The 55,190-nt window shown below is 71.9% G+C and carries 53 protein-coding genes (2 of these 53 running past the window's edge); 31 read left to right on the forward strand and 22 right to left on the reverse strand.

The features are described from left to right. A protein-coding gene (locus ACE101_RS15080) for an ankyrin repeat domain-containing protein (protein WP_379138698.1) crosses the window boundary here: on the reverse strand, positions 1-96 show its start. It extends 435 nt beyond the left edge of the window; the window shows 96 of its 531 coding nt (coding positions 1-96); its start codon is at positions 94-96; its stop codon lies off the left edge, out of view. Between the two features lie 174 nt (positions 97-270). On the opposite strand from ACE101_RS15080, the gene ACE101_RS15085 reads away from it, so the two are divergent. The 7 genes from ACE101_RS15085 to pcaDC all read left to right on the forward strand — a co-directional run bounded on the left by ACE101_RS15085 (position 271) and on the right by pcaDC (position 8,092). Then, the gene (locus ACE101_RS15085; protein ID WP_379130834.1) at positions 271-1,902 is read left to right on the forward strand and encodes an alpha-D-glucose phosphate-specific phosphoglucomutase; all 1,632 of its coding nucleotides are present in this window, start codon (positions 271-273) and stop codon (positions 1,900-1,902) included. A gap of 112 nt (positions 1,903-2,014) precedes the next feature. Then, the gene (locus tag ACE101_RS15090) at positions 2,015-2,836 is read left to right on the forward strand and encodes an IclR family transcriptional regulator (protein ID WP_379130836.1); all 822 of its coding nucleotides are present in this window, start codon (positions 2,015-2,017) and stop codon (positions 2,834-2,836) included. A gap of 94 nt (positions 2,837-2,930) precedes the next feature. Continuing rightward, positions 2,931-3,659 (forward strand): protocatechuate 3,4-dioxygenase subunit beta, encoded by a 729-nt coding sequence (pcaH, locus tag ACE101_RS15095; protein ID WP_379130838.1) that lies wholly within the window; start codon positions 2,931-2,933, stop codon positions 3,657-3,659. A 17-nt stretch (positions 3,660-3,676) separates the two neighbouring features. Continuing rightward, positions 3,677-4,312 carry a protocatechuate 3,4-dioxygenase subunit alpha gene (gene pcaG / locus ACE101_RS15100; protein ID WP_379130840.1) on the forward strand — a complete coding sequence of 212 codons (636 nt, stop codon included), beginning with the start codon at positions 3,677-3,679 and terminating at the stop codon, positions 4,310-4,312. A 57-nt stretch (positions 4,313-4,369) separates the two neighbouring features. Beyond that, the gene (locus tag ACE101_RS15105; RefSeq protein ID WP_379130842.1) at positions 4,370-5,215 is read left to right on the forward strand and encodes a 3-oxoadipate:acetyl-CoA acetyltransferase; all 846 of its coding nucleotides are present in this window, start codon (positions 4,370-4,372) and stop codon (positions 5,213-5,215) included. 327 nt (positions 5,216-5,542) lie between these two features. Further along, entirely contained in the window at positions 5,543-6,898 is a 1,356-nt protein-coding gene (locus ACE101_RS15110) for a lyase family protein (RefSeq protein ID WP_379130844.1), read from the forward strand. A gap of 12 nt (positions 6,899-6,910) precedes the next feature. Beyond that, positions 6,911-8,092 (forward strand): bifunctional 3-oxoadipate enol-lactonase/4-carboxymuconolactone decarboxylase PcaDC, encoded by a 1,182-nt coding sequence (gene pcaDC / locus ACE101_RS15115; protein WP_379130846.1) that lies wholly within the window; start codon positions 6,911-6,913, stop codon positions 8,090-8,092. Between the two features lie 42 nt (positions 8,093-8,134). Here the strand turns inward: pcaDC and ACE101_RS15120 are convergent, their stop codons facing one another. Further along, entirely contained in the window at positions 8,135-9,256 is a 1,122-nt protein-coding gene (locus ACE101_RS15120) for an NADH:flavin oxidoreductase/NADH oxidase (RefSeq protein ID WP_379130849.1), read from the reverse strand. A 110-nt stretch (positions 9,257-9,366) separates the two neighbouring features. Next, complete coding sequence (locus tag ACE101_RS15125; RefSeq protein ID WP_379130851.1) at positions 9,367-11,289, reverse strand: propionyl-CoA synthetase; 1,923 nt, start codon at positions 11,287-11,289, stop codon at positions 9,367-9,369. A gap of 338 nt (positions 11,290-11,627) precedes the next feature. On the opposite strand from ACE101_RS15125, the gene ACE101_RS15130 reads away from it, so the two are divergent. After that, positions 11,628-13,259 (forward strand): acyl-CoA synthetase, encoded by a 1,632-nt coding sequence (locus ACE101_RS15130; RefSeq protein ID WP_379130854.1) that lies wholly within the window; start codon positions 11,628-11,630, stop codon positions 13,257-13,259. Positions 13,260-13,764: 505 nt separating this feature from the next. Here ACE101_RS15130 and ACE101_RS15135 read toward each other — a convergent pair. After that, positions 13,765-13,950, reverse strand: coding sequence for a YdcH family protein (locus ACE101_RS15135; RefSeq protein WP_379130856.1), 186 nt, complete (start codon positions 13,948-13,950; stop codon positions 13,765-13,767). Between the two features lie 370 nt (positions 13,951-14,320). On the opposite strand from ACE101_RS15135, the gene ACE101_RS15140 reads away from it, so the two are divergent. From ACE101_RS15140 to ACE101_RS15155, 4 genes are all read left to right on the forward strand, one after another. After that, a complete protein-coding gene (locus ACE101_RS15140) occupies positions 14,321-14,539 on the forward strand; it encodes a YdcH family protein (RefSeq protein ID WP_379130859.1) in 219 nt (72 codons plus the stop codon). A 180-nt stretch (positions 14,540-14,719) separates the two neighbouring features. Beyond that, the gene (gene purE, locus ACE101_RS15145) at positions 14,720-15,217 is read left to right on the forward strand and encodes a 5-(carboxyamino)imidazole ribonucleotide mutase (RefSeq protein ID WP_379130862.1); all 498 of its coding nucleotides are present in this window, start codon (positions 14,720-14,722) and stop codon (positions 15,215-15,217) included. Next, on the forward strand, positions 15,214-16,320 hold the full coding sequence (locus ACE101_RS15150; protein ID WP_379130865.1) for a 5-(carboxyamino)imidazole ribonucleotide synthase: 1,107 nt from the start codon (positions 15,214-15,216) through the stop codon (positions 16,318-16,320). Before purE ends, ACE101_RS15150 begins: the two co-directional genes overlap by 4 nt. Before the next feature lie 232 nt (positions 16,321-16,552). Further along, positions 16,553-17,431, forward strand: a complete 879-nt coding sequence (locus tag ACE101_RS15155) for a tetratricopeptide repeat protein (protein WP_379130867.1) — start codon at positions 16,553-16,555, stop codon at positions 17,429-17,431. Positions 17,432-17,679: 248 nt separating this feature from the next. On the opposite strand, the gene ACE101_RS15160 is transcribed toward ACE101_RS15155, so the two are convergent. The 4 genes from ACE101_RS15160 to ACE101_RS15175 all read right to left on the reverse strand — a co-directional run bounded on the left by ACE101_RS15160 (position 17,680) and on the right by ACE101_RS15175 (position 21,382). Next, complete coding sequence (locus ACE101_RS15160) at positions 17,680-18,129, reverse strand: GNAT family N-acetyltransferase (RefSeq protein ID WP_379130869.1); 450 nt, start codon at positions 18,127-18,129, stop codon at positions 17,680-17,682. A 7-nt stretch (positions 18,130-18,136) separates the two neighbouring features. Next, a complete protein-coding gene (gene glpX, locus ACE101_RS15165; protein WP_379130872.1) occupies positions 18,137-19,135 on the reverse strand; it encodes a class II fructose-bisphosphatase in 999 nt (332 codons plus the stop codon). Between the two features lie 136 nt (positions 19,136-19,271). Continuing rightward, complete coding sequence (locus tag ACE101_RS15170; RefSeq protein ID WP_379130875.1) at positions 19,272-20,594, reverse strand: homoserine dehydrogenase; 1,323 nt, start codon at positions 20,592-20,594, stop codon at positions 19,272-19,274. Positions 20,595-20,647: 53 nt separating this feature from the next. Beyond that, positions 20,648-21,382: a ceramidase domain-containing protein gene (locus ACE101_RS15175; protein ID WP_379130878.1), complete on the reverse strand. Its 735-nt coding sequence runs from the start codon at positions 21,380-21,382 to the stop codon at positions 20,648-20,650. 95 nt (positions 21,383-21,477) lie between these two features. Between ACE101_RS15175 and xth the strand changes: the two genes are divergently transcribed. From xth to ACE101_RS15215, 8 genes are all read left to right on the forward strand, one after another. Continuing rightward, a complete protein-coding gene (gene xth, locus ACE101_RS15180) occupies positions 21,478-22,269 on the forward strand; it encodes an exodeoxyribonuclease III (protein WP_379130880.1) in 792 nt (263 codons plus the stop codon). 289 nt (positions 22,270-22,558) lie between these two features. Further along, positions 22,559-24,109: an ABC transporter substrate-binding protein gene (locus tag ACE101_RS15185; protein WP_379138701.1), complete on the forward strand. Its 1,551-nt coding sequence runs from the start codon at positions 22,559-22,561 to the stop codon at positions 24,107-24,109. 101 nt (positions 24,110-24,210) lie between these two features. Further along, positions 24,211-25,164: an ABC transporter permease gene (locus ACE101_RS15190; protein ID WP_379130882.1), complete on the forward strand. Its 954-nt coding sequence runs from the start codon at positions 24,211-24,213 to the stop codon at positions 25,162-25,164. Between the two features lie 4 nt (positions 25,165-25,168). Continuing rightward, complete coding sequence (locus ACE101_RS15195) at positions 25,169-26,083, forward strand: ABC transporter permease (protein WP_379130885.1); 915 nt, start codon at positions 25,169-25,171, stop codon at positions 26,081-26,083. Continuing rightward, positions 26,080-27,123: an ABC transporter ATP-binding protein gene (locus ACE101_RS15200; protein WP_379130887.1), complete on the forward strand. Its 1,044-nt coding sequence runs from the start codon at positions 26,080-26,082 to the stop codon at positions 27,121-27,123. The genes ACE101_RS15195 and ACE101_RS15200 overlap by 4 nt, the downstream gene beginning before the upstream one ends. Positions 27,124-27,126: 3 nt before the next feature. Next, entirely contained in the window at positions 27,127-28,134 is a 1,008-nt protein-coding gene (locus ACE101_RS15205; RefSeq protein ID WP_379130889.1) for an ABC transporter ATP-binding protein, read from the forward strand. A 329-nt stretch (positions 28,135-28,463) separates the two neighbouring features. Then, the gene (locus ACE101_RS15210) at positions 28,464-28,790 is read left to right on the forward strand and encodes a (2Fe-2S) ferredoxin domain-containing protein (protein ID WP_379130891.1); all 327 of its coding nucleotides are present in this window, start codon (positions 28,464-28,466) and stop codon (positions 28,788-28,790) included. Continuing rightward, positions 28,790-29,857 (forward strand): lysylphosphatidylglycerol synthase domain-containing protein, encoded by a 1,068-nt coding sequence (locus tag ACE101_RS15215; RefSeq protein ID WP_379138703.1) that lies wholly within the window; start codon positions 28,790-28,792, stop codon positions 29,855-29,857. Before ACE101_RS15210 ends, ACE101_RS15215 begins: the two co-directional genes overlap by 1 nt. On the opposite strand, the gene ACE101_RS15220 is transcribed toward ACE101_RS15215, so the two are convergent. The 10 genes from ACE101_RS15220 to ACE101_RS15265 all read right to left on the reverse strand — a co-directional run bounded on the left by ACE101_RS15220 (position 29,858) and on the right by ACE101_RS15265 (position 42,063). Next, a complete protein-coding gene (locus ACE101_RS15220; protein WP_379130893.1) occupies positions 29,858-32,455 on the reverse strand; it encodes a histidine kinase dimerization/phosphoacceptor domain -containing protein in 2,598 nt (865 codons plus the stop codon). Positions 32,456-32,519: 64 nt separating this feature from the next. Beyond that, entirely contained in the window at positions 32,520-33,896 is a 1,377-nt protein-coding gene (locus ACE101_RS15225; protein ID WP_379130896.1) for a dihydrolipoyl dehydrogenase, read from the reverse strand. 115 nt (positions 33,897-34,011) lie between these two features. Next, positions 34,012-34,671: a guanylate kinase gene (gmk, locus tag ACE101_RS15230; RefSeq protein ID WP_379130898.1), complete on the reverse strand. Its 660-nt coding sequence runs from the start codon at positions 34,669-34,671 to the stop codon at positions 34,012-34,014. Positions 34,672-34,747: 76 nt separating this feature from the next. Next, positions 34,748-35,623, reverse strand: coding sequence for a YicC/YloC family endoribonuclease (locus ACE101_RS15235; RefSeq protein WP_379130901.1), 876 nt, complete (start codon positions 35,621-35,623; stop codon positions 34,748-34,750). A 10-nt stretch (positions 35,624-35,633) separates the two neighbouring features. After that, on the reverse strand, positions 35,634-36,998 hold the full coding sequence (mltG, locus tag ACE101_RS15240; protein WP_379130904.1) for an endolytic transglycosylase MltG: 1,365 nt from the start codon (positions 36,996-36,998) through the stop codon (positions 35,634-35,636). A gap of 560 nt (positions 36,999-37,558) precedes the next feature. Further along, positions 37,559-38,818 (reverse strand): beta-ketoacyl-ACP synthase II, encoded by a 1,260-nt coding sequence (fabF, locus tag ACE101_RS15245; protein WP_379130907.1) that lies wholly within the window; start codon positions 38,816-38,818, stop codon positions 37,559-37,561. Between the two features lie 77 nt (positions 38,819-38,895). Next, on the reverse strand, positions 38,896-39,132 hold the full coding sequence (locus ACE101_RS15250; protein ID WP_012333004.1) for an acyl carrier protein: 237 nt from the start codon (positions 39,130-39,132) through the stop codon (positions 38,896-38,898). 232 nt (positions 39,133-39,364) lie between these two features. After that, the gene (gene fabG / locus ACE101_RS15255; protein ID WP_379130909.1) at positions 39,365-40,105 is read right to left on the reverse strand and encodes a 3-oxoacyl-[acyl-carrier-protein] reductase; all 741 of its coding nucleotides are present in this window, start codon (positions 40,103-40,105) and stop codon (positions 39,365-39,367) included. A gap of 15 nt (positions 40,106-40,120) precedes the next feature. Beyond that, complete coding sequence (gene fabD / locus ACE101_RS15260) at positions 40,121-41,056, reverse strand: ACP S-malonyltransferase (protein WP_379130911.1); 936 nt, start codon at positions 41,054-41,056, stop codon at positions 40,121-40,123. 119 nt (positions 41,057-41,175) lie between these two features. Next, entirely contained in the window at positions 41,176-42,063 is an 888-nt protein-coding gene (locus ACE101_RS15265) for an undecaprenyl-diphosphate phosphatase (protein ID WP_379130913.1), read from the reverse strand. Between the two features lie 209 nt (positions 42,064-42,272). On the opposite strand from ACE101_RS15265, the gene ACE101_RS15270 reads away from it, so the two are divergent. Then, the gene (locus tag ACE101_RS15270; protein WP_379130915.1) at positions 42,273-42,977 is read left to right on the forward strand and encodes a hypothetical protein; all 705 of its coding nucleotides are present in this window, start codon (positions 42,273-42,275) and stop codon (positions 42,975-42,977) included. Between the two features lie 460 nt (positions 42,978-43,437). On the opposite strand, the gene ACE101_RS15275 is transcribed toward ACE101_RS15270, so the two are convergent. From ACE101_RS15275 to ACE101_RS15285, 3 genes are all read right to left on the reverse strand, one after another. Next, positions 43,438-43,695 carry a hypothetical protein gene (locus ACE101_RS15275; protein ID WP_379130916.1) on the reverse strand — a complete coding sequence of 86 codons (258 nt, stop codon included), beginning with the start codon at positions 43,693-43,695 and terminating at the stop codon, positions 43,438-43,440. 315 nt (positions 43,696-44,010) lie between these two features. After that, positions 44,011-44,361 carry a hydroxyisourate hydrolase gene (locus ACE101_RS15280; protein ID WP_379130917.1) on the reverse strand — a complete coding sequence of 117 codons (351 nt, stop codon included), beginning with the start codon at positions 44,359-44,361 and terminating at the stop codon, positions 44,011-44,013. Continuing rightward, positions 44,358-45,767, reverse strand: a complete 1,410-nt coding sequence (locus ACE101_RS15285; RefSeq protein WP_379130919.1) for an amidase — start codon at positions 45,765-45,767, stop codon at positions 44,358-44,360. Before ACE101_RS15285 ends, ACE101_RS15280 begins: the two co-directional genes overlap by 4 nt. Before the next feature lie 146 nt (positions 45,768-45,913). On the opposite strand from ACE101_RS15285, the gene ACE101_RS15290 reads away from it, so the two are divergent. The 7 genes from ACE101_RS15290 (at position 45,914) to ACE101_RS15320 (ending at position 51,971) form a co-directional block, all read left to right on the forward strand. Then, entirely contained in the window at positions 45,914-46,990 is a 1,077-nt protein-coding gene (locus ACE101_RS15290; protein WP_379130922.1) for an ABC transporter ATP-binding protein, read from the forward strand. 22 nt (positions 46,991-47,012) lie between these two features. Next, positions 47,013-48,059 carry an ABC transporter substrate-binding protein gene (locus ACE101_RS15295; protein WP_379130924.1) on the forward strand — a complete coding sequence of 349 codons (1,047 nt, stop codon included), beginning with the start codon at positions 47,013-47,015 and terminating at the stop codon, positions 48,057-48,059. A 217-nt stretch (positions 48,060-48,276) separates the two neighbouring features. Continuing rightward, entirely contained in the window at positions 48,277-49,128 is an 852-nt protein-coding gene (locus tag ACE101_RS15300) for an ABC transporter permease (protein WP_379130927.1), read from the forward strand. Positions 49,129-49,142: 14 nt separating this feature from the next. After that, positions 49,143-49,967, forward strand: coding sequence for an ABC transporter permease (locus ACE101_RS15305; protein ID WP_379130929.1), 825 nt, complete (start codon positions 49,143-49,145; stop codon positions 49,965-49,967). Further along, the gene (locus tag ACE101_RS15310) at positions 49,967-50,650 is read left to right on the forward strand and encodes a GntR family transcriptional regulator (protein ID WP_379130931.1); all 684 of its coding nucleotides are present in this window, start codon (positions 49,967-49,969) and stop codon (positions 50,648-50,650) included. The genes ACE101_RS15305 and ACE101_RS15310 overlap by 1 nt, the downstream gene beginning before the upstream one ends. After that, positions 50,647-51,360 carry an aspartate racemase/maleate isomerase family protein gene (locus tag ACE101_RS15315; RefSeq protein WP_379130934.1) on the forward strand — a complete coding sequence of 238 codons (714 nt, stop codon included), beginning with the start codon at positions 50,647-50,649 and terminating at the stop codon, positions 51,358-51,360. The genes ACE101_RS15310 and ACE101_RS15315 overlap by 4 nt, the downstream gene beginning before the upstream one ends. Positions 51,361-51,419: 59 nt before the next feature. Further along, positions 51,420-51,971 carry a cytochrome b gene (locus tag ACE101_RS15320; protein ID WP_379130937.1) on the forward strand — a complete coding sequence of 184 codons (552 nt, stop codon included), beginning with the start codon at positions 51,420-51,422 and terminating at the stop codon, positions 51,969-51,971. 12 nt (positions 51,972-51,983) lie between these two features. Here ACE101_RS15320 and ACE101_RS15325 read toward each other — a convergent pair whose 3' ends face one another. After that, positions 51,984-53,006, reverse strand: a complete 1,023-nt coding sequence (locus ACE101_RS15325; RefSeq protein ID WP_379130940.1) for an NAD-dependent epimerase/dehydratase family protein — start codon at positions 53,004-53,006, stop codon at positions 51,984-51,986. A 308-nt stretch (positions 53,007-53,314) separates the two neighbouring features. Between ACE101_RS15325 and motA the strand changes: the two genes are divergently transcribed. The 3 genes in view from motA to ACE101_RS15340 are tightly spaced (at most 2 nt apart) and all read left to right on the forward strand, a layout consistent with a single transcriptional unit that may run on beyond the window. Beyond that, positions 53,315-54,187 (forward strand): flagellar motor stator protein MotA, encoded by an 873-nt coding sequence (gene motA, locus ACE101_RS15330; RefSeq protein WP_379130942.1) that lies wholly within the window; start codon positions 53,315-53,317, stop codon positions 54,185-54,187. 2 nt (positions 54,188-54,189) lie between these two features. Beyond that, positions 54,190-55,101: a flagellar motor switch protein FliM gene (locus ACE101_RS15335; RefSeq protein ID WP_379130945.1), complete on the forward strand. Its 912-nt coding sequence runs from the start codon at positions 54,190-54,192 to the stop codon at positions 55,099-55,101. Then, a protein-coding gene (locus ACE101_RS15340) for a hypothetical protein (RefSeq protein ID WP_379130948.1) crosses the window boundary here: on the forward strand, positions 55,082-55,190 show its beginning. Its footprint extends 173 nt past the window's final position; the window shows 109 of its 282 coding nt (coding positions 1-109); it begins with the start codon at positions 55,082-55,084; the stop codon falls past the right edge of the window. The genes ACE101_RS15335 and ACE101_RS15340 overlap by 20 nt, the downstream gene beginning before the upstream one ends.

Below are 55,190 nucleotides of genomic sequence, written 5' to 3' on the forward strand. Positions count from 1 at the left end.
CGTGTAGCCGCTGCGCGCCAACTGGAAGACCCGCCCGGCGAAGGCGATGGTGTCCTCGTCGAGGACGGGGCGGGGCGTATCGGAATCCTGCTGCATGGCGCGAACCGTCATGAATGGGTGGTGCCGCATATCGGGTGTCGGCAGCCGCGCGCCAGGGGGCCGGGGCTGGCCGGCGCGCCCGCCCGGCGGCATAAGCGCCGGCGGGGCCGCGCCCGCGCGACGCTCCCACCGCCCTCCCCGGCCGCCCGCGGCCCCTGCGAGACGAAGCTGATGACCGTTCGCGCCGTCCCGACCACGCCCTTCCCGGACCAGAAGCCCGGCACATCCGGCCTGCGCAAGAAGGTGCCGGTCTACCAGCAGCCCCGCTACGCCGAGAATTTCCTGCAGGCGATCTTCGACAGCGTCGAGGGCCGGGAGGGCGCGACCCTCGTCGTCGGCGGGGACGGCCGCTACCTCAACCGCGAGGTGGTGCAGACGGCCCTCAAGATCGCGGCGGCGAACGGCTTCGCGCGCATCCTCGTCGGCCGCGGCGGCCTGCTCTCGACGCCCGCCGCCTCCTGCGTGATCCGCAAGCACGAGGCCATCGGGGGCGTCGTGCTCTCGGCGAGCCACAATCCCGGCGGCCCCGAGGGGGATTTCGGGATCAAGTTCAACACCGCCAATGGCGGCCCCGCACCGGAGCCGGTGACGGAGGCGATCTTCGCGCGGACCAAGACCCTCACCGAGTACCGGATCGTCGAGGCGCCCGATCTCGATCTCGACCGCCTCGGCGACGTCCGGCTCGGCGACGCCACCGTCACGGTGATCGACCCCGTCGCCGATTACGCGGAGCTGATGGAGACGCTCGTCGACTTCCCGAAACTCCGGGCGCTGTTCGCGGGCGGCTTCCGGATGCGCTTCGACGCCATGAGCGCGGTGACCGGCCCCTACGCCACGGAGATCCTCGAGCGGCGCCTCGGCGCGCCGGCCGGCACGGTGGTCAATGCCGAACCGCTGCCGGATTTCGGCGGCCACCATCCCGATCCGAACCCCGTCCACGCCCACGACCTGATGGCGCTGATGACGGGGCCCGACGCGCCCGATTTCGGGGCGGCCTCCGACGGCGACGGCGACCGCAACATGATCGTGGCGCCCGGCCTCTTCGTCACGCCGAGCGACAGCCTCGCGATCCTGGCCGCCCATGCGCACCGGGCGCCCGGCTACGCGTCGGGCCTCGCGGGGGTCGCGCGCTCGATGCCGACGAGCCGGGCCGCCGACCGGGTGGCGGCGCATCTCGGCATCCCGGCCTACGAGACCCCGACCGGCTGGAAATTCTTCGGCAACCTGCTCGATGCCGGGCGGATCACCCTCTGCGGCGAAGAGAGCGCGGGCACCGGCTCGAACCACGTGCGCGAGAAGGACGGGCTCTGGGCGGTGCTGCTCTGGCTCAACGTCCTCGCCGCCACCGGCAAGCGCGCGGACGCGATCGTGCGCGAGCACTGGACGGCCTTCGGCCGCGACTACTACGCGCGGCACGATTACGAGGAGGTGGATTCCGCCGCGGCGGAAGGGCTGATGAGCGCGTTGCGCGACGCCCTCGACACCCTGCCCGGCCGGAGCTTCGGCCCGCTCACCGTCGAGGCGGCGGACGACTTCGCCTATGCGGACCCGGTCGACGGCTCGGTGACGAAGCGCCAGGGCGTGCGGATCCTGTTCCGCGAGGATGCCCGCGTGGTGTTCCGGCTCTCCGGCACCGGCACGGTCGGAGCGACCCTGCGCGTCTATCTGGAGCGGTTCGAGCGGAATCCGGCCCGTCACGATCTCCCCACCGCCGAGGTGCTGGCGCCCGTGATCGCCGCGGCCGAGGCGATCGCCGGGATCGCGGCGCGGACCGGCCGCACCGAGCCCTCCGTCATCACCTGATCCGCCCGCAGCGGGGCGGCTCACCCGGTTTCGGCCGGGCGCGCCGCTTCGCCCTTGACAGAAAATGGAACATCGTTCAATTCCGGAACCACGTTCTGGAATTGAGGATGCGATGGCGGCCGGATTGCTGCGACGCGCGCTGGATCTGGTGGAGCTGCTCGCCGGCCATGCGCGCGGGCTGCCGCTCCAGACCATCGCGGACACCCTGGCGGTGCCGAAGAGCGGCGCCCATCGCCTGCTCGCGGAACTCGTCTCCTACGATTACGTCACGCAGGATCCGGAGAGCGGGCGCTACCTGCTGACCACCAAGTTCGCGACCCTCGGCCTCAAGCACCTCGCCAATTCGGGGGTGGTGGACGTCTCGCAATCGGTGCTGAACCGGCTCGCCGAGGCGAGCGGCGAGCTGGTGCGCCTCGCCGTGGTCGATTACCCGCGCCTCGTCTGGGTGGCGAAGGCGCAGGGCGCCCGCTCGGGCCTGCGCTACGACGCCGACATGGGGACGGAGGCGAGCCTCTCCACTTCCTCCACCGGGATCGTCTGGCTCGCGAGCCTCTCGGACGAGGAGGCGGTGGAGCTCGTCCTGCGCCAGGGCTTCCGGCCGCCGGGCACGGCGGGGCCGAACGCGCCGCGCACCATCCCGGCGCTGCTCGATCTCGTTTCGGCGGCGCGCGGCCGGGGCTACGCCTGGGTGCACGAGACCCATGCGGCCGGCACCGCCGCGATGGCGGCGAACATCATCCATCCGGCCTCGGGGCGGGCGATCGGCAATGTCAGCATCGCGGGGCCGAGCGCCCGGCTGACGGAGGCCGAGCGCGACCGGCTGGCGCCGGATCTCCTCGCCGCCGCCGAGACCCTCTCGGCGGTCGGACCGCTCTCCGACTACCTCGCGGCCCTGAGCGGGCGGCGCACGCGCGACGCGGCGCGCCCCGCATGAGACCGGCCGCGCAGCAGAAGCGCCGCGGCCGCGTTGTCCCAACCAAGACCAACACCCCGATGGCGGCCCGCCCACCGGGACGAGGAGGAACCGCATGACGGCCACCGACCGGGAATTCCTGCAGCGCGACCGGCGCATCCACCCGCCGGCCTTCACGCCGGACTACAAGACCAGCGTGCTGCGCTCGCCGCGGCGGGCCTTGATCTCGCTGCAATCCTCGCTCTCCGAGGTGACCGGCCCGACCTTCGGCCATGCGGAACTCGGGCCGCTCGATAACGACCTGATCCTCAACTACGCCAAGGACGGCGAGCCGATCGGCGAGCGGATCCTGGTGCACGGCCTCGTGCGCGACGAGAACGGCCGCGGCGTGCCCCACACCCTCGTCGAGTTCTGGCAGGCCAATGCGGGCGGGCGCTACCGCCACCGCAACGACCGCTACCTCGCGCCCATCGACCCGAATTTCGGCGGCTGCGGCCGGGCGCTGACGGACGAGAACGGCTACTACTACTTCCGCACCATCAAGCCCGGCCCCTATCCCTGGCGCAACTTCCTCAATTCGTGGCGCCCGGCGCATATCCACTTCTCGGTGTTCGGCTCCGGCTTCGCGCAGCGCCTCATCACCCAGATGTATTTCGAGGGCGACCCGCTGATCTGGCGCGACCCGATGGTGCTCGGCATCCCCGACCGCGCCGCGGCCGAGCGGCTGATCGCGCCCCTCGACCTCGAATCGGCGGCCCCGCTCGACATGCTCGCCTACCGCTTCGACATCGTCCTGCGCGGCCGCCAGCAGACGCTGTTCGAGAACAAGCTGCAAGGCAACTGAGGCGAGGAACAGACGACATGATCCAGCCGCTGCCCGAGCGCCTGCACGAGACCGCCTCGCAGACCGCCGGCCCCTACGTCCATATCGGCCTCATCCCGCATCAGGCCGGCTTCGACATCTTCGAGACCAACTTCTCGAACGTCCTCGTCGGCCCGGCGACCGAGGGCGAGCGCATCCGCATCGAGGGGCGGGTCTTCGACGGCGCCGACGAGCCGGTGCGCGACGTGCTCGTGGAGATCTGGCAGGCCAACGCCGCCGGCCGCTACAACCACCCGGCCGACCGCCAGGAGGGCAAGCCCGTCGACCCGAGCTTCCGCGGCTGGGGCCGCACGGGCTCGAACTTCGAGACCGGGATCTGGAGCTTCGAGACGGTCAAGCCGGGGCCGGTCGCGGGCCGCAAGGGCCACCGGCCGATGGCGCCGCACATCAACCTCTGGATCGCCGCCCGCGGCATCAACATCGCCCTGCAGACGCGCCTCTACTTCGCCGACGAGGCCGAGGCCAACGCCGCCGATCCGGTGCTGAACCTGATCGAGCAGCGCGCCCGGCGGGAGACGCTGATCGCCCGGCGCGAGGAGCGCGGCGACCTGCCGACCTACATCCTCGACATCCGGCTCCAGGGCCCCGACGAGACCGTCTTCTTCGACGTCTGATCGCAACGATCCGTGCTCCACGACCATCCGAGCACCAAGAACGGAGGAACGACCCCCATGCCCACCTCGACGAACCCCGTCGTCATCGCGGTCGCGATCACCGGCTCGGTGCCGCGCAAGAAGGACAACCCCGCCGTCCCCACCCGCGTCTCCGAGCAGATCGAATCGACCCATCAGGCCTTCGAGGCCGGCGCCACCCTCGTCCATATCCACGTGCGCAACGACGACGAGTCGCCCTCCTCCGACCCGGAGAAGTTCGCAGCCGTGCAGGAGGGGGTGCGCAAGCACTGCCCCGGCATGATCGTGCAGTTCTCCACCGGCGGGCGCGGGCGCGACCCGAGCGCGCGCGGCCTCTCGCTGGTGCACCGGCCGGACATGGCCTCGCTGTCGACCGGCTCGGTGAACTTCCCGAGCATCATCTACGAGAACCACGCCACCCTGGTGACCGACCTCGCCACCAGCATGCGCGAGCACGGCATCCGGCCCGAGATCGAGATCTTCGACCTCTCGCACATCCACGGGGCCAAGCGGCTGATCGAGGCCGGGCTGATGGACGGACACCCGCACGTGCAGTTCGTGATGGGCGTGCAGAACGCGATGCCGGCCGACGAGCACCTGCTCGACATCCTGCTCGCCGAGACGCGTCGGGTGATCCCGGGGGCGACCTGGACGGCGGCGGGCATCGGGCGCAACCAGGCGCCGGTGATGGGCTGGGCGCTGGCCCGCGGGGCGGACGCGGTGCGCACCGGCCTCGAGGACAACATCCGGGTGACGAAGGACCGGCTGGCCGCGAGCAACGCCGAACTCGTGTCGCTCGCCGCCGAGCGGGTGCAGCGGCACGGCCGGCGCGTGGCCACGCCCGCGGAGGCCCGCGAGATCCTGCATCTGCGACCGGCGGTGTGACGCCGGCGAGGGCAGCGCGTGCGGGGTTCCCGCTCCCTTGCAGGGAGCGGATTGACGCCGCGGGCCGCGAGCATGACCTCTTCCCGCAGGCCAATTGCGGTCCGGGGACAGGATGAGGCGCCTCCCCCTCTCCCACTCGGGAGCGGGGTTCCCCGCGCTCATCCTGTCCCCGGACCGCCGTGCGCAAGCGCGGCGAGGAGGTGCTCACGCCACGATGCGTGGATCGGCAAGCCCACGCGGGAAACGGGCTCCCCTGGCTCCCCCCGCCCGCTCCGAAACCCAAGTGCCGTGCGATGCCTCCCGGGCGGCCGGCCTGGAGATTCCGTGATGACCTTCTCGGCGCTCGATTCCGCCCTGCTCGGCCCGCTCTTCGCCACGGATGCGATGCGGGCCGTGTTCGACGACGGCGCGCGCGTCGCCGCCATGCTGCGGGCGGAGGCGGCGCTGGCGCGGGCGGAGGCCGGGAACGGGCTCGTGCCGGACGGGCTCGCGGGAGCCCTCGACGCGATCGCCCCCGGCGCCCTCGATCCGGCCGCGCTCGGCCGCAAGACGGCCGTGTCCGGCGTTCCCGTGATTCCCTTCGTGAAGGCCGTCCAGACGGCGCTGCCGCGCGAGCTGGAGGCGGGGTTCCACAAGGGCACCACCACGCAGGACATCGCCGATACGGCCCTCGTCCTCCAGCTGCGCGACGCCTTCGATCAGGTCGGCGACGACCTGCGCGCCATCCTCGCGGGTCTCTCGGATCTCGCGCGCCGCCACCGCGAGACGCCCTGCGTCGGCCGCACCTACGGCCAGCAGGCCGCCCCGGTCACCTTCGGCTACAAGGCGGCGATCTGGGCGCTCGGCATCGCCGAGGTGGGGGCCGAGCTGCCGCGGCTGCGCGAGCGGGTGCTGACCGCCTCCCTCGGCGGACCGGTCGGGACGCTCGCGGGCCTGAAGGATCACGCCGATGCGGTGGGCGAGCGTTTCGCCGCGGAACTCGGCCTCGGCTTCGATCCGGCGCCCTGGCACACGCGCCGCGCCCGCATCGCCGGGACCGGCACGTGGCTCGCGCTGCTGATGGGCAGCCTCGCCAAGCTCGCCACCGACGTGGCCCATCTCGCCAGCACGGAAGTCGGCGAGGTAGCCGAGCCCTTCGTGCCGGGCCGCGGCGGCTCCTCGGCCATGCCACACAAGCGCAACCCGGTCTCCTCGACGGTGATCCTCGCGGCCTTCAGCGCCGCCAAGGGTCAGGTCGTGCCGCTCCTCGACGCGATGGCGGCGGCGCATGAGCGGCCGGCCGGCGCATGGCACGCGGAGTGGCACGCGCTTCCGGCCCTGTTCGGCCTCGCCTCCGGGGCGCTGCGCGAGGCGCGCGCGCTGGCCGAGGGACTGGTGGCCGATCCCGCCCGCATGCGGGCCAACCTCGATCTCACCCGCGGCCTGCTCTTCGCGGATGCCGCCGCCGCGCGGCTCGCGCCCGCCCTCGGCGCCGAGGCGGCCCACCGCCTCGTCGAGGAGGCCGCGGGCGCGGTCCGCGACGGCGCGGGCTCCCTCGCCGAGGCGCTGGCCGCCCGCCCGGAGGCGCGGACCATCGATCTCGCGCCCGCCTTCGACCTCGCTCCGGCGATCCGCGCCGGCGCGCGCACCGCCGACCGGGCGCTCGCCGAGACGGCGCGCCTCGCCGCCCTCCTCTCCTCCTGACGGACCCGTCCCATGCCCCAGATCCAGGCGAACGGCACCAATCTCCACTACGAGCTGTCGGGCCCGAGCGGCGCCCCCGTGGTGGCCTTCTCGAACTCGCTCGGCACCGCGCTCGCGATGTGGGACGCGCTCGTGCCGCATCTGCGCGGGCGCTACCGGGTGCTGCGCTACGACACGCGGGGCCACGGCGCCTCGCAGGTGCGCGACGAGCCCGCCTCGGTCGAGGATCTCGCCGACGACCTCCTCGGCCTCCTGGACGCGCTCGGCATCGGGCGTGCCCACGTCGTCGGCCTCTCGCTCGGGGGCATGACCGGGCAGGCGCTGGCCATGCGCGCGCCCGAGCGGGTGCTGAGCCTGACCCTGATGGCCACCGCCGCCGAGATGCCGAGCGAGGCCTCGTGGAACGAGCGGGCCGAGACGGTGCGGGCCCAGGGCACCGCCGCGATCGTCGATGCCACGATGGAGCGCTGGTTCACGCCGGACTTCCCGCGGAATGCGCCGGCCGTGGTCGCGCCGGTGCGTGCGCAGTTCGTCGGCACGGACCGGGCCGGCTACGCGGTGTGCTGCAACGCCATCGGCCGGATGGACCTGCGGCCCGGCCTCGGCCGCATCACGGCGCCGACGCTGGTGATCGCCGGGCGTGACGATCCGGCGACGCCGCCGGCGAAGTCGGAGGAGATCTGCGCGGGCATTCCGCAGGCCGAGCTGGTGCTGCTGCCCTCGGCGCGCCACCTCCTCGCCGTCGAGCACCCAGAGGCCACGGCCTCGCACCTCCTCGCCTTCCTCGACCGCCATCGCGGAGCCGCGGAGGCCGCGACGGGCGCGGTGCCCTTCGCGGAGGGCGTCCTGAACCGGCGGGGCGTGCTGGGCGAGGCCCATGTCGACCGCTCGCTCGCGGCGGCGGGCACCTTCGCGGGTCCCTGGCAGGATTTCATCACCCGCGTCGCCTGGGGCGAGGTTTGGGGCGATCCGCGCCTGCCCTGGAAGACGCGCTCCCTCGTGACTCTCGGGCTGATGGTGGCGCTCGGCCGCGAGGAGGAGTTCAAGCTCCACGTGCGGCCGGCGTTGGCGAACGGCGTGACGGTGTCCGAGTTGCAGGCGCTGCTGCTGCAAGCCGCGGTCTATGCGGGCGTGCCGGCGGCGAACGGCGCCTTCCGCTGGGCGAAGGACGTGCTCGGCGACGAGCTGGCGTGAGGAGCGACGGGGGCGCCCCGGGACAGGGCGCCCCAGCCGCCTTCAGCGCTGCCCGAAGGCGGCGTCCTTGAACAGCTCCTTGAACTCCCGCGGCTGCGAGCGCCAGTACTGCTTGGGCGCCCGCACCCGCGCGCCCAGCTCCGCTGCCGCGTGCCAGGGCCAGCGGGGATCGTAGAGCACCGCCCGGGCGAGCGAGATCGCATCCGCCTTGCCGCCCTGGAGGATCTCCTCCGCCTGGCGCGCCTCGGTGATCAGGCCGACCGCGATGGTGGTGAGGTCGGTCGCCTCCCGGATGCGCTCGGCGAAGGGCACCTGATAGCCCGGGCCGAGGGCGATCTTCTGGCGCGGAGAGACGCCGCCGGTGGAGACGTGGATCGCCGCGGCCCCGCGCGCCTTCAGCGCCTCGGTGAAGGCGACGGTCTGCTCGACCTCCCAGCCGTCCTCGACCCAGTCGGTGGCCGAGACGCGCGCCCAGACCGGCTTGCCCGAGGGCACCACGTCGCGCACCGCGTCGAACACTTCGAGCGGGAAGCGCATCCGGTTCTCCAGGCTGCCGCCATAGGCGTCGCCGCGCCGGTTGGAGAGCGGCGAGAGGAACTGGTGCAGCAGGTAGCCGTGGGCGGCGTGGATCTCCACCGAGTCGATCCCGAGCCGCATCGCGCGCTTGGCGGTGGCGACGAAATCGTCGCGGATGCGCTTCATGTCGGCGGCGTCGAGGGCGCGGGGCGCCACCTCGCTCTCCGCATGGGGCAGCGCGGAGGGGGCCTCGGTCAGCCAGCCCTGGGGCGAATCCGGGGCGATCTGCGCGCCCCCGTTCCAGGGCGCCGCGCTCGACGCCTTGCGGCCCGCATGGGCGATCTGGATGCAGAGCGGGATCGGCGCGTATTCGCGGATCGCCGCCAGCACGCGGCCGAGCTCGCGCTCGCAGGCATCGTTGTAGAGGCCGAGATCGGCGTGGGTGATGCGGGCCTCGGGCGACACGGCCGTCGCCTCCAGGGTGAGCAGCCCGGCGCCCGACATGGCGAGCTGGCCGAGATGCATCATGTGCCAGTCGCTCGCCTCGCCGTCCCGCGCCGAATACTGGCACATCGGCGCGATGATGATGCGGTTCTCCAGCTCCAGATCGTCGAGCCGCAGGGGCTGGAACAGGCGGGGCGCGGTCATGCAGGGACCTCCGTGTGGAACCGCCTCTATCTGGACTGGTCCTGCCGCCCCGAAAAGCCCTCCGAAAGCGTCAGCACGTCATACCGAGGTGTCGGAAAACGCATTGCGCCTCATCCGATCCCCCGCGCCCGCAGGCTCTCGCCGATCTCGTCGAGGATCGCCGGATCGTCGATGGTGGCGGGCGTGGTCCAGGGCTCGCCGTCGGCGATCTTCTTCATCGTGCCGCGCAGGATCTTGCCGGAGCGGGTCTTCGGCAGCCGGCCCACCGTCAGCGCGAGCTTGAAGGCTGCCACCGGGCCGATGCGCTCGCGCACCAGCGCCACCAGCTCCCGCTCGATCTCGTCGGGGGCGCGGGCGACGCCGGATTTCAGCACCACGAAGCCGCAGGGCGCCTCGCCCTTGAGGCTGTCGCGGATGCCGATCACCGCGCATTCGGCCACCGCCGGGTGGGAGGCCAGCACCTCCTCCATGCCGCCCGTGGAGAGCCGGTGGCCCGCCACGTTGATGATGTCGTCCGTGCGGCCCATCACGAAGACGTAGCCGTCGCGGTCGAGGAAGCCCGCATCCGAGGTGTTGTAGTAGCCCGGGAAGGTGGTGAGGTAGCTCTCGCGGAAGCGCTCGTCCTGCTGCCAGAGGGTCGGCAGGCAGCCGGGCGGCAGCGGCAGCCGGAGCGCGATGGTGCCCATCGTGTCCGGCGGCAGGGGCTTGCCGCCCTCGTCCAGGACCTGCACGTCGTAGCCCGGCATCGCCACGGTCGGGCTGCCGTGCTTCACCGGCAGGATGCCGAGCCCGACCGGGTTGGCGGCGATGGGCCAGCCGGTCTCCGTCTGCCACCAATGGTCGATCACCGGCACGCCGAGGATGCGCTCCGCCCAGGCCACCGTGTCCGGATCGGCCCGCTCGCCGGCGAGGAACAGGGTACGGAAGCGCGAGAGGTCGTGGCCGCGCATCAGCGCCGCCTCCGGATCCTCCTTCTTGACGGCGCGCAACGCGGTCGGCGCGGTGAACAGCGCCGCCGCCCCGGTCTCGGCGATCACCCGCCAGAAGGCGCCCGCATCGGGGGTGCCGACCGGCTTGCCCTCGTAGAGCACGGTGGTGCAGCCGTGCAGGAGCGGCCCGTAGACGATGTAGGAATGGCCGACGACCCAGCCGACGTCGGAGGCGCACCAATACACCTCGCCGGGCCGGATGCCGTAGAGGTTCGGCATCGACCACGCGAGGGCGACGAGATAGCCGCCGGTGTCGCGCACCACGCCCTTCGGCCGCCCCGTCGTGCCCGACGTGTAGAGGATGTAGAGCGGGTCGGTCGCCGCCACCGGGACGCAGTCCGCCCGCCGGCCGGCGGCGCGCGCGGCGGCCACCGTCTCGGCCCAGTCCCGGTCGCGCCCCGGCACCAGGGCCGCCTCGGCCTGCGGGCGCTGGAGGATCAGGCAGGATTCCGGCTGGTGGCGCGACAGGCGGCAGGCCTCGTCGAGGAGCGGCTTGTAGGCGACGACCCGGCCCGGCTCGATGCCGCAGGAGGCGGCGAGCACCACCTTCGGCGCGGCATCCTCGATGCGGGCGGCGAGTTCCTTGGCGGCGAAGCCCCCGAACACCACCGAATGCACGGCGCCGAGCCGGGCGCAGGCGAGCATGCCGAACAGGGCCTCCGGCACCATCGGCATGTAGAGGATGACCCGGTCGCCGCGGCCGACGCCGAGATCGCGCAGCACGGCAGCGAGTGACGCCACCTCGTCCTGCAGCTCCGCATAGGTGATGCGCCGCTTCGTGCCGGTGACGGGGGAATCGTAGAGGATCGCCGCCTGCTCCGCACGCCCGCCCGCCACGTGGCGGTCCACCGCGTTGTGGCAGGCATTCACCTGCCCGCCGACGAACCAGCGGCCGTACACGCCGGCCTCCGGATCGAAGATCCGCTCCGCCGGCCGCTCCCAGTCGATGGCGCGGGCGGCCTCGGCCCAGAACGCGTCCGGGTCGCTCCGCCAAGCCCCGTAGACCGCCGCGTACCGGCTCTCCCCTGCCCCGCTCGACGCCATGGCGCACCTCCCGTCCGGACCGGCCGCGGGCCCCGGATGCGGCGGCGCGGCTCTTTTGCCGGGAGCTTAAGCCGGCGGCGCCCCGTGTTGAATGGGCCGATGCGCTTGCGCCTCTCGGAAGCGCCTACGCCTTTCGTCGGGCGCCCGATTCTTCCGTCTTCTGCGCCCTGCCGCCTCGGCTACACTGGCGCAGGCAGGCGGGGGCACCCGCGACCAGGGCAGCACCCGATCACGTGGCAATCGGGTGCTGCTTTAGGCCTTTGATTTCGCCGCATTGTCTGCGACGAACCGGTATCCGCTTCGTCGGACAACGCTCTAGGACACCGGGAGGCATCGTCATGACCGCCGAGACCATCTACGACCGTGGCCTCGACCGGAACCCGGCGAATTTCCAGCCGCTGACGCCCCTGACCTTCCTGGAGCGGGCGGCCGCGGTGTTCCCGGACCACGTGGCGGTCATCCACGGGGCCCTGCGGCGGCCCTATCACGAACTCTATGCCCGCTCCCGGCGCCTCGCCTCGGCGCTGGCGGCGCGCGGGATCACCCGTGGCGACACGGTGGCGGTGATGCTCGCCAACACGCCCGCCATGATCGAATGCCACTACGGCGTGCCGATGACCGGGGCGGTGCTCAACACCCTCAACACCCGCCTCGACCCGGCGATCATCGCCTTCTGCCTCGACCACGGCGAGGCCAAGGTGCTGATCACCGACCGGGAATTCTCCCGGATCATCAAGCCGGCGCTGGAGCTGGCGACGGTGAAGCCCCTCGTCATCGATTACGACGATCCCGAATTCGCCGGCCCCGGCGAGCGCCTCGGCGCGATCGAGTACGAGGATCTCCTCGCCTCCGGCGACCCGGCCTATTCCTGGGTCATGCCGCGGGACGAGTGGGACGCGATCTCGCTCAACTACACCTCCGGGACCACCGGCGATCCGAAGGGCGTCGTCTATCACCACCGCGGCGCCTCGCTGCTTGCGGTCGGCAACGTGGTCACGGGGGTGCTCGGCAAGCATCCTGTCTATCTCTGGACGCTGCCGATGTTCCATTGCAACGGCTGGTGCTTCCCCTGGACGCTCTCGGTGGTGGCCGGCACCCATGTCTGCCTGCGGCAGGTCCGGGCGAAGGCCATGTACGACGCCATCGCGGACCATCGGGTCACGCATCTGTGCGGCGCGCCGATCGTGATGCAGCTCCTGCTCAACGCCCCCGCGCAGGAGCGGCGCGCGCTCTCGCACCGGGTGGCGTTCTTCACCGCCGCCGCGCCGCCGCCCGAGGCGGTGCTGGCCGGCATGGCGGAGGCGGGCTTCGACGTCACGCATCTCTACGGCCTGACCGAGACCTACGGCCCGGCGGTGGTCAACGAGTGGCACGCCGACTGGGATGCCCTGACGAAGCCCGAGCAGGCGGCCCGCAAGGCCCGGCAGGGCGTGCGCTACCCGCCTCTCGAAGCCCTCGACGTGCTCGATCCGGAGACGATGCAGCCGGTCCCGGCGGACGGCCAGAGCCTCGGCGAGGTGATGTTCCGCGGCAACGTGGTGATGCGCGGCTACCTGAAGAACCCGAAGGCCACCGCTGCCGCCTTCGCGGGCGGCTGGTTCCATTCCGGCGACCTCGGCGTGAAGCACCCGGACGGCTACATCCAGCTCAAGGACCGCTCGAAGGACATCATCATCTCGGGTGGCGAGAACATCTCGTCCATCGAGGTGGAGGAGGCCCTGTTCAAGCACCCGGCCGTCGCCGCCGCCGCCGTGGTGGCCAAGCCCGACGAGAAATGGGGCGAGACGCCCTGCGCCTTCGTGGAACTCAAGGGCTCGGAAATGGTCTCGGCCGAGGAGCTGATCGGCTGGTGCCGCGAGTCGCTCGCCGGCTACAAGGTCCCCCGGCACGTCGTCTTCACGGAACTCCCGAAGACCTCGACGGGCAAGATCCAGAAATTCGTCCTGAGGGAGATGGCCAAGGCCCTGTAGCGAGGGCGCACGGTCGGGCTAGAGCCGCGCCCGGTCACAGTGCCATCGGGACGCTGCTCTCGGTCTTTGATTTTGCCGCATCGTCTGCGGCGAACCGGGATCCACTGCGTCGGACAAGGCTCGAGGGGGCGCTCGCGAATGGGGGCGGCCGTCGGACGGCCGCCCCCGGAAGCGTCGGCGGCCCGCCATCGGCGGACCGGCAATGATCGCAAAATCTCAATACGAATAGGCGGCCACGCCGGCAGGCCGTGCCGACGGACCTCTGACGCCGACGTCGGGGCCGCTCCGGGCAATCGCCTCGTGGCGATGCGCACAGGTGCGGATACGGCGGGGGCACCCCGATCGTCGATGGGAGCTGAACGTGGAATGTCCGTTCGGACCGCGGCGGCGACACCAACCGATGACGGAGCGGTGATGCTCTCTCCATCGTCGCCCGGCGCGCAAGGGCTGGCGGTCTCGCGTCCCTGATGGGACGGCGCCGCCCGGGGTCCGGCGGTCGGGGCAGCTAGTGGATCACCCGCGTGACGCTCGTGCGCAGCCGGTTGATCTCGTCCTTGAGGTGCAGCTTACGTCGCTTGAGTTCGACAACCCGCAGATCGTCCGTCGAGGGGTGGGAGATCGCGTCCTGGATTTCGCGCTCGAGCGCCTCGTGCTTGCGCTCGAGCTCGGACAGATGCGTCTGCAGCGACATCGGCCGATTCCTCCTGTCATGGTTGCGACACAAAGAGACTGCCACAGGCCGAGGCGCCTGTCGAAGGCATTCGTTGCTGCAATGCACGATTGTCGCGCCTGCCGGCCCCGCTCTCATCAACCAAACTTAACAATTTGACGTCGAGGCAGGTCTCGACTGATCCGGTGGTCGGCGGGATGCACGCGACCGGCAGCGAAGCGGGGTCGCTGCAGAGCGCTTCTTCCGCTAGGGTAGCCGGGACGCCAGCTCTGCGCGCGGGAGTTGAGCCGCGGCACCGCGCTGGTGAAACAGGGCCTCGACCGGGAACCTGCGCCTTGCTGGAATCGGGCGGCTGGCGCATGCTCTGCTCGCGGCGTCGGGATGGGCGAGAATGGCGTTCGAGTTGAGTGCGGAATCGGCGGCCGAGTACGAGGCGGAGCTCACGCGTCTTCGCGAGGAGCATCGCGATCTCGATGATGCGATCGAAGCGCTGATGCATCTGTCCAGCGGCGACCGGCTGCAGATCCAGCGGCTGAAGAAGCGCAAGCTGGTGCTGCGCGATCGCATCACCTTCCTGGAGGACCAGCTCACGCCGGACATCATCGCCTGACCCCGGCCCGCGCCGGGGCGTCCCCGCCGCGTCGTCCGGTTGCGATGGCCCGTCCGCTTAGGTTTCTGGGGCGCCGCAGGTTTTTGTCGCAAAACCGGTGGCCACTTTCGCGAAACCTGCTTAGTGGCAGCGGATGGCCCGCGATCACGCGGGCGCAGAGACCCAAGGAAGCGTGTGAGCATGGCGGCATCGCCTCCCGTCGCGATCATCATGGGCAGCCAGTCCGACTGGGCCACGATGCGGCATGCGGCCGAGACCCTCGAAGCGCTCGGCGTGCCCCATGAGGCGCGCATCGTCTCGGCCCACCGCACGCCCGACCGCATGGTGGCCTTCGCCAAGGGCGCCCGGGCAGCCGGGTTCCGGGTCGTGATCGCGGGCGCGGGCGGCGCGGCGCATCTCCCCGGGATGGTCGCGGCCCTCACGCCGCTGCCGGTCTTCGGCGTGCCGGTGGAATCGAAGGCGCTCTCGGGCCAGGACAGCCTGCTGTCGATCGTGCAGATGCCGGCCGGCATCCCGGTGGGCACCCTCGCCATCGGGCGGGCCGGGGCCGTGAACGCCGCGCTCCTCGCGGCCGCCGTGCTCGCCCTCACCGATGCCGATCTCGCCGGCCGGCTCGACGCGTGGCGCCAGCGCCAGAGCGACGCCGTGGCCGAGCATCCGGACCGGTCCGCACCATGACCTCCCCGCCCCTCGCCCCCGGCAGCACGATCGGCATCATCGGCGGCGGCCAGCTCGGCCGCATGATCGCGGTTGCCGCGGCGCAGTACGGCCTCAAGGTCCACATCTACGCGCCCGACGCCAACAGCCCGGCCTTCGACGTCGCGGGCACCCGCACGGTGGCGGCCTACGACGATGCCGCGGCCCTCGCGGCCTTCGCGCAGGCGGTCGACGTCGTCACCTACGAGTTCGAGAACATCCCGCGGCGCACGGCGGAGATCCTGGCCGAGGCCCGCCCGCTCCATCCGAGCGCCGCGGCGCTCGCCACCACGCAGGACCGCCTGACCGAGAAGAGCTTCGTCGCCGATCTCGGCATCGCGACGGCGCCGTTCCGGGCGGTGGACGACGCCGCCGGGCTCGCGGCCGCGGTCGCCGATCTCGGCCTGCCCGCCGTGCTCAAGACCCGGCGCTTCGGCTATGACGGCAAGGGCCAGCGCATGCTGCGACCCGGCGAGCCCTTCGACGCCGCGGCGGTGATGGAGTCCCTCGGCGGCCAGCCCTGCATCCTCGAAGGCTTCGTGCCCTTCGAGAGCGAGGTCTCGGTGGTGGCCGCCCGCACGGCGGACGGCGCCTTCTCGGCCTACGACCCCTGCGGGAACGAGCACCGCGACCACATCCTGGCGCGCACGCTGGTGCCGGCGCCGGGCATGGACCCGGCCGCCTCCGCGGAGGCGCTCGCCGTGGCACGGCGCATCGCGGACGCCCTCGGCTATGTCGGCGTGCTCGCCGTGGAGATGTTCCTGGTCCGCGACGCGGACGGGCGCGCGCACGTCGTCGTCAACGAGATCGCCCCGCGGGTGCACAATTCCGGGCACTGGACCATCGAGGGATCCGAGACCTCGCAATTCGCCCAGCACGTGCGGGCGATCTGCGGCTGGCCTCTCGGCAGCACCGCGCGCGTCGGGGCGGCCCGGGTCGAGATGCTGAACCTCGTCGGCGAAGCCGCCGGCTCCTGGGAGGCGATCCTCGCCGAGCCGGGGCGCCACCTCCACCTCTACGGCAAGGGCAAGGCCCGGCCCGGCCGCAAGATGGGCCACGTCACCCGCCTGCTCCCGCCTGCCTGAGGCAGTCGCGCCACAGCGGGTGCGCGCCGGCACCCCTCGGCACGGCTGCGGCCGGGACAGCCACACCTTCGCCACATCGGCCCTGTGAACCGTGACGGCGCGGCTGCTTAAGCCGCCATTCACCCCGATCCGCGATGGTCGTCGCGGATCGGGACGTGGCCGCGCCGTACGGGATCCGAAGTGAGACAGGACGCGCGGCCCGCCGCTGGCGCCGCCGTTGGGGGACGAGGGGATGAAGGCTGTGATCGTGCTGTGCCGGGCGAAGCCGGCGGTGGTGCTCGGAGCGACGGCGCTCTCGGCGCTGCTCCTCGCCGGCTGCGACACCGTCAGCCGCACCACCGCGACGCGGCAATTCGCCGTGCTGGAGACCGACAAGAGCGGCGCGACCGACGTCAACATCGCCTCGCTCTCGGACGTGATCCAGCGCAACCCGAACGACGCGGCGGCCTACAACACCCGCGGGGCGGCCTATGCCCGCGCCGGCGCCTACGGCGAGGCCATCACGGACTTCACCAAGGCGATCCAGCTCGATCCGAATTCGGCCTCGGCCTACAGCAACCGGGCCCTTGCCCAGCGCCAGTCCGGCCGCAACGACGCCGCGCTCCAGGACTTCACCCGGGCGATCAACGCCGACCCGAACTACAGCGCCGCCTATATCGGCCGCGCCAACGTGCAGCGCGCGCTCGGCAATTACGAGGCCGCCTATTCCGACCTGAGCCAGGCGATCCGCCTGACGCCGGAATCGGCCGAGGCCTACCACGCCCGCGGCCTCGTGCGGCAGGCGCAGGGGCAGCACCGGGCCGCGATCGGCGATTTCGACGCCGCCATCGACCGCAATCCCTTCGTGAGCGCGCCCTACGCGGCCCGCGGCCAGAGCCTCATCGCCACGAACCAGTTCGACAAGGCGATCGAGGACTACAACGCGGCGCTCAACGTCAACAACAAGGACGCGGATTCCTGGGCCTATCGCGGCGTCGCCTACGAGAAGTCGGGGCGTCGCCAGGAGGCCACGGAGAGCTACCAGCGCGCGACCGCGATCGACCCGAACAACGCCGTCGCCAAGCAGGGCCTCGGCCGGGTGCAGGGCGGGATGGCGTCGCTGTTCCGGTAGGCGGCGGAGCCTCCTCTCCCGCGGAGGGATCTCGTACGGTTTCCGGGCGGTCCGCCCGGCAACCGGAGGTCGCGAGAGACGTGATCCGCCCAGCATGTCCGGCATCCGCTCCTCGTGCCGAGGTGGCGCGAAGCGGCGTCGTGAACCATCGAGCAGCCGGCGAGGGCGCGTGACCCCTCGGACGAAAGCGTGACCGCACCGGTTGCCCGCGAGAGGCTCGAACTCACCCGGCCGCGCCGCCGGTCCAGTCAGAACACCTTGCGGTACTGGATGAAGCCCGGCCGGTCGGCCAGCGTGTCGTAGAGCGCGCGGGCGGTGACGTTGCCCTCCTGCGTGAGCCAGTAGACGCGGCTCGCACCCGCCTCCTGCGCCGACGCGTAGACCGCCTCGATCAGCGCGCGGCCGACGCCACGGCCGCGGGCGGCCTCTGCCGTGAACAGGTCCTGGAGATAGCAGTAGGGCCCCACCGTCCAGGTTGAGCGGTGGTAGATGTAGTGGACGAGGCCGACCACCGCCCCGTCCAGCTCGGCCACCAGCGCGTGCATCGGCTCGGCCGGATCGTGCAGGCGCGCCCAGGTCGTATCGCTCGCCTCCGGAGCGATCGTCGCGCCGTAGAAGCGCAGGTAACCCTGCCAGAGGGGCTCCCAGGCGGCCCGCTCGTCGGGCCGCAGGGGACGGATCAGGGGCGCGTCCGGCATCTCAGGCCTACTTCAGGTGGAACTTCTCGAAGTCGCGGTGCTCCGCCTGGATGCGGCGTACGGTGCCCGTGTGCGAACGGTAGACGATCGTGTCCGTCTGCACCACCTCGCGGCCGAAGCGCACGCCCTTCACGAGCGCGCCGTCGGTGACGCCGGTGAGCGCCACCACCACGTCGCCGCGGGCGAGGTCCTCGAGGTCGTAGCGCCGGTTCGGATCGGCGACGCCCATCTTGGCCGCGCGGTCCCGCTTCTCCTGCGTGTCGAGGATCAGCCGGCCCTGCATCTGGCCGCCGATGCAGCGCAGGGCGCCCGCCGCCAGCACGCCCTCGGGGGCCGCGCCGATGCCGAGATAGATGTCGATCCCGGTCTCCTCCGGCATGGTCGTGAAGATCACGCCCGCAACATCGCCGTCGGAGATCAGGCGCACGCCCGCGCCGGTCCGGCGGATCGCCGCGATGAGGTCGGTGTGGCGCGGCCGGTCGAGCACCAGGGCGGTGATCTCGGAGGGCGGCACGCCCTTGGCCTTGGCGAGGGCGTGGATGTTGTCCTCCGGCGCCGCGTCGAGGTCGACGACGCCCTTCGGGTAGCCCGGGCCGATCGCGATCTTGTGCATGTAGACGTCGGGGGCGGCGAGCAGGGTGCCGCCCTCGGCCATCGCCATCACGGCGACGGAGCCGGGCATGTCCTTGGCGCAGAGGGTGGTGCCCTCCAGCGGATCGACCGCGATGTCGACCTTCGGGCCCTGGCCGTTGCCGAGGGTCTCGCCGATGAACAGCATCGGCGCCTCGTCGCGCTCGCCCTCGCCGATCACCACCGTGCCGGCGATCGGCAGGCGGTTCAGCTCGCGCCGCATGGCATCGACGGCGGCCTGATCGGCGGCCTTCTCGTTGCCCTGTCCCCGCAGGCGGGCGGCGGCGACCGCGGCACGCTCGGTCACGCGCACCAGTTCGAGGGTGAGGATACGCTCGATGATCGGGCTCGGGCCGGCCTTGGTGGCGTCCGACATGCGCTCAGGTCCCCTCGTCTGTCTCGTTCTGCCTCAGCAGGTTTCGCAAAGTGCCGTGCGGTCTCGCGTCAGACCCCGCGACACGTCCAAAGCCGAAGCGGACGCCGCGTCGGCGCACCACCGCCGGGAGCCGGGATCACTCCCGCTCGATGCGGATGAGCTGCGGCGGCTCGGCCAGGAAGCCGTCCTCCGCCATGGCGTCGAGGCTGGCGCGGATGGCCGCCTCCGTCGCCGCGTAGGTGATGAGCACGAGCGGCACCGGCACGCCCGAGCGGCCATGCGGATCCTGCGCGGCCGCGCTCTCGGAGCGGCGCTGCAGGATGCTCTCGAGCGAGATGTCGCGCTCGGCCATGCGGGTCGCCACGCCCGCGGCGACGCCGGGCCGGTCGCGGACCGTGAGGCGGATGTAGTACCCGCCCTCGTGCCGCTGCATCTCGGCCCGGGGGGAGCGCACGAGCGCGTCCGCCGGGCGGCCGAAGGCCGGGCCGATCCGGCCCGCCGCCACGTCCGCGATGTCGGCGACCACCGCCGAGGCGGTGGCGTCGCCCCCCGCGCCCGGCCCGATCAGGGTCAGCTCGCGCAGGGCGTCGGTGTCGATCGTCACCGCGTTCGTCACCCCCATCACCTGCGCGATGGCGGAGGATTTCGGCACCATGGTCGGGTGCACGCGCTGCTCGATGCCCGCCGGCGTGGCCTCGGCCACGCCGAGCAGCTTGATCCGGTAGCCGAGTTCGTCAGCCATGCGCAGGTCGAGGGGCGTGATCGCCGAGATGCCCTCGACCGAGATGCCGTCCGCGTCGATCTCGGTGCCGAAGGCGAGGCTGGTCAGCACCGCGAGCTTGTGGGCGGTGTCGTAGCCCTCGACGTCGAAGGTCGGGTCGGCCTCGGCGTAGCCGAGGGCCTGGGCGTCCTTGAGGCAGGCCTCGAAGGTCAGCCCCTCCAGCTCCATCCGGCTCAGGATGTAGTTGCAGGTGCCGTTGAGGATTCCGTAGACGCGCGAGATCTGGTTGCCCGCGAGCGCCTCGCGCAGGGTCTTGACCACCGGGATGCCGCCCGCCGCCGAGGCCTCGAAGGCGAGCGCCACGCCGGCCGCCTCGGCCGCCCGGGACAAGGCCGCGCCGTGGCGCGCGAGCAGCGCCTTGTTGGCGGTGACCACGTGCTTGCCGGAGGCGAGCGCCGCCTCGACGGTGGCGCGGGCCGCGCCCTCGGCCCCGCCGATGAGCTCCACCACGCAATCGACCTCGCCCGAGCGGGCGAGCGCCACCGGATCCTCGAACCACGCGACGTCGCCGAGGGCGAGGCCGCGATCGCGGCTCTTGTCGCGGGCGGAGACAGCGGTCACGCGGACCGGCCGCCCGGCCGCGGCGGCGAGCGCCGCGGCGCGGCGTTCCACCATGCGCACGACGGCAGCGCCGACCGTGCCGAGACCGGCAACGCCGAGGCGAAGACTCTGAGTCATGCGGGCATCCAAGGAACTTCTCGACAACCGGAGGCGATGCGCGAAGCGCGGCCTCAAGCAGACGCCGACCTTCTGCAACGATTTCCGGCCCCGTGCAAGGAACCGGGCCCGGGCCGGTTCCGCATCCCGGCGACCCGCACGAGGCTCGCGAGCACGACGGCATTGAGGATGTGCCAGAGCCAGTGCGTGCCGAAGGGCAGCACCGGGCAGAATGCGGCATCGAGGGTGCGGGCCGCGAGCGAGAGGAGGAACAGCCCGGCGATGCCGAGAAGCGCCCCGCCCGCCCGGCGCCGCTCCGGGTCCGGCATCGCCCCCAGGACCCCGCCCATGCCGAGGAGCGCGAGGAGCGCGGGCAGGTAGGCGACCGATCCGTTGGTCTCGGGCCCGAGCGGCCGGCCGGCGAGCGCCGAGAGCGCGGGCTCGCAGCCGAAGCCCGCCGCCAGGAAGGCCAGGGTGAGGACGAGGCTGGCGCCGAGGCCGAGCCCGAGGAGGCGGCGCAGGGCCAGGAAGAAATAGGCGTGGATGAACAGCGCGATCGGCAGCACGTCGGCGAGTTCCGCCCAGGCCACCGCGAGCGTGTGGAACAGGAAGCTGCCGATCCCGATCACGCCCACGAGGCCCGCCAGCGCGAGCGCGACCGGATCCGGGGAGGGCCGGCGCCGCTCGGCCCGGATCAGGAGGATGGCCGCGATCAGGAAGGCGGCGTTGGAGAGGGCGTTGAGCGGCTCGGCCCAGACGCCCGCATCGGTGCGCTCGCAATAGGCGCGAACCGGCTCCCACCACCCCATCGGTCCCATCTCCGCGGCGGAGCGGCCGTTCTTGCAATGGCCCTGCGAAACCCCGATGACGGCAGCCGCCATCCTCCACCATGCCGCGGGTTCCGATGCGGATCACCACCTGGAACGTCAATTCGGTCAAGCAGCGCCTCGGCCACCTGCTCGCCTTCCTGGACGAGGCAAGGCCCGACGTGGTCTGCCTGCAGGAGCTGAAATGCGTCGATGAGGCGTTTCCGCGGACCGAGATCGAGGAGGCGGGCTACGTGGTGGCGACCCACGGCCAGAAGGCCTTCAACGGCGTCGCGCTCCTCACCCGCCAGCCGCTGCCGATCCGCGAGCTGCGGCGCGGCCTGCCGGGCGACCCGGAGGACGCGCAGGCGCGCTACATCGAGGCGGTGATCCCGACCGCGACCGCGACGCTGCGGGTCGCCTCGATCTATGTCCCGAACGGCAACCCGGTCGGCACGCCGAAATACGACTACAAGCTCGCCTTCATGCGCCGCCTCCAGCAGCACGCCCGCGCCCTGCGCGAGAAGGAGGAGGTGCTGGTGCTCGCGGGCGACTACAACGTGATCCCGGAGCCCGCCGACGTCGCCAACCCGGAGGCCTGGACCAGCGACGCCCTGTTCCTCCCCGAGACCCGGGCCGCCTTCCGGGCCCTCCTCAACGAGGGCTTCACGGACGGGCTGCGGGCCTGCGACGACCGGCCGGGCCTCTACACCTTCTGGGACTACCAAGCCGGCGCATGGTCGCGGAACCTCGGCATCCGCATCGACCACCTGCTGCTCTCGCCCCAGGCCCTCGACCGGCTCGTCTCGGCCTCCGTGCAGAAGCACCTGCGCGGCTTGGAGAAACCCTCCGACCACGTGCCCGTGACGGTCGAGCTCGATCTCGGCTGAGGCCGCCCGCACGGGGTGCCCGATGGGGCGCCCTGCCCATGATGCGCGCAGGTGCGGTCGAACCGGGCAGATGGTCCGGCAAAGCTGCATGCAAGTTTGGGAAAAGACGAGAATGCCCAGATTTTAAGCATTCCAGGCAGCGCTCGCTCCGCCGGGATCGAAGCGGCAGGGTGGCAGGGCTCTGGCAGGGCTCTTGCAGCAGCCGTCGCGTCTCTCAACGACGCGAGGTTTTTCAGTGAGGCCATCGTTCTTCCGCAGCCCGCTCCTGGGCCTGGCTCTCGGCGCCGCGATGGCGTGGCCGGCAGCCGCGCAGGGCGTGCTCCGCATCGGCATGACGGCGTCCGACATTCCGCTGACGACCGGTCAGACCGACAACGGTGGCGAAGGCATGCGCTTCATGGGCTACACGGCCTATGACGCGCTCATCAACTGGGACCTCAGCCGCTCCGACAAGGCCTCCGAGCTGACCCCCGGTCTCGCCGCCGCCTGGAAGGTCGACCCGGACGACACCAAGAAGTGGATCTTCACCCTGCGCGAGGGCGTGACCTTCCACGACGGCTCGCCCTTCAACGCCGACGCGGTGGTCTGGAACCTCGACAAGCTCCTCAAGAACGACAGCCCCCAATTCGACCCGCGCCAGTCGGCCCAGGGGCGTACGCGCATCCCGAGCGTGGCGAGCTACCGGGCCGTCGACCCGAAGACGGTCGAGATCGTCACCAAGGCGCCGGACGCGACCTTCCCCTACCAGATCGCCTGGATCCTGATGTCCTCGCCGGCGAACTGGGAGAAGCAGGGCAAGAGCTGGGACGCGGTGGCCAAGCACCCGTCCGGCACCGGTCCCTGGAAGATCGCGGCCTTCGTGCCGCGCGAGCGGGCCGAACTCCTGCCGAACAAGGAGTATTGGGACAAGGCCCGGGTGCCGAAGCTCGACAAGCTCGTGCTGATCCCGCTGCCCGAGGCGAATGCCCGCGTGGCCGCCCTGCGCTCGGGCCAGGTCGACTGGATCGAGGCGCCCGCCCCCGACGCCATCGCGTCGCTGAAATCGGCGGGCTTCCAGATCCGGACGAACCTCTACCCGCACAACTGGACCTGGCACCTGTCGCGGGCCGAGGGCTCGCCCTGGAACGACGTCCGCGTGCGCAAGGCGGCGAACCTCGCGGTGGACCGGGAGGGGCTGAAGGAGTTCCTGGGCGGCCTCGCGGTGCCGGCCGAGGGCTTCATGACCCCGGGCCATCCCTGGTTCGGCAAGCCGGGCTTCATGGTGAAGTACGACCCCGACGCGGCCAGGAAGCTCCTGAAGGAGGCCGGCTACGGCCCCGACAAGCCGATCACCACCAAGATCCTGATCTCGGCCTCGGGCTCCGGCCAGATGCAGCCGCTGCCGATGAACGAGTTCGTCCAGCAGAACCTCGCCGAAATCGGCATCAAGGTCGAATTCGAGGTCATGGAGTGGAACACGCTCATCAACGTCTGGCGCGCCGGCGCCAAGAGCGACATGGCCCGCAAGGCCACGGGCATGAACTATTCCTACCTGATCCAGGATCCGTTCACCGCCTTCATCCGGCACGCGCAGTGCAACCTGGCGCCGCCGAACGGCACCAACTGGGGCTTCTACTGCGACCCCGAGATGGACAAGCTGATCGATCAGGTGCGAACCACCTTCGATCCGGCGGCCCAGACGGCGGTGCTGCGGAAGATCCACGAGAAGTTCGTGGATGACGCGCTGTTCGTGATGATCACGCACGACGTGAACCCGCGGGCGCTGAGCCCGAAGGTGAAGGGGATGGTTCAGCCGCAGAGCTGGTTCCAGGACTTCGCGTCGGTCTCGATGGACAAGTGATCTCCGACCCCGGCCGGGCCGCCCGCACCCGGCCGGCGGCCTGCGACATCCCGACCGGCACCGCCCAGCCGGTCGCGCCGACGAACCCGCTTTGAGGCGCCATGCTCTCGTTCATCCTCAAACGCGTCGCCTACGCGGCGCCCGTCGCCCTCGGGGTCAGCGTCGTCTGCTTCCTCCTCGTCCATCTCGCGCCGGGCGATCCGCTGAGCGCGATCCTGCCGGTCGACGCCACCGCGGAGATGCAGGCGCAGATGCGGGCGGCCTACGGCTTCGACAAGCCGCTCCCCGTCCAGTACGGCCTCTGGCTCTGGAAGGTGCTGCACGGCGATCTCGGCACCTCGATCGCCACCGGCCGCCCCGTCCTCGCGGAGGTCGCGCGGGCGGTGAGCAACAGCCTGATCCTCGCCTCGGTGGCGACGCTGATCGGCTTCACCTTCGGCACCTTCTTCGGCTTCGTCGCCGGCTACGCCCGCGATTCCTGGCTCGACCGCACCGCCTCCGCCATCGCGGTCTTCGGCGTGAGCGTGCCGCATTACTGGCTCGGCATCGTGATGGTGATCGTGTTCTCGGCCACCCTCGGCTGGCTGCCGCCCACGGGCGCCGGGCCGCAGGGCTCGGGCGATTGGTGGCCGGATCCCGAGCACCTGCGCTACCTCGTGCTCCCGGCGATCACCATGTCGGTGATCCCGATGGGCGTGATCTCCCGCACGGTGCGGGCCCTCGTCGGCGACATCCTGCACCAGGACTTCGTGCAGGCCCTGCGCGCCAAGGGCCTGTCCGAGTTCGGCGTGTTCAAGCACGTGGTGAAGAACGCCGCCCCCACCGCCATCGCCATCATGGGCCTGCAGCTCGGCTACCTGCTCGGCGGCTCGATCCTGATCGAGACCGTGTTCGCGTGGCCCGGCACCGGCTTCCTGCTCAACGCGGCGATCTTCCAGCGCGACCTGCCGCTCCTCCAGGGGACGATCCTGGTGCTGGCCATGTTCTTCGTGACCCTGAACCTGCTGGTCGACGTGGTGCAGACCGCCCTCGATCCGCGCATCCAGAGGGCGTGAGACGATGACGACGCCGACCTCCCTCGCCACCGCCGATCCCGCCGTGGCCGCCGTCCCCGTCGAGATGCCGATCCGGGCGAGCCGCGGCTACTGGGCGAGCGTGCTCGCCCGCCTCGTGCGCGACCCCGTCGCCATGGGCGCCGGGCTGGTGATCCTGCTGATCGTCTGCGCGGCGATCTTCGCGCCGCTGATCGCGCCGATGGACCCGTTCAAGGGCTCGATGGTGCGCCGCCTCAAGCACGTGGGCGACGCCACCTACATCCTCGGCTCCGACGAGCTCGGCCGCGACATGCTGAGCCGCCTCCTCTATGCCGGCCGCCTGTCCCTGTTCATGGGCGTGCTGCCCGTGGTCATCGCCTTCTTCGTCGGCTCGGGGCTCGGCATCCTGGCGGGCTATGCGGGGGGCTGGATCAACACGCTGATCATGCGCGTGGTCGACGTGTTCTTCGCCTTCCCCTCGGTGCTGCTCGCCATCGCGCTCTCCGGGGCGCTCGGGGCCGGCATCCTCAACTCGATCGTGTCGCTCACCGTCGTGTTCGTGCCGCAGATCACCCGCGTGGCCGAGAGCGTCACCGTGCAGATCCGCAACCGCGACTACGTGGAGGCGGCCCGCGTCTCGGGCGCCAACCCGTTCCGGGTGGTGCGGGTGCAGGTGCTCGGCAACGTGCTGGGGCCGGTCTTCGTCTACGCCACCAGCCTGATCTCGGTCTCGATGATCCTGGCCTCGGGCCTCTCCTTCCTCGGCCTCGGCGTGAAGCCGCCGGAGCCCGAATGGGGCCTGATGCTCAACACCCTGCGCACGGCGATCTACGTCAACCCGCTCGTCGCGGCGCTGCCCGGGGTGATGATCTTCCTCACCTCGATCTCCTTCAACCTGCTGTCGGACGGCCTGCGCTCGGCCATGGAGGTGCGCTCATGAGCGAGACGCTCGATCCGCGGGACCGCGGCGGCCCCGCCCAGCCCCTCCTCTCGGTCACCGGCCTCGTGAAGCATTTCGGGGCGAAGGGCGGCCTGTTCGGCAAGGGGCCGGTGGTGCGCGCGGTGGACGGCATTGATTTCGACATCCTCAAGGGCGAGACCCTGGGCGTCGTCGGCGAATCGGGCTGCGGCAAGTCCACCACCGCCCGCCTGCTGATGCAGATCATCGCCCCGGACCAGGGCGAGATCGTCTTCGACGGCGAACTCCTCGGTTCGCGCGCCCTCGACCTGAAGGCCTACCGGCGCCAAGTGCAGATGGTCTTTCAGGATTCCTACGCCTCGCTCAACCCGCGCCTCACCGTCGAGGAGACGGTGGCGTTCGGGCCGCAATCGCACGGGCTCTCGCGCAAGGCCTCCCTCGCCCGCGCCCACGACCTCCTGCGCCGGGTCGGGCTGGAGCCCCGCCGCTTCGGCGGGCGCTACCCGCACGAGGTCTCGGGGGGCCAGCGCCAGCGCGTGAACATCGCCCGCGCCCTCGCGCTCGAACCGCGCCTCCTCATCCTCGACGAGGCGGTCTCGGCCCTCGACAAGTCGGTGGAGGCGCAGGTGCTGAACCTGCTCGCCGACCTGAAGAAGGATTTCGGCCTCACCTACATGTTCATCTCGCACGACCTCAACGTCGTGCGCTTCATGTCCGACCGGGTGATGGTGATGTATCTCGGCAAGGTCGCCGAGCTCGGCCCCGCCGACGCCATCCTGGCGACGCCGCGCCATCCCTACACGGCGGCCCTGCTCGCCTCGCAGCCCTCCACCGATCCGAGCGCGCGGATCGACGAGGCGCCGCTCACGGGCGATCCGCCGAACCCGATCAACCCGCCGCCGGGCTGCCGTTTCCACACCCGCTGCCGCTTCGCCGCCCCGGTGTGCAGCGCGCGCGAGCCCGGCCTCGACGCGGTGGCGCCGGCCCACCGCGCCGCCTGCCACAGGGCGGTGGCCGGCTCCGGCCACCCCGAGGCCCCCGCCCTGCCGATGGCTGCCTGACCCATGAATGCTCCTCTGCGAAACCCCGAGGTGGCCTCCGACGCCCTCGTCCATGTCCGCGGCCTCACCGTCGACTTCCTCGGCGGCCGGAAGCCGGTCCGCGCGGTCGGCGGGGTCGATTTCGACCTCAAGGCCGGCGACGCGCTCGCCCTCCTCGGCGAATCCGGCTCGGGCAAGAGCGTGACGCTGCGGGCGCTGATGCGGCTCCTGCCGGAGAAGCGCACCCGCATCGGCGGCACCCTGCGGGTGGACGGCCAGGACGTCCTCGCCCTCGGGCGGCGCAGCCTCGCCGCCTATCGCGGCGGCACCGTCTCGATGATCTTCCAGGATCCGGGCCTCGCCCTCGATCCGGTCTACAGGATCGGCGACCAGATCGCCGAGGCGGTGGTGCGCCACGAGGGCGCGAGCTTCGCCAGGGGCCGGGCGCGGGCGCTCGAACTCTTCGAGAGGGTGCACATCCCCTCCGCCGCCCGGCGCCTCGAAGCCTATCCGCACGAGATGTCGGGCGGCATGCGCCAGCGCGCCATGATCGCGCTGGCGCTCGCCTGCAAGCCGAAGCTGCTGCTCGCCGACGAGCCGACCACCGCCCTCGACGCCACGGTGCAGATCCAGATCCTGCTGCTCCTGCGCGAGTTGCAGCGCGACCTCGGCCTCGCGGTGATCTTCGTGACCCACGACGTCGGCGTCGCCGTGCAGGTCGCCGACCGGGTGGCGGTGATGTATGGCGGCCACCTCGTCGAGGTGGGATCGAGCGGCGCGGTGATCGGTACGCCCGCCCACCCCTACACGCAGGGCCTGCTCGCCTCGCGGATCACGCCGGATTCCCCCAAGGGCGTGCGGCTGGTCACCATCCCGGGCTCGCCCCCGGACCTCGCCGACCCGCCCCCCGGCTGCCCGTTCGAGCCGCGCTGCGCCCGGTCCGCGCCGCCCTGCCACGACGGCCTGCCGCCGCGCGTCGCGGTCGCGCCGGGCCACGCGGCGCGCTGCGTGCGGATCGGCGCGGCGGTCTGATACGGTTTCCGGACGATCACTTTCGGAAACCGTATCACGAGCCCGCGGCGCCTGAGCGAGGCCGGTTTCCGCATCGCGAAGCGATCATCCGGAAACCGTATGACCCGGGACGCAACGGAACCGCAGCCCAACCCTGGCCGTTTCCGTCCGCGGCTCCTTCAGGCGAGGCGGTTCCGGTGCTCCTGTCTCTCCCAGCGTCCCGGCGGGCCGGCGCGGCGCAACCCGTGCGCCCCTGTCGGCCCTTCGGGGCGCCTCAGCATGCCGCGTTGCACGGCACCCCCTCCCCCGCTACCCCGTCGCCCGGCCCGAAGGGGGCCCGGAGGAACGGCGTGAGCGGGATCGGCGATGCGCAGGGCCGGCGGCCGAAGGCGGCCTCGGCTCCCTGGAACGACCTCGTCGTGGTCTGCGCCAAATGCGCCAAGCGCCAGGGGAGCGGCGGCAAGGCCGTCCGCAAGGATCTCAAGCGCGCCTTCAAGCGCACGCGGCCCGACCGCAAGGTTCGGGTGGTCGAGACCGGCTGCCTCGGCCTCTGTCCCAAGCGCAGTCTCACCTTCGCCACCGCCGCCTCCCTGCGCGCCGGCCGCCTCGTGGTGATCGATCCGGCCACGGAGGCCGAGGCGATGGCGCAGGTGCTCGTACCGGAATCCGCATCGTGATGATTGCCGTCTCCTCGCCGCCGCGCCGGCGGCTCGGGCAGGCCCTGCTGCGCCGGATCCCGCTCATCGGCGCCCTCGCGGGCATCCTGCTCGCCCTGTGGCTGGTCAGCGTCCACGACCTCGGCGCGGTGGCGACCGCCTTCGGGCGCGTGGGCGCGGCGGGTCTCGCCGCCGTGGTGGTGGTGCGCGCCCTGATCCTGCTGCTCTGCGGCCTCGCCTGGGCCAAGGTCGCCGGCGTGCCGGGGCTCGGCAGCGGGCCGTTCCTGCTCCTGCGTGCCGTGCGCGAGGGCGTGAACGTCCTCCTGCCGGTCGCCTCGGTCGGGGGCGAGGTGCTCGGCGGCCGCCTCCTCACCTTCTGGGGTGTGGCGGGCCCGCTCGCGGCGGCGGGCATCGTCATCGACATGTTCTTCCAGGTGGTCGGGCTGGCGCTGTTCTCGGCCCTCGGCGTGGTCCTGCTCGCTCAGGTGGACAACGCCCAGGCGGCCCGCCTCGCCACGTGGTGCGCGGAGGGCCTCGCGGTGAGCGTGGTCGTGCTCGGTGCCTTCTTCGCGGTCCAGCGCCTCGGGGGCGCGGGCGCGCTGGAGCGGCGGATCGCCGCTCTCGGCCGGCGCTTCCTGCGCGAGGCCGCGTCGGGCGACGCGGCCCGGCCCGGCGTTCAGGGCGCCCTCGACGTCCTCTGGGCGCGGAGCCGCTGGGGCGCCCTGCTGCAGGGCTTCCTGCTGCACGCGGCGGCCTGGCTGCTCGGCGCCCTGGAGATCTGGATCGCCCTGCAATGCATCGGGATCGCCGACATCTCGTTCAGCGAGGCGGTGGTGCTCGAATCCTTGAGCCAGGCGATCAAGTCGGCGGCCTTCCCGGTGCCGAGCGGGCTCGGCGTGCAGGAGGGGGGGTTCGTGCTCCTCGGGGCGATCTTCGGCATCGACGCCGACACGGCGCTCGCCCTCTCCCTCGTCAAGCGCGTGCCGGACGTGGTGCTGGGGCTGCCCTCGCTGCTGCTCTGGCAGATGATCGAGGGCCGCCGCGGCCTCGTCGCACGGCCGCCCGATGAGGTCGGCCGCGAGGCGTGATCAGGCCGTCACGGTGAAGCAGGCCCCCGCGCAGGGCTCCACCTCGATGCGGGCGTTGATCTGCTCCAGCATCGCCCGGATCAGCTTCATGCCGAGGCCCGTGCCCCGGGCCGGGCTCTCCGCCCAGCCCTCGGGCAGGCCGCGGCCCTCGTCGCGGACGGAGAGGCGCACGCGACCTTCCGGCTCCCCGGCGACGCTCACCGCCACCCGCCCGCCCGCGGCGTCGTCGTCGTAGGCGTACTTGAAGGCGTTGGTGACGAGTTCCGTCGCGATCAGCGAGAGGGCCACCGCCTTGCGGTAGGGCACCATCAGGCCCGGCTCGGCGTCGAGGGCGAGGGTGTGGCGGTCCCCCGCCATCACCGCGAGATCGGCGCAGAGATTCTCGATCGTCTGGCCGAGATCGACCTCGTCCACGCTCGCCGTCCGGTAGAGGCTGTCGTGGACGCGGGCGACGCTCATCACCCGGCCCATCGTCTCGGCGAAGGCCTGCTTGGCGGCGGGATCCGTCACCTGCCGCCGCTGCATGTGCAGGAAGGCCGAGACGATCTGGAGCGAGTTCTTGACCCGGTGATCGATCTCCTTGGCGAGGATGTCCTTCTCCGCGAGCAGGGCCTCCTTCTCGGTCAGCAGGGTGGTGAGTTCCGCGATCTTGCGGCGCTGGCGCAGCACCACGCCCTCCACCACCTGCGCCAGGGCCTCCGCGAGGCCGATCTGCCAGGCGGCGAAGGGTTCGGAGGCGCCGCGCCGCTCCTCCACCCAGCGCTCGAAGGAGCGCCGGGGCAGGACCGTGTCGGTGCCGGCCGCCGCGAGCACGGTCTTGCGCGGGTCCCCGCCCCAGGTGACGGTGCTCGGGACCTCGGGCCGGAACCACAGCAGCAGGTGATCGCGCCGCGGATCGGTGAAGGCGGCCAGCACGCCGCTCGCGCGGTCCGCGTAGGCCGCGCTCGCCGGGTGCTCGGCGGCGAATTCGCAGGAGGCGTAGCCCGAGCGCTCCGGCGGCAAGGTCGCGCGCAGATGCGCCGCGATGGCGAGCACCGCCTCGTCCGGCGGTGCGACCCCGAGCCGCCGCACCGCGCCGTCGGAGACGATCGCCGCGCCGGTGGCGCCGAAGAAATCGAGCAGAGTGGTCTCGCCGGCGGTGAGCGCCGTGATCACGTCGTCCGAACGGGCGAGTTCGCTCACCAGCCGGTTCTCGGAGGCGAGGTGGTCCTGCTGCTCGCGCCAGAGGCGGCGGCTCTCCATCTCGTGGATGCGCAGGGCGAGGGCGTCGGTCAGCACGCCCGCCGCGGCCCGCGTCTCGGGGGCCACGTAGTGGGGCCTGCGGTGATGCCCGATCACCAGCCCCCAGAGCCGCCCCTCCACCAGGATCGACACCGACATCGATCCGTTGACGCCGAGGTTGCGCTGGTACTCGAGATGGATCGGCGAGAGGCTGCGGCTCTGCGCGAAGGTGAGGTCGACGGGCGCGTTCGCGGTGGGGGTGGCGAGGAGCGGCACCGGCACGTAATCCCGGTCGATGACGAAGCGGCTCCTCGCCCGGGTGTAGAGCGCGCGCGCCTGGGCGGGGATGTCCGCCGCGGGGAAGCGCAGGCCGAGGAGCGAGCGCTCCCAGGCGGGATCCTTGTCCTCCGCGATGGCCTCGCCGTTCCACTCGGGATCGAACCGGTAGACGAGAACGTCGTCGAAGCCGGTGAGCCGGCGGATCTCGCGGGCGGCCGTCGCGGCGGCCTGCGCGAGGTCGTCGGCGGCGCGCAGCCGCCCGAGGGCCTCCTCCACCGCGGTGAGGCTCGCGCTCGCGAAATCCTCCGGGTGCAGGGGGGCGCGTTCGAGTTCCACCAGCACCCGGTCGCCGACGCGGTGCATGACGGCCTCGAACGGGGTGTTCTCCGGCGGGAGCGTGATGCGCTGGCGAAGGATCCGGCCGCCCGATGCCGGGTCGGCGCCGAGCTGCCCGGCCGCATCGACGATCGCGGCCGGCAGCAGGGCCGCGAGCGGCCGGTCGAGCGGCACCTCGCCCAGGGCCTCGGCGGCATTGGCGCTGCACGCGATCACGGTGAGGCCCGCGGCTTCCGCCACCAGCAAGGCCGCGTGCGGCTGGATCGCGCCCGGGATGTGGATCGGCTCGCGCTCGCACAGGGTCGGGTCGACGGGTTCGGCCCTCACCCGCTGATCGACCGCCGCGCGCACCGCCTCCCGCTGCGGCGACACCGCCACGCGTCCCAGAACCTCGGTGAGGATCCAGTAGCGGTTCGGCACCGCGGATCGGCGCAGCGTCACGCGTACATGCAAGGGCTGTGGGTCGAACCCGTAGGCGAAGGAGAAGGTCTCGTCGAGGAGACCGCGGCGCAGCCCCTCCCGGAAGCGGCCGTAGAAGGCGGGCAGCCGCGTACACGGCGCCACGTCGAAGAAGAAGTTGCGGCCGATGACGCGCTCCGGCGCCCGGCCCGAGAGCCGGCTCTCCGCCCGGTTGTAGCGCAGGATCGTTCCCGCGGCGTCGACCTGGATCACGCCGTGGTCGAGGCCGTCGATCTCGCCCTCGCTCAAGGCGTCGAGAGACTCGGCATCGAAGGCCGGCGCGGGGGCGCAGGATGTCGTCATCACGATCGCCTACCCTTACCGGCTCGGGCCGGGGCAGGAAAGCGCCGCAGGCGTGATCCGTTCCTCATCCGGCCCGGCGGGCGATGGCGTCGAGCGCCCCCGTCAACCCCTCCACGAGGGTCGGATGGTAGAACGGCCGGTCGAGGGCGTGCCGCGCCGTCCAGCGCTCCTGCACGGCGATCGTGAGGAAACGACCGAGATGCTCGGCGTCCGGGCCGATCATCTCGGCCCCGATCAGCCGGCCGTCGCGCTCGGCGTAGATCCGGGCGCGGCCGGCGGCGCGGCCCATCACGCGGGCGCGCCCCTGATCGGCGAAGCTCGCCTCGCCGATCAGCCAGTCCTGCTCCGCATCGAAGGGCCGGCCGATCGCGGCGATCTCGGGATCGCTGAACACCAGCGCGAGGGCGGGCCAGCGCTCCGGCGCCGCGATGGCGGGCCAGCGCGCGGCGTTGCGCCCCGCGATGCCGCCCTGGCGCGAGGCCTCGTGCAGCACGGGGCGCAGGTGATTCGCATCGCCCGCCATGAAGATCGGCGCATCCCCGCACTGGAGGCTGCGCGGATCGACCTCCGGCATGCCGTGCCCATCGAGGGGGAGCCCGGTGCCGGCAAGGTCGAGACCGGCGAGATTCGGCGGCCGGCCGGCCGCGGCGAGCACGCGCGCGAAGGTTGCGGTCTCCTCGCCGGCGGTGGCACGCCAGCGCAGGCGCACCCCCTCCCCGTCCGGCTCGGCCCCGGCGACCTCGCAGCCGAGGCGGAGATCGACGTCCCGCCCGATCAGGTCCGCGGCGCAGGCTGCGATGGCGGGATCGCGCAGGCCCGCGACCCGCTCCGCCGGATCGAGCAGCGTCACCGCCACGCCGAGCCGCGCCATGGCCTGCGCCAGTTCCAGCCCGACCGGCCCGGCGCCGAGAACGGCGAGGGAGGCGGGCAGATCCTCGATCTCGAACAGCGTGTCGGTGGTGAGCACGCGCTCCGCCACCGCCTCGAGGACCGGGGGCAGCGACGGGCTCGACCCCGTCGCGATCACCACGGCCCTGGCGGCAACCTCCGTATGGGCGTCGATCCGGAGCGTCGTCGGCCCGGCGAAGCGGGCCGTCCCGCGGATCCGCTCCTCCTCCGGCACCTCCTCCAGGCTCTCGAAGACCGCGGCGACGAAATGGTCGCGCTCGGCGCGCAGGCGCCGCAGCACCGCCCGTCCGTCCACCCGCACCGGACCGGCCTCGATCCCGAACAGGCCGGCGCCGCGCGCGTCGTGGGCGGCCCGGGCCGCCGCGATCAGGAGCTTCGAGGGCATGCAGCCGACCCGGGCGCAAGTGGTGCCCCCCGGCCCCCGCTCGATCAGGAGCGTGCGGGCGCCCTCCGCCGCCGCGGCCGCGCGGGCGGCGATCCCCGCCGTGCCGGCGCCGATCACGGCGACGTCGCAGGAGAGCGTTCGGGTCATGCGCGGGATACCGGGCGGACGGGCCGGCCGGCCGCCGCGTGATCGCCTGTACCCCGGGTCATGCCTGCCGCCTCCGCAACGGCAGGCTATCGCGAAAGACCCGAAAAGGTTCCGCTTAAGGGGCTTCCCCCTCCGCGAGCAGGCCGGCCACGAACCGGTCGAGCCCGATCTGCCGCTGGCGGCGCAGGCGCTCGGCGCTGAGGATCGCCTCCAGGGTCTTGAAGGAGCGGTCGAGGTCGTCGTTGACGAGCACGTAATCGTATTCCGACCAGCGCTCGATCTCGGTGCGGGCGTTGCGCAGGCGGCGCTCGATGGTCTCGGCCGAATCCTCGGCCCGGCGCTCCAGGCGGCGGCGCAGCTCGGCCATGCTCGGCGGCAGGATGAAGATCGTCACCACGTCGTCGCGCAGCTTGGCGCGCACCTGCCGGGTGCCCTGGTAGTCGATGTCGAAGATCATGTCGCGGCCAGCCGCGAGCGCCCGCTCCACGGGCCGGCGCGGCGTGCCGTAGAAGTTGCCGTGCACCTCCGCCCATTCGAGCATGTCGTCGCGCTCGCGCAGGGAATCGAAGCTCTCGCGGTCGATGAACCGGTAATGCTGGCCGTCGATCTCCGAGGCGCGGCGCGCCCGCGTCGTCACCGAGACCGACAGTTCCAGCCCCCATTCGGGCTGCTGCGCGAGGGCGCGGGTCAGCGTGGTCTTGCCCGCGCCCGAGGGCGAGGACAGGATCAGCACCAGACCGCGCCGCGACACCGGCGTCTCGGACCCCACACTCATCTGCACGCGTCCCTCAGGCCCTCTGGCCGCCCGATCCTCGCGGAGGCCGGTTAAGAACCGGCCCATCCGCCGGCGGCTACTCGACGTTCTGCACCTGCTCGCGGAATTGCTCAACGACGGCCTTGAGGTCGAGGCCGATCCGCGACAGGGCGACGTCGTTCGCCTTCGCGCAGAGCGTGTTGGCTTCCCGGCCGAATTCCTGGGCGAGGAAGTCGAGGCGCCGCCCGACCGCACCCCCGGCCTCCAAGAGCGCCCGGGCCGCCGCCACATGGGTGCGCAGCCGGTCGATCTCCTCGCGCACATCCGCCTTGGCGGCCAGCAGCACCGCCTCCTGGTGCAGCCGCGCCGGATCGAAGCCGCCGGCTTCCATCAGCGTGGCGATCTGGGCGGCGAGGCGGGCCCGGATCGCCTCCGGCCGGCGGGCCGGGCAGGCATCGGCTGCGTCGGCGAGGCCGCCGATGGTGGCGAGCTGCTCGGCGATCAGGGCCGCGAGGGCGGCTCCTTCCGTCTCACGCATGGCCGCGAGGGCCTCGGCGAGACGCCCCGCCGCCGCCGTGAGATCGGACTGCAGCGCCGCCGCGTCCTCGCGCACCTCCTCCGCCTCGATCACCCCGCGCACCTGCAGCAGCCCGTCCAGGGAGGCCGGCTGGATCCCCTCCGGGCGGGGCATGCGGCCGAGCGCCTCGACGAGCGAGGCGAGCAGCACCTCGTTGATCCGCACGCGCGGCACGGTCTCGGTGCGCGAGAGCGTGAGGGTGAGCTGGCACTGGCCCCGGGCGAGGCGCTTCTGGATGCGGCTGCGGGCCTCCTCGCCGGCCGCCTCGAAGCCCGGCGGCACGCGCACGCGGATGTCGAGGCCGCGGCCGTTCACGCTCTTGACCTCCCAGGCCCACTGGACCGGGCCGGTCACCCCCGCCTCGCGGGCGAAGCCCGTCATGCTCGCGATCGTCATGGGTTCGTATTCAAGGGTTGCGCAGGGCCGGAACGGTCTTGGGATAGGTCAGGTCGTAGGTCTTGTTGCGCAGGGGGTCGCGCGCCGTGCCCTCGGACGCGTCGAAGGCCTTCGAGCGCGCCCCGTTGGGATCGCTGCCGTCATAGGCCATCGGCGACGGGCTCGGGCCGCGGCCCGGCGTGAAGGCCGAAGGGTCGGCCGTCGGGGGCGGCTCCACCTTGTCCACGGGGACGGACGGGTCGGTGGCGGCCTTGGCCCGCTCCACCTGCCGCCAGCGTGCGACGTTGCGGTTGTGGGCGTCCAGCGTCTCGGCGAAGACGTGGCCGCCGGTGCCGTCGGCCACGAAGTAGAGTTCCTTGGTGCGCGAGGGATTCGCCACCGCCTCGAGGGCGGCCCGGCCCGGATTGGCGATCGGCCCCGGCGGCAGACCCTCGATCACGTAGGTGTTGTAGGGAGTCGGCCGCTCGATCTCGGAGCGCATGATGCCGCGGCCGAGCGTGCCGCGCCCGCCGACCAGCCCGTACACGATGGTCGGGTCGGATTGCAGCTTCATGCGCTTCTGCATCCGGTTGACGAACACCCCGGCGACCCGCGGGCGCTCGTCGGCCCGCCCGGTCTCCTTCTCGACGATGGAGGCGAGCGTGACGAGTTCCTGAGGCGTCTTGACCGGGATCTCGGCGGAGCGGCGGTTCCAGACCTGATTGAGCACCTCGCGCTGCTTGGCGCGCATCAGGTTCAGGATCTTCTGGCGGCTGTCGCCGCGCTCGAACTTGTAGGTGTCGGGCAGGAGCGAGCCTTCCGCCGGGGTCTCGTTGATGTCGCCGGTGAGAATGTCGTTGTCGTTGAGCCGGGCGACGATCTGCTCGCTCGTCAGCCCCTCCGGGAAGGTGATGGCGTGCTGGACGGGGCGGCCCTGGATCAGCGTGTCGATCACGTCGTCGATGCTGGCATGGGCCCGGAAGTTGAACTCGCCCGCCTTGAGGGGCTGCTTGCGGGCGAAGCGCGCCGTCAGCTCGAACAGGGCCGGATGCTCGATCACGCCCTCGCGGGCGAGCAGAGCCGCGGTCTCGCCGACGCTGGAGCGCGCCGGCACCACCACGACCTTGTCGTTCACCAGCGGACCCGGCTCGTTGGTCTGCCGGTCGAGCACCACGATGCCGATCATCGCGCCGATGCCCAGGATGGCGAAGAGCGTGAGGAAGCCGCTGATCGCGGAGAGCAGGCCGCCGCGCGCGCGCTCGGGCGGCGCCGGGGGCGGCGGCGCGGCGGTGGGCTTGATCGCCTCGCTCGGGCTGCGGGGGGCGAGGCGGCTCGGCGGGGCCGGCTGGTCCGGCGCGCTGGGCACGGGCGCGTCGGTCTTTCGCTTACGGAACATGGCGGTCCTGTTGTGGCGGTCCTCGACGACGGACGCGCGCCTGCCCGGCCCGCGGGTCCGGGGCGTCCGACCCTACCAGCCTTTATGGCGAAATGGAGCCGGTGGATTCACAACCCTCCGTTGGACTTTTCCCGGCCATCCGCCCTACCCTTACGGAAGATCCCGGCGGCATCGATACCGATTCCATGAGCCAGATCGACAACGAGCGGACCAAGCTCACCGCCAATGCGCTCGACCGCCTCCTTGGCGGGCGGCGTTCTCGGCCCCGTGGTCGCAGCTCTCGACGGGGTCGATGCGACAGCGAGCGTGGTATCCTGCCCGCTATCGGAAGCATCGTGTGGATCGGCGCCGCGGGTGGGTTCCACGGGCTCGCGCGCCGTCGTCTCGGGAGGCTGACGTGACCGGCCTGTGGCTCTACGCTCACGTCGTTCTGCCGGTGCTCGTTCTCGGGCTCGGCGACGGCGCCGTGCGTCTTCAGGAGCGATCGCTCGACCGCTCGACGGATTGAGACGGCAGCGAATCCGTTGCCGACGCGCCATCCGTCGCGATCGGAGATCCGCTCAGTCCACCCGCCGCATGATCAGCGAGGCGTTGGTGCCGCCGAAGCCGAAGGAGTTCGACAGGACGACGTCGACCTTCCGGCGACGCGCCTCGTGGGGCACGAGGTCGATGGCGGTCTCCACCGAAGGATTGTCGAGGTTGAGGGTCGGCGGCACGACCTGATCGCGGATCGCCAGCACCGAGAAGATCGCCTCGATGGCGCCGGCGGCGCCCAGCAGGTGCCCGGTCGCGGACTTGGTCGAGGACATCGAGACCCCGCGCGCCTCGCCGAGCAGGCGCTCGACCGCCTTCAGCTCCAGCTCGTCGCCCAAGGGCGTCGAGGTGCCGTGGGCGTTGATGTAATCGATGTCGGAGGCCTGAATGCCCGCCCGCTTCACCGCCGCACTCATGCAGCGATAGGCGCCGTCGCCGTCCGGCGAGGGCGAGGTGATGTGGTAAGCATCGCCCGAGAGACCGTAGCCGACCACCTCGGCGTAGATCTTGGCGCCGCGCGCCTTCGCGTGCTCGTACTCTTCGAGCACCAGCACGCCCGCGCCCTCGCCCATCACGAATCCGTCGCGGTCGCGGTCGTAGGGACGGGACGCCTTGGTGGGCTGGTCGTTGAAGCCGGTGGACAAGGCCCGGCAGGCCGCGAAGCCTGCGAGCGAGAGCCGGTTGATCGGCGATTCGGCGCCGCCGGCGAGCATCACGTCCGCGTCGCCGAGAGCGATCAGGCGGGCGGCGTCGCCGACCGCGTGCGCCCCCGTCGAGCAGGCGGTGACCACCGCGTGGTTGGGGCCCTTCAACCCATGCGCGATCGAGACCTGGCCCGAGGCGAGGTTGATGATGCGGCCGGGAATGAAGAAGGGCGAGATGCGCCGCGGCCCCTTCTCGAACAGCGTCACGGAGGCATCGTAGATGCCGCCGATGCCGCCGATGCCGGAACCGATCAGCACGCCGGTGGCGCACTGGTCCTCGTGGGAGGTCGGATGCCAATCCGCGTCGTCGAGGGCCTGGGCGGAGGCCGCCATCGCGTAGACGATGAAGGGATCGACCTTCCGCTGCTCCTTCGGCTCCACGTAGGCGTCCGGATTGAAGGCCCCCTCCCCGGCATTGCCGAGCGGAATCGAGCAGGCGATCTGGCAGGGAATGTCGGAGACGTCGAAGGCTTCGACGCGGGCAGCCCCGCTCTGCCCCTCGATGAGGCGGCGCCAGGTGATGTCGACGCCGCTTCCCAGCGGCGACACCATCCCGAGGCCCGTGACGACGACCCGACGCATCGCGTTATCCCGACCCGATCCCATTCTCACTCCGCTCAGGCTGTCCGCCGAGCCGCTCAGACGATGAACGCCGGCGATCAGCCGGAGTTCTTCTCCAGGAACTTGATCGCGTCGCCGACCGTCTGGATGGTCTCGGCCGCGTCGTCCGGGATCTCGACGTTGAACTCTTCCTCGAACGCCATCACCAGCTCGACCGTGTCGAGGCTGTCGGCCCCGAGATCGTCGATGAAGTTCGCGTTCTCGGTCACCTTCTCGGCCTCAACGCCGAGGTGCTCGACAACGATCTTCTTCACCCGGTCCGCGATATCGCTCATCTGATGGTCCTCGGTTCTTCTTCGGTAGGGAGGCGCCGCTGCTGATCAGCCGGCGATCCCGGGAAGCTGGTTGCGGCCGGATCCGCCGGCCGCGCGGTGTGTTGGGAGGCCGCACGCGGCCGGACCGCTCAATCCCCTTGCACGGCCGGCCGGGTGCTTAACACAGGGATTCCGCCGTGGCGAGGCCGGTTAAGGGCCCGTTCAGGGGTGGCGGAGCCGCCTCCCGTCCGGCTCACAGCATCGCCATGCCGCCGTTGACGTGCAGCGTGTGGCCGGTGACGTAACCGGCCTCGTCGGAGGCGAGATAGACCGCCGCGGCGGCGATCTCGGCGCCCTCGCCGAGACGCCCCATCGGCACCGTGCCCAGGATCGACTCGCGCTGCTTCTCGTTGAGCGCGTCCGTCATCGGCGAGGTGATGAAGCCGGGGGCGATGCAGTTCACGGTGATCTTGCGACTCGCCACCTCGGCGGCGAGCGCCTTGGTGAGCCCGACGAGGCCCGCCTTGGCGGCCGCGTAATTGCCCTGGCCGGCATTGCCGGTGGAGCCCACCACGGAGCCGATATTGACGATGCGGCCGTAGCGGCGGCGCATCATGCCCTTCACGGCCGCCCGCGACAGCCGGAACGCCGCCGTCAGGTTGACCGCGATCACGCTGTCCCACTCCTCGTCCTTCATGCGCAGGAAGAGGTTGTCGCGGGTGATGCCGGCGTTGTTGACCAGGATGTCGAGCCCGCCGAGGGCCTCCTCGGCCGCCGGCACCAGCGCCTCGACGGCGGCCGTATCGGCGAGGTTGGCCTCGACCACGTGGACGCGCTCGCCCCCGAGTTCCGCCGCCAGGGCGTCGAGCGCCGGGCGGCGGGTGCCCGAGATCGCCACCTGGGCGCCCTGCGCGTGGAAGGCGCGGGCGATGGCGCCGCCGAGGCCGCCGGTCGCGCCGGTGACGAGGGCCTTGCGGCCGGTGAGGTCGAACATGGCGTGGATCCCCGCTTAGAGGGTGAAGGCGGCGATGTCGGCCGGCGCGCCGATCGGGGTGGCGCTCGCGCCCGGGGCGATGCGCCGGACGAGGCCGGAGAGCACCTTGCCGCTGCCGATCTCGTAGAAGGCGTCGACGCCCGCGGCGGCCATGGCCGCGACGCATTCGCGCCAGCGCACCGTGCCGGTCACCTGCCGCACCAGCGCGTCGCGGATGGCGGCGGGCTCGCGGATCGGGCTCGCCAGGATGTTGGCCATCACCGGAACCGTGGCGGCGGACAGCGTGACCTGATCGAGGGCAGCCCGCATGGTCTCGGCCGCCGGCCCCATCAGCGCGCAGTGGAAGGGCGCCGAGACGTTGAGCATCACGGCCCGCTTGGCCCCGCGCGACTGGGCGATCGCGACGGCCCGCTCGACCGCGCTCTTGTGGCCCGAGACCACGACCTGCCCGGCACCGTTGTCGTTGGCGACGTCGCAGACCTCGCCCTGCTCGGCCTCGCCGGCGATCTCCTCGGCGGCCTCGACCTCCAGGCCGAGGAGCGCCGCCATGGCGCCGGTCCCGACCGGAACCGCCCGCTGCATCGCCTCGCCGCGCAGGCGCAGGAGGCGCGCGGTGTCCGCGACGGTGAGGGCGCCGGCCGCCGCGAGCGCGCTGTACTCGCCGAGTGAGTGGCCCGCCACGAAGGCGACGTCGCGCGACAGGTCGAGGCCGCGCTCGGCCTCCAGCACCCGCAGGACCGCGAGGCTCGCCGCCATCAGGGCGGGCTGGGCGTTGGCCGTCAGGGTGAGTTCCTCGGCCGGGCCGTCGAACATCAGCCGCGAGAGGTTCTGGCCGAGCGCCTCGTCGACCTCGGCGAAGACCGCGCGGGCCGCCGGGTGATTCTCGCTGAGGCCGGCGCCCATGCCGACCGCTTGGCTGCCCTGGCCCGGAAAGATGAAGGCGCGCGACACGGCTGAAGCTTCCTGCCCCTGAGGTCGTTCGATTGGGGCGCGGCACTCGCACCGCTCGGCCTGCCAGTCAAGCGCAGCAGGAGCATTTCGCGCGCGATCGGGATTGGCCGGCCCTCCGCTCAGGCGGCGAGCAGGCCGGCATGCAGCGCGACGAGGAGCCCGACGCCGAGGGCGATGCGGTAGAGGACGAAAGGCCAGGCGGAGAACCGTTCCAGCACCCGCATGAGCAGCCAGATCGCCGCGAAGGCCGAGAGGCTGGCGACCACGAGGCCGAGGCCGAGCACGCTCCAGCCCTGCGCGCCGAGGCCGGCCTTGTGCAGGATCCAGATCTCGCGCAGGCCCGCGAGCAGGATTGCTGGCAGGCCGAGCAGGAAGGAGATGCGGGCGGCATCCGCCCGCTTGAAGCCGAGCATCAGGGCGCCCGTCAGGGTGGAGCCGGAGCGCGACACCCCGGGGATCAGGGCGCCCACCTGCGCGATCCCGACCATCAGCATGTCGCGCAGCCGCGCCTCTCCGGCCGGGCGGCGGTGGCGCGCGGCGATCTCGGCGACGGCGAGCAGCACGCCCATGACCACGCAGGCCCAGGCGATCACCGGCAGCGTCCGCAGCGGCGAGCCGCAGGCGTTGAGCACGGGCGAGAGCAGCACGCCGGCGACCACGATCGGCACCGTCGCCAGCACGATCCCGACGGCGAAGCGGAAATCCGGGCTGTCGAAGTCCCGCCGCGCCACGGCCGTGGCCGAGCCGACCAGGATCCCGCTGACGTCGCGCCAGTAGTAGCTGACCACGGCGGCGAGGGCCGCGAGCTGCATCGCGGCCGAGAAGGCCGAGCCCGGATCCGGCCAGCCCAGCAGGCCGGGGACCACGCGCATATGCGCGGTGGAGGAGATCGGCAACAGCTCGGTCAGGCCCTGCACGACGCCGAGGATCGCCACCTTGGCGTAGCCCAGGGTCACGAATCCGGTATCGACGCCCTGGACGCAGGCTTCGCTCGCACCACCCGGCACTTGGCCTCTCCCCGTTCTCGATCGTCGGCGAGCCGGCCGAACGGCCGCCATCCTGCGCCCTTGGAAGCCCGCTTCGTGTCAGGCTCAAGGCCGGCGGGCCGGGTCGGAGGCGTCGGCATGGAACGGCAAGACATCCGGGCGCAGGATGGCGGTCGTCCCGCCCCTTCGGATCATCACCGGAGGCGGGCGGACCGCCCGCGAGCCCCCGGATGCACCACCACCTCGTCCACACCCGCGCCCTCGATTTCTGGCTCACCCGCGGCGCCATCGCGGTCATCGCCGCGCTGCAGCTCCTCGTGGTCAACGACCTCGGCGTCGGCCCGCGCTGGCTCGCGCCCGCCCTCGAACTCGCCCTGCTGATCCCGCTCTCGGCCGCCACGGCCTGGAACCAGCGCCGCGCCCGGCAGGCGCAGACGGACAGCCACTGGCAGCTCGTCACGCATCACCGCCGGCTGATCCGCCATGCGGCCCTGGTGCTCACGGCCCTCGTGACAGTCGTGAACACGGCGGCGCTGGTGGGGCTGGTGCGCGCGCTGCTCGCGGGCAAGGCCGGCAGCGCCCCGACGCTCCTCCTCGACGCGCTCAACATCTGGGCGACGAACGTGATCATCTTCGCCCTGTGGTACTGGTCGACGGATCGCGGCGGGCCCGCCCTGCGCAGCTTCCGCATGGAGCGCGGCGCGGATTTCCTGTTCCCGCAGATGAGTCTCGATCCGGCGACGATCGGCGAGACGCCCTTCGTGCCGGGCTTCGTCGACTACCTGTTCGTGTCCTTCACCAACGCCACCGCGTTCTCGCCCACCGACACGATGCCCCTGACGGCGCGGGCCAAGCTCCTGATGATGGCCGAGGCCTCGATCTCGCTCCTCACCGTGGCGCTCGTCGCCGCCCGCGCGGTCAACATCCTGTCCTGACCGCGCGTGCATCGTGCGTCCTCGCGAGGGCACCAACGACGAATCCGACGACGTGAGCGGCTCGCGCGACCTCCGGCACTCCGCGCAGGAGCATTTCCGGCCCTGCGCCCGCACCGGCATCCGACCTCGCATCGGTCTGCGGAAGGGAATGCGCACGCCGCGCTTCATGCACGACACTGCATGCCCGTTCCGCGCCATGCACAATTTTTCGCGCGATGGGCTTGCGCAACCGGTGCGCGGCTGGCTATCGCCATCACCGGGCAGAAAAAAAGGCCGTCCTTGCGGAACGGCCCGAAGTCTAGGGAGGAAACGCCCAAAGAGGGCAGCGCAACCGCGACGCCATCGCGGCCGCACATCCCCTCAATGCCATGCTGCAGCGCACACCGCAACTGTCCCAATGGGTGGTGCGGCCGAGTGCAGCAAGGAAGGAACCGTCGGCGAGCGCGGCGACCGGTGTCCCTCAGCCGAGGATGGCGAGGAGGACGGCGGTCCGGACGGCAAGGTGGCGGGACGTGCGGCTCACATCCGCATCGTAGGCCACCATGTGGGCCCAGGGATGCTCCTCGACGGCGGCCGCGATGTCGAGGGTCACGCCGTCGGCGATGGGATGCGGCCCGGGCCTGGGCTCGGAGAGGAAGGTCGCGACGGCGGCGTCCACCTGCTCGCGGGTGACCAGATCGGCGTTGCAGAGATCGGCAAGGGTCGGGGGAATCGGCATGCGGGCGGACATAGCGCCTGCGCACCGCCGAGCTATGCGTCAGTCAGCGGCCTCCCTTGCGGCGTCGGCAAGATCCGACTCGGAAGCCCGTTCGAGCGCGCCAGCGCCGCCTCCCCCTCGCCACCCGTGCGGCACAGCATCCTCGCAATCCCCGATCGATGCGGCCGTGGCCGCGCGGAGCAAACTGGCCCGCCGGACCAGATTCGCCGGGGTCGCGCGGCCCCGCGGCGGCGGGTGAGCTTGGACACCACCCTGCCGGCAGCGCTGCCAATTATGGCCCGCGGGGTCCGCACGCCCGCGCGGAGCCGCGATTGCTCAGGCGCCGCGGAACAGAGCGTAGCCGAAGCGGGTGAATTTCAGCGGGAGATGGACGTGCTCCTGCACCGCCTCGATCGTGAACCGGAAAGGCACACGGTCGAGAAATCGCCCGCTCCCGCCCCGTGCCGCGACGTAGTCGCCGATGTCGAAGGTCACCTCGTAGGTGCCGGCCGCCACGCCCTCGCCGCGCACGACCGGATGATCGAGATGGCCGTCGGGACCGATCCGCCCCGCCGCCACGAGCCGCCGCCCGCCGGGATCGAGCGCCTCGATCACCACCCGCAGGCCCGCCGCGGGGCGCCCCTCCGCCACGTCCACGGCATGGACCGAGATGCCGCCCGCCCTCACGACGCGGCTCCCGGAAGCGCGGGCCAGCGCTGCGTCCAGGGGCGGCGGCGCTCCATCGCCTCGGCGACGTCGAGGAGCAGGTGGTCGCGCCCGAAGCCGGCCACGAGGTGGAGACCGATCGGCAGGCCCTCCGGCGACGGATCGACCGGCAGGCTCAGGCCCGGCAGGGCCGCGGCATTGACCCAGCCCGAATAGACCGCGTGGCCGCGCGGTCCCACCGCCTGCCCGGCGATCACGGGCGGGAAGACCGCGTCCGCGGGCCAGGACAGGGCGGCGATGGCCGGGGTGACGATGAGGTCGATTTCCGTGAAGACCGCGCTCGCCGCGTTGCGCAGGCGCTGCACGAGGTCGAGGATCCGGCACAGCCGCGTCGCCGGGGCGCGGGCCCCCTCCTCGGCCATGGCGCGGTAGGGCGCGCTGGCGCGGGCGGCGAGCGCCGGATCGGACGCGAAGAGATGCGCGAGGCCGATGCGCCCGATCTCCGGCCAGAGCTCGTTGAGTTCGGCGATGTCGACGGGCAGCTCTCCCTCGGCCAGGGTCACGCCGCAGGCCCGCAGGTCGTCGAGGGCCGCCCGGCAGGAGGCCGCGATGACGGGATCGAGGGGCGCGTCGCCGATCCGCTCCACGTAGACGGCCCGCAGGGGGCGCCCGGGCGGGACCGGCGGGGGCTGGAGGCGCGACCACAGCACCCGCGGATCGGCTCCCTCCATCAGGGCGAGCACCGCGCGGCTGTCGGCGACGGTGCGGGTGAGCGCCCCCGCCACCTCGAAATCGAGGAGCGGCGAGGGCAGGCCGCCGTGGCGCGGCACGCGGCCCAGCGACGACTTGAGGCCGACGAGCCCCGTATGGGCCGCCGGCCGCCGCAGCGATCCGCCGCCATCGGTGCCGAGGGCCACGGGCGCGTAGCCGGCGGCGGTGGCCGCCGCGCCCCCGCCCGTCGAGCCGCCCGGCGTGAGGGCCGGGTTCCAGGGATTGCCGGTGGTGCCGAAGCGGGCATTGGCCGTGTAACCCTGCACGGCGAATTCCGGCATGTTGGTCTTGGCCACCGTCACGAGGCCGGCGGCGCGCATCCGGGCGACCGGCAGCTCGTCCGCCTCGGCCGCGGCCTCGGCGCCGAAGGCCGGCTCGGCGAAGGTGGCGGGCAGCCCCCGGGCGAGCAGGAACTCCTTGACCGTCATCGGCACCCCGTCGAGGGGCGAGAGCGGCCGGCCGGCCTTCCAGCGGGCCGCGCTCGCCTCCGCCTCGGCGCGGGCGGCCGGATTGCGGCGGGTGAGCGCGTTGAGTGCCGGCTCCCAGAGAGCGATCCGCTCCAGGCAGGATTCCAGCGCATCGACCGGCGTCGCCTGCCCATGCGCGAAGCAGTTGGCCAATTCCACGGCACTCAGCGCCCACAGGGGCCTCGTCATCGCATCCTCCCGCTTTCGCGCATCGGCCGCCCAAAGGGCAAATCACTCGGCCGCAACATGTTTTCCAGAAATGGCATACGATTTGCCATGCCGGTGGCGCAAGAACGGTGCCGGGGACGCGCGCAGTGACGGGATCAGGACGACAGGTGGCGGAAGGACGGTCCGTCGTGATCGACGGGGTGACCCACCGCTACGGCGAGTCGGTCGCGGTCGAGGGCATCAACCTCGACATCCGGGGCGGCGAGCTGGTCTCGCTGCTCGGCCCCTCGGGCTGCGGGAAGACGACGCTCCTGCGGATCGTCGCCGGCTTCCTGCGCCAGACCGAGGGCCGGGTGATCGTCGGCGATCAGGTGATGGACGACCTGCCGCCGAGCCGGCGGGCGGTCGGCATCGTCTTCCAGAACTACGCCCTGTTCCCGCATCTCAGCGTGGCCGAGAACGTGGCCTACGGGCTCGCCGCCCGCGGCGCTCCGAAGGTCGAGCAGGCGGCGGAGGCCCGGCGCCTGCTCGACCTCGTGCAGCTCGGCGCCATGGCGGAGCGCTACCCGCGCCAGCTCTCGGGCGGCCAGCAGCAGCGCGTGGCGCTCGCCCGGGCGCTCGCCATCCGCCCGGCGGTGCTCCTCCTCGACGAGCCCTTCGCGGCCCTCGACAAGAACCTGCGCCTCGACATGCAGATCGAGGTGAAGCGCCTGCAGCGGGTGGCGGGCGTCACCACCATCCTCGTCACCCACGACCAGGAGGAGGCGCTCTCGCTCTCCGACCGGGTGGCGGTGCTCTCGCAGGGGCGGCTGGAGCAATTCGCGGCGCCGACCACGGTCTACGACGCGCCCGAGACGCTGTTCGTCAACACCTTCGTGGGCTCGGCCAACACCATGCCGGGCGTGCTCCTGGACCAGGACCGCGCCTCCGCCCGCATCGCCCTCGACGCGGGCGGCGAGATCGTCGCCCGCGCCCCGAGCCGGCGCATCGCCAGCGGCGCGCGGGTGGTGGCCTGCCTGCGCCCCGAGCACCTGCGCCTCACCGAGGAGCCGGAGGGCATCGCGGGCGTGGTCGAGATGGCGCTGCCGCTCGGCCCCACCGTGGTGCACGAGGTTCGGGTCGGCGCCGGCAGCCCGCTCAAGATCGCCGAGCCGCGCCTCGGCGGGGCGGCGCTGCGCCCGCCCGGCACCGCGGTGCGCGTCGCCGTCGCCCCTGGTCTCGCCTCCGCCTTCCCGGCCGCCTGATTCACCGACAGAGGATCCTCCGATGCTGCTCGACCGCCGCCGCCTCCTCACCACCGCGCTGTCGCTCGGGGCGATGGAACTCTTCCCCGGCCTGTCCTTCGCGCAGGCCCGCCCCCTGGTCTTCGCGACCTTCACGGGCAGCTGGGAGGAGGCGCACAAGGCCGTGCTGGTGCCGGCCTACCGCAAGGAGACCAACAACGCGCCGATCGTCCTCGACCCGATGCTGTCGGTGGACCAGATCGCCAAGATCTCGGCCGCCAAGGCCAATCCGCCGATCGACGTGATGCTGCACGATCCCGGCCCGGCCCTCACCGCCATCGCGCAGGATCTGGTCGATCCCTACCCGGTCGAGCGCAGCGCCTCGTTCAAGGACCTGATCCCGGACGCGCAGGAGGCCACCGGCCCGGCGGCCTTCTTCCAGATCGTCGGCCTGACCTACAACCCCGAGACGGTGAAGACGCCGCCCACCTCCTGGGCCGATCTGTGGCGGCCCGAATACAAGGGCCGGGTCGGCATCACCAACCTGAACTCGACGCTCGGCACCGGATTCATGGTCGAGATCGCCAAGATGCATGGCGGCTCGGAAGCCAACATCGACCCCGCCTTCAAGGCGATCGAGACCCTCAAGCCCAACCTCTCGGCGGTGGCGGCCAATCCGGGCGCGCTCGCGACCCTGTTCCAGCAGGGCCAGGTCGACATCTCGCCCGGCAACTTCAACGCGATCCAGATCCTCAAGGCCAAGGGCGTGCCGGTGGAGTTCGTGGCCCCCAAGGAGGGCGCCATCGCCTTCAAGACCGCGATCCAGATCGTGAAGAACTCGCCGAACCGCGAACTCGCCTTCAAGCTGATCGAGGCGGCGATCTCCGCGCCGGTGCAGACCAAGCTGATGCAGTCGCCCTACCTGATCGTGCCGACGAACGCCAAGGTGGCGATGACCGGCGAGATCGCCAAGGTGCTGGCGAAGGACACCGACGCGATCCGCAAGACGTTCGTGTTCCAGGACTGGAAGACGATCAACGCGCACCGCCCGGCCTGGATCGAGCGGTTCAACCGCGAGATCAAGCTGTGAGGATGGCCGTGGCGGCGCCGCAGGGCGCGGACCGCATCGCACCCCCTCTCCCGCACGGGAGTGGGGGTCCCCGCACGCGGTGACGACCCGGCATAAGTCTGTACCTCGGCATCAATTTTAGCGTTCTTCGGATCCGCCGGCCCACCCGCGAGAGGGAGATCCCGCGGATGACCGCCCAACCGCCCGTGACATGCATCCCCCCCGCCCGGATCCGCCCATGACGCCCCGCCTGCCCGACGTCACCCGCTACGATCTGCGGCTCGCCTCCCCGCTCGCCCTGTTCTTCGCCGCCTTCTTCGCGGCGCCGCTGGTGGCGCTCCTCGTGCTCTCCCTGCGCGGGCCGGACGGGCAGTTCGGCATCGCGCAATACGCCGCCTTCCTCGGCGACCGCTTCAGCCTCGGCGTGCTCGGCGGCACGCTCTGGCTCGGGCTCAAGGTCACGGCCGTCTGCCTCCTCCTCGGCTACCCGCTCGCCCTGGTGGCGACCCGGGCCGGCGGCTGGGTGCGTGGCGTCATCATCCTCGCGGTGCTCACCCCGCTCCTCACCAGCGTTGTCATCCGCACCTTCGCCTGGATCGTGATCCTCGGCCGGCAGGGGGTGATCAACAGCACCCTCGCGTCGCTCGGGCTCGTCGATTCGCCGCTGCGGATGCTCTATGCCGAGGGCGGTCTGGTGGCAGCCCTCGCGCAGGTGCAGATGCCTCTGATGGTGCTGCCCCTGATGACGGCGCTGGCGCGCATCGATCCCAGCCTGTGGGACGCGTCCGAGGCTCTTGGCGCCGGGCGCTGGCGCACCTTCCGGCGGGTGACGCTGCCCCTCTCGCTGCCCGGCATGATCGCCGGGGCGGTGCTCACCTTCGCGGCGGCGATCTCGGGCTTCATCACCCAGTCGCTGATCGGCGGCGGGCAGATGCTGTTCATGCCCGGCTACATCTACCAGCAGGCCATCGCCCTGCAGAACTGGCCCTTCGCGGCAGCGATGTCGGTGATCTTCCTCGTCGCGGTGCTCGCCGTGATCCTCAGCTTCAACGCGCTGGGCCGCCTCGCCCGCGGCTACGCCCAGACCTGAAGGCCGCTGCCGCCATGTCCAAAGCCACCTCCCGCGCGCCCGGCGCCCTCGACCGCCTGAGCTTCGAGATCCTGCTCGCCCTCCTCGCCGTCGCGGCCCTGGTGCTGCTGCTGGCCCCGACCGTGATCGTGCTGGTGGTCTCCTTCACGGACGGGATGTCCCTGCGCTTCCCGCCCCCCGGCTACTCGCTGCGCTGGTACGGGGAACTCGCCGAGGCGTGGCAGCTCCACTTCGCCCTGAAGAACAGCCTGACGGTGGCGGTTCTGGCGACGCTCGTCTCGGTGGTGCTGGGGGTGCTCGCGGCGCTCGCCGTCGCGCGCTCGCCGCGCCTCGCCGCGCGCCTCCTCGACAGCCTGTTCCTGTCGCCGCTGATCCTGCCGGCCCTGGCCTTCGGCCTCTCCAGCCTGATGTTCTTCTCGGCGCTGGGCTGGCCGGTCTCGGTGACGACCCTCGTCATCGGCCACACCATCGTCTGCGTGCCCTACGTGATGCGCAACACCGTGGCGGCCCTCACGCAGCTCCAGCCGGCGCTGCTCGAAGGCTCGGCGAGCCTCGGCGCCTCGCGCCTCTACACCCTGCGCCGCATCACCCTGCCGCTGATCCGGCCCGGCATCCTCTCGGGCGGCTTCCTCGCCTTCATGGCCTCGTTCGACAACATCCCGGTCTCGCTGTTCCTACGCGACGCCGCCACCGACATGCTGCCGATCCGCATGTGGCAGGATCTGGAGGGCCGGCTCGACGTCACCATCGCGGCGCTCTCCGGCGTCCTCATCGTGGCGACGATCGCGGTCATCGCCCTGATGGAGCGGCTGACCGGACTCTCGAAGCGGCTGGTGTGATGGGCGAGACCCTCGCCGTCCGGACGGTGCCCTCCCTCGCCGAGAAGGCGGCGGCGGACCTGCGGCGGCTGATCCTGCTGAACCTGATCGCCCCCGGCGAGGCGCTGAACGAGCCCGACCTCGTCCAGCGCCTCGGCGTGTCGCGCACGCCGGTGCGCGAGGCGCTCAAGCTGCTCGCGGGCGAGGGGCTGGTGACCCTGCGGCGCAACCGCTCCGCCCTGGTCACCCGCCTCGATCCGGCCGGCCTCGTCCCGCTCTTCGAGCTGGAGGCGGCCCTGGAGAGCTACTGCGCCGGCCTTGCGGCCGAGCGCATGGCCCCCGCCGAGATCGCCCGCCTCGACCGGCTTCAGGCGGCCATGGAGGCGGCGCGCGACGCGCGCGACGCCTATACGCGCCTCAACCGCCAAGCCCACCGGCTGATCGTGGCGGCGGCCCGCTCGCCGGCGGTGGCGGAGGCGCACGAGCGCGCCTTCGTCCGCCTGGAGCGGGCGCGCAACTTCGCCCTCGGCTCCGGCGGCCGGGTCGACGAATCGCTGGCCGAGCACCGGGCCATCCTGGCGGCCCTGCGCGCGCGGGACGCCGAGGGCGCCCGCACGCTGATGGCCCGCCACGTGGCGCGCACGCAGGCGCTCCTCGTCGCCCGCCTCCTCGGCGAGGCCACCGCAGAAGGATCCGACCCATGACGGACGACACCGCGCCGGCCGTGCCGCCGCTCGCCCTCGGCGTGATCCTGCCCTCCTCGAACCGGGTGGTGGAGCGCGCGACCGAGGCGGCGCTGGCCGCGGTCCCGGGCGTGGCGGCGGCCTATGCCCGCGTGCCCTACGACGCCCTGACCCGCCCCGGCCGGGAGGCCTACGACGAAACGGTGTTCCTCGACGCCGCCCACCTCCTCGCCGATGCGGGGGTGGCGGCGATCGGCTGGAACGCGACCCGCGGGGCGGCGCTCGGCTTCGCGCCGGACGAGCGGCTGTGCGAGCGCCTCGCCCGCCGCACCGGCCTGCCCGTGGTGACCACCGCGCTCGCCGCGCGCGACCGCCTACGCGCGGCGGGCCATCGCCGGCTCGGCCTCGTGGTGCAGGGCGGGCCGGAGGAGGCCGCGCTGGTGCGCGGCCGCTTCACCGCCGCCGGCTGCCCGGTCGCGGCGGCGGTCTCCCTCGGCATCACCGAGAACCGGCTCGCCGCCTTCGTGCCCCCCGCCCGCCTCGCCGCGGCGGCTCTCGCCGCCGCGGAGGACGCGGACGCGGTGCTGATCTGGAGCACCAACCTCGCGGGATGGCGCCTGCCATCCGTGATCCGGGACCGCCCGCTCCTCGACGCGACGGTGATCGGCACGCAGGCCCTCCTCGCCGCCGCGGGGCTCGCCGGGCCGGAAACGGCCCCGCTCGCGCCATGATGTGATGGGCAAGGACCGGGCGTGGCAGTGCCCCTGGCCGCAGCGCGCCCGGATACCCCATGACCGAGATCGCCCTCCCCGATCCCCAGCCCTACGACCGTGTCCAGCGCAGCTTCCACTGGGGCATGGCCGCCATCATCATCGTGGCGCTGGTGATCGGCCTCGCCGGCTCGTTCCTCGTGCCCGGCACGCCGCTGCGCCGCGCGCTGCTCGAATGGCACAAGTCGCTCGGGCTCACGGCCCTCGCCCTCGTCGTGCTGCGGATCGCCTACCGGCTCGCCACCCGCAACGCCCCGGCGCACGAGGCGGGTCCGGCCGCCCGGGCGGCGGCCCACGCGGCCCACCTCGCCCTCTACGGGCTGATGCTGGGAATGCCGCTGACGGGCTACCTCTATTCCGGCGCGGGCGGCTATTCCCTGCCCTGGTTCGGGCTGTTCCAGTGGCCGCGCCTCGTTCCGCTCGACGAAGCGCTCTCCGCCCTCGGCGCCTCCCTGCACGCCTTCGGCGCCGATGCCCTCTACGCCGTGCTCGGCCTGCACCTGCTCGCGGTGATCTGGCATCAGTTCGTCAGGCGGGACCGGGTGCTCGCCCGGATGTGGCCGCGACGCTGAGACCGCACCCGCTCAGCCCGGCGGCGGCGCGACGGCCCCGGTCGCGGCGTAATGCTCCCGGTACCATCGCACGAAAGCCGGGATGCCGGCCGTGACGGGCGTGGCCGGCACGTAGCCGATGAGGTCGCGGAGGAGCCGCGTCTCGGCCTCCGTGCGCGCCACGTCCCCCGGCGGCAGGTCCCGCAGGAGGCGCGTGGCCCGGGTGCCGAGCGCATCCTCCAGCACGTCGAGCATGGCCCCGACCGTCACCGGCGCGCCGCCGCCGATATTCACGACCCGGAACGGCGCGACCGGGCTCAGCGTGTCGGCCTCCGAGACCGGGCTGCTTCCCGGCGGCGCCGCGATCAGCCGAACGATGCTCTCGACGAGGTCGTCGATGTAGGTGAAGTCGCGGACCGCGCGACCGTGGTCGAACACCTCGACCGGCTCGCCCGCCAGGATCCGCTTCGTGAACAGGAACAGCGCCATGTCCGGCCGGCCCCAGGGGCCGTAGACCGTGAAGAACCGGAACGCCGTGGTCGGGATCCGCCAGAGATGGGCGTAGGAATGCGCCATCGCCTCGCAGGCGATCTTCGAGGCGGCGTAGATGGTGAGCGGCGTCGCCACCGTGTCGGTCTCGCGGAAGGGCGTGCGCGGGTTCCCGCCATAGACCGAGGAGGTCGAGGCGAGCAGGGCGTGCCGCACCGGGTGCTGGCGCAGGCCCTCCAGCACCTGGAAGGTGCCGACCATGTTGGAGGCCACGTAGCTCTCGGGGTGCTCCAGGCTGTAGCGCACGCCCGCCTGGGCCGCGAGGTGGAGGACGATGTCGGGCTTCGCCTCGCCCATCAGGGACGCGAAGGCCCCCGGCTCCTCCAGCATGAAGGTGTGGTTGACGAAGCCGGGCCCGGCGAGTTCCGCCAGCCGCGCGTGCTTCAACGCCACGTCGTAGTAATCGGTCATCCCGTCGACGCCGACCACGCTGTGGCCCGCGGCGAGCAGGCGCCGGGCGAGATGGAAGCCGATGAACCCGGCGGTCCCGGTCACGAGGCAGCGCATCTCACGCCTCCCCGCGGCGGACCGTGATCGACCGGATGGCGCACCGCCGGCTCTCCGTCCGGATGTCACCCGCGCAGCGATGCGGCAACGCACACACTCCTTCTCGCGCAACCCTGGGGCGCTCGATGAACCCTAGGCGCGCCCGCGGCCCGGCGCAAACCGCGCGGGCGCGCGATCCGGTCACGGGCTTGCGATCGCGGTGACCCGATCCTTGACGCGGAGCCCCCGGCCCCGGGGCTGCCCTTCAGCCCCGCGCAAGCCTGCCGCCGTATCCCGGCGGCGTCGAGGCCGGTACGGGAGCGGGGATCGTGGGTGTTGCTATCGGCTTGATCATCGTGCTCGGCTCGATGATCGGCGGCTACATGGCCCAGGGCGGGCACCTCGCGGTGATCTGGCAGCCGTGGGAATTCCTGATCATCGGCGGCATGGCGATCGGCACCTTCGTGGTCGCCAACCCGATGAAGACGGTGGTCGATTCCGGCAAGGGCATGCTCGAGGCCATCACCGACAAGGTGCCCAAGCGCAAGGACTACCTCTCGCTGCTCGGCCTCCTCCACGCCCTGATGCGCGAGCTCAAGACCAAGCCCCGCAACGAGGTCGAGCCGCATCTCGACGACCCGGCCAATTCCGAGATCTTCAAGGCCTATCCGGACATCCAGAAGAACCTCGAACTCGTGATGTTCATCTGCGACTACGTCCGCCTGATCCTGATCGGCAACGCCCGCTCGCACGAGATCGAGGCGCTGATGGACGAGGAGATCGGCACCCACAAGCGCGACGCGCTGAAGCCCTACCAGGCGGTCACCACCGTCGCCGAGGCGCTGCCGGCGCTCGGCATCGTCGCGGCGGTGCTCGGCATCGTGCACGCCATGGGCGCCCTCGACCAGCCGCCGCAGGTGCTCGGCCACCTCATCGGCGCGGCGCTGGTCGGCACGCTCGGCGGCGTGTTCCTCTCCTACGGCGTCCTCGCGCCGCTCGCCAACAAGGTGAAGACCACCCGCGACAAGCAGACGAGGGTCTACGTCATCGTGAAGCAGAGCCTGATCGCCTACATGAACGGCGCCCTGCCCCAGATCGCCGTCGAGCACGGCCGCAAGGGCATCTCGCTCGCCGACCGCCCGACCATCGACGAGGTCGAGACCGCCACCGTGGGCGGCGGCCAGCAGCGCGAGGCGGCCTGACCATGACCGACGTCCGCGACCGCCTCCTCGACGCTTCGGGCCTGTCCCTCGACAGGCTCCCGATGCTCAACGTCATCTTCGACCGCCTGGCCACGGCCTGCGCCGACAACCTCAAGCACCTCGCCGTCTCGCCGATCTTCTACTCGATGATGAGCGTCGAGAGCGGCATGTTCGGCGAGATGCTCGAACCCTACGAGGCGAACGCCGTCGCGGGCATCTTCTACTCGCCGCAATGGGACAGCCACATCCTGGTCGGCCTCGACCGCGACTTCGTGTTCACGATGGTCGAGGTGCTGCTCGGGGCGGACGGCTCGGAGCCGCCGGTGGAGGATGCGCGCAACTTCTCCAGCATCGAGCTGCGCATCGCCCAGATCACCCTGGAGCAGATCGGCAAGGCGATCGAATCCGCCTTCTCGCTGGTCTCGGTGACCACGCTGAAGCTGGAGCGGACCGAGACCCGCATGGATTTCGCGATCATCGGCCGCCGCTCGAACAAGGCGGTGGCGGCGAAGTTCCTGCTCCAGGCCATCAACCGCGGCGGCGAGATGTTCCTGATCCTGCCGCAGGCGGTGCTCAACCCGATGCGCCAGAGCCTCTCCAAGGTGCTCACGGGCGAATCCACCAGCCGCGACCCGCGCTGGGAGAAGCAGATCTCGACCGAGCTCAAGAAGACCGAGGTCACGCTGCGCGCCGTGCTGGAGGAGCGCACCCTGACGCTCGGCGAGATCGCCGACCTCAAGGTCGGACAGGTGCTCGCCCTCGACGCCACGCCGAAGACGCGCGTGAAGCTCGAGGGCAAGGACGAGGCGCTGTTCTGGTGCCAGGTGGGACAGGCCAACGGCTCCTACGTGCTGCGGATCGACGAAGAGATCGACCAGGAAAAGGAATTCATGGATGGCGTCCTCGCTCGTTGACGGCGTCCTGCTCGCCGCCCTGGTGCTCACCTGCGCCTGCGTCCTGCCGATGTATCTCAAGCTCAAGCGCCTCGACCGCGTGCAGGCCG

The organism is Methylobacterium carpenticola (assembly GCF_042748905.1).
Taxonomy (GTDB): Bacteria; Pseudomonadota; Alphaproteobacteria; order Rhizobiales; family Beijerinckiaceae; genus Methylobacterium; species Methylobacterium carpenticola.

Excerpts from the sequence above, each read along its gene's own strand:
- ACE101_RS15275 (WP_379130916.1), bottom strand. The coding sequence starts at position 43,695 with ATGCCGATTCCCCCGACCCTTGCCGATCTCTGCAACGCCGATCTGGTC.
- glpX (WP_379130872.1), bottom strand. The coding sequence starts at position 19,135 with ATGTCGGACGCCACCAAGGCCGGCCCGAGCCCGATCATCGAGCGTATC.
- ACE101_RS15110 (WP_379130844.1), top strand. The coding sequence starts at position 5,543 with ATGACCTTCTCGGCGCTCGATTCCGCCCTGCTCGGCCCGCTCTTCGCC.
- ACE101_RS15300 (WP_379130927.1), top strand. The coding sequence starts at position 48,277 with ATGACGCCCCGCCTGCCCGACGTCACCCGCTACGATCTGCGGCTCGCC.
- ACE101_RS15190 (WP_379130882.1), top strand. The coding sequence starts at position 24,211 with ATGCTCTCGTTCATCCTCAAACGCGTCGCCTACGCGGCGCCCGTCGCC.
- ACE101_RS15085 (WP_379130834.1), top strand. The coding sequence starts at position 271 with ATGACCGTTCGCGCCGTCCCGACCACGCCCTTCCCGGACCAGAAGCCC.
- ACE101_RS15270 (WP_379130915.1), top strand. The coding sequence starts at position 42,273 with ATGCACCACCACCTCGTCCACACCCGCGCCCTCGATTTCTGGCTCACC.
- ACE101_RS15120 (WP_379130849.1), bottom strand. The coding sequence starts at position 9,256 with ATGACCGCGCCCCGCCTGTTCCAGCCCCTGCGGCTCGACGATCTGGAG.
- ACE101_RS15235 (WP_379130901.1), bottom strand. The coding sequence starts at position 35,623 with ATGACGATCGCGAGCATGACGGGCTTCGCCCGCGAGGCGGGGGTGACC.
- ACE101_RS15205 (WP_379130889.1), top strand. The coding sequence starts at position 27,127 with ATGAATGCTCCTCTGCGAAACCCCGAGGTGGCCTCCGACGCCCTCGTC.
- ACE101_RS15090 (WP_379130836.1), top strand. The coding sequence starts at position 2,015 with ATGGCGGCCGGATTGCTGCGACGCGCGCTGGATCTGGTGGAGCTGCTC.
- ACE101_RS15195 (WP_379130885.1), top strand. The coding sequence starts at position 25,169 with ATGACGACGCCGACCTCCCTCGCCACCGCCGATCCCGCCGTGGCCGCC.
- purE (WP_379130862.1), top strand. The coding sequence starts at position 14,720 with ATGGCGGCATCGCCTCCCGTCGCGATCATCATGGGCAGCCAGTCCGAC.
- ACE101_RS15310 (WP_379130931.1), top strand. The coding sequence starts at position 49,967 with ATGGGCGAGACCCTCGCCGTCCGGACGGTGCCCTCCCTCGCCGAGAAG.
- ACE101_RS15125 (WP_379130851.1), bottom strand. The coding sequence starts at position 11,289 with ATGGCGTCGAGCGGGGCAGGGGAGAGCCGGTACGCGGCGGTCTACGGG.
- ACE101_RS15155 (WP_379130867.1), top strand. The coding sequence starts at position 16,553 with ATGAAGGCTGTGATCGTGCTGTGCCGGGCGAAGCCGGCGGTGGTGCTC.
- ACE101_RS15285 (WP_379130919.1), bottom strand. The coding sequence starts at position 45,767 with ATGACGAGGCCCCTGTGGGCGCTGAGTGCCGTGGAATTGGCCAACTGC.
- pcaH (WP_379130838.1), top strand. The coding sequence starts at position 2,931 with ATGACGGCCACCGACCGGGAATTCCTGCAGCGCGACCGGCGCATCCAC.
- xth (WP_379130880.1), top strand. The coding sequence starts at position 21,478 with ATGCGGATCACCACCTGGAACGTCAATTCGGTCAAGCAGCGCCTCGGC.
- ACE101_RS15305 (WP_379130929.1), top strand. The coding sequence starts at position 49,143 with ATGTCCAAAGCCACCTCCCGCGCGCCCGGCGCCCTCGACCGCCTGAGC.
- ACE101_RS15225 (WP_379130896.1), bottom strand. The coding sequence starts at position 33,896 with ATGACCCGAACGCTCTCCTGCGACGTCGCCGTGATCGGCGCCGGCACG.
- ACE101_RS15250 (WP_012333004.1), bottom strand. The coding sequence starts at position 39,132 with ATGAGCGATATCGCGGACCGGGTGAAGAAGATCGTTGTCGAGCACCTC.
- ACE101_RS15170 (WP_379130875.1), bottom strand. The coding sequence starts at position 20,594 with ATGACTCAGAGTCTTCGCCTCGGCGTTGCCGGTCTCGGCACGGTCGGC.
- fabG (WP_379130909.1), bottom strand. The coding sequence starts at position 40,105 with ATGTTCGACCTCACCGGCCGCAAGGCCCTCGTCACCGGCGCGACCGGC.
- ACE101_RS15185 (WP_379138701.1), top strand. The coding sequence starts at position 22,559 with ATGGCGTGGCCGGCAGCCGCGCAGGGCGTGCTCCGCATCGGCATGACG.
- ACE101_RS15220 (WP_379130893.1), bottom strand. The coding sequence starts at position 32,455 with ATGACGACATCCTGCGCCCCCGCGCCGGCCTTCGATGCCGAGTCTCTC.
- ACE101_RS15325 (WP_379130940.1), bottom strand. The coding sequence starts at position 53,006 with ATGCGCTGCCTCGTGACCGGGACCGCCGGGTTCATCGGCTTCCATCTC.
- pcaG (WP_379130840.1), top strand. The coding sequence starts at position 3,677 with ATGATCCAGCCGCTGCCCGAGCGCCTGCACGAGACCGCCTCGCAGACC.
- ACE101_RS15150 (WP_379130865.1), top strand. The coding sequence starts at position 15,214 with ATGACCTCCCCGCCCCTCGCCCCCGGCAGCACGATCGGCATCATCGGC.
- ACE101_RS15215 (WP_379138703.1), top strand. The coding sequence starts at position 28,790 with ATGATTGCCGTCTCCTCGCCGCCGCGCCGGCGGCTCGGGCAGGCCCTG.
- ACE101_RS15130 (WP_379130854.1), top strand. The coding sequence starts at position 11,628 with ATGACCGCCGAGACCATCTACGACCGTGGCCTCGACCGGAACCCGGCG.
- ACE101_RS15295 (WP_379130924.1), top strand. The coding sequence starts at position 47,013 with ATGCTGCTCGACCGCCGCCGCCTCCTCACCACCGCGCTGTCGCTCGGG.
- ACE101_RS15200 (WP_379130887.1), top strand. The coding sequence starts at position 26,080 with ATGAGCGAGACGCTCGATCCGCGGGACCGCGGCGGCCCCGCCCAGCCC.
- ACE101_RS15140 (WP_379130859.1), top strand. The coding sequence starts at position 14,321 with ATGGCGTTCGAGTTGAGTGCGGAATCGGCGGCCGAGTACGAGGCGGAG.
- gmk (WP_379130898.1), bottom strand. The coding sequence starts at position 34,671 with ATGAGTGTGGGGTCCGAGACGCCGGTGTCGCGGCGCGGTCTGGTGCTG.
- fabF (WP_379130907.1), bottom strand. The coding sequence starts at position 38,818 with ATGCGTCGGGTCGTCGTCACGGGCCTCGGGATGGTGTCGCCGCTGGGA.
- ACE101_RS15335 (WP_379130945.1), top strand. The coding sequence starts at position 54,190 with ATGACCGACGTCCGCGACCGCCTCCTCGACGCTTCGGGCCTGTCCCTC.
- ACE101_RS15175 (WP_379130878.1), bottom strand. The coding sequence starts at position 21,382 with ATGGGGTGGTGGGAGCCGGTTCGCGCCTATTGCGAGCGCACCGATGCG.
- mltG (WP_379130904.1), bottom strand. The coding sequence starts at position 36,998 with ATGTTCCGTAAGCGAAAGACCGACGCGCCCGTGCCCAGCGCGCCGGAC.
- ACE101_RS15160 (WP_379130869.1), bottom strand. The coding sequence starts at position 18,129 with ATGCCGGACGCGCCCCTGATCCGTCCCCTGCGGCCCGACGAGCGGGCC.
- ACE101_RS15315 (WP_379130934.1), top strand. The coding sequence starts at position 50,647 with ATGACGGACGACACCGCGCCGGCCGTGCCGCCGCTCGCCCTCGGCGTG.
- pcaDC (WP_379130846.1), top strand. The coding sequence starts at position 6,911 with ATGCCCCAGATCCAGGCGAACGGCACCAATCTCCACTACGAGCTGTCG.
- ACE101_RS15320 (WP_379130937.1), top strand. The coding sequence starts at position 51,420 with ATGACCGAGATCGCCCTCCCCGATCCCCAGCCCTACGACCGTGTCCAG.
- ACE101_RS15105 (WP_379130842.1), top strand. The coding sequence starts at position 4,370 with ATGCCCACCTCGACGAACCCCGTCGTCATCGCGGTCGCGATCACCGGC.
- ACE101_RS15135 (WP_379130856.1), bottom strand. The coding sequence starts at position 13,950 with ATGTCGCTGCAGACGCATCTGTCCGAGCTCGAGCGCAAGCACGAGGCG.